This is a genomic window from Nitratidesulfovibrio sp. 1201_IL3209, assembly GCF_036763125.1.
In the GTDB taxonomy this organism is placed as follows: domain Bacteria; phylum Desulfobacterota; class Desulfovibrionia; order Desulfovibrionales; family Desulfovibrionaceae; genus Cupidesulfovibrio.
In genome coordinates, this window is the sequence record NZ_JBAIYT010000007.1 from 1 (window position 1) to 57,671 (window position 57,671).

General features: G+C 67.1%; 47 protein-coding genes, 1 tRNA gene and 1 other RNA gene (1 of these 49 running past the window's edge). 44 read left to right on the forward strand and 5 right to left on the reverse strand.

The window, feature by feature from the left end:
• The 33 genes from V6B97_RS05300 to V6B97_RS05460 all read left to right on the forward strand — a co-directional run.
• Window positions 1–370 (forward strand): hypothetical protein (locus V6B97_RS05300; RefSeq protein WP_333505457.1); only part of this gene is annotated, 370 nt, incomplete at its 5' end.
• Between the two features lie 241 nt (window positions 371–611).
• A complete protein-coding gene (gene hysB / locus V6B97_RS05305) occupies window positions 612–1,565 on the forward strand; it encodes a NiFeSe hydrogenase small subunit (protein WP_333505458.1) in 954 nt (317 codons plus the stop codon).
• A 30-nt stretch (window positions 1,566–1,595) separates the two neighbouring features.
• Complete coding sequence (hysA, locus tag V6B97_RS05310) at window positions 1,596–3,128, forward strand: NiFeSe hydrogenase large subunit HysA (protein ID WP_333505459.1); 1,533 nt, start codon at window positions 1,596–1,598, stop codon at window positions 3,126–3,128.
• A gap of 253 nt (window positions 3,129–3,381) precedes the next feature.
• Window positions 3,382–3,861 (forward strand): NiFeSe hydrogenase maturation protease, encoded by a 480-nt coding sequence (gene hysD, locus V6B97_RS05315; protein WP_333505460.1) that lies wholly within the window; start codon window positions 3,382–3,384, stop codon window positions 3,859–3,861.
• Between the two features lie 525 nt (window positions 3,862–4,386).
• Window positions 4,387–5,340, forward strand: a complete 954-nt coding sequence (locus V6B97_RS05320) for a hydrogenase small subunit (protein WP_333505461.1) — start codon at window positions 4,387–4,389, stop codon at window positions 5,338–5,340.
• A 55-nt stretch (window positions 5,341–5,395) separates the two neighbouring features.
• A complete protein-coding gene (locus V6B97_RS05325; RefSeq protein ID WP_333505462.1) occupies window positions 5,396–7,099 on the forward strand; it encodes a nickel-dependent hydrogenase large subunit in 1,704 nt (567 codons plus the stop codon).
• A 158-nt stretch (window positions 7,100–7,257) separates the two neighbouring features.
• Window positions 7,258–7,752, forward strand: a complete 495-nt coding sequence (locus V6B97_RS05330; RefSeq protein WP_333505463.1) for a HyaD/HybD family hydrogenase maturation endopeptidase — start codon at window positions 7,258–7,260, stop codon at window positions 7,750–7,752.
• Between the two features lie 48 nt (window positions 7,753–7,800).
• A complete protein-coding gene (locus tag V6B97_RS05335) occupies window positions 7,801–8,052 on the forward strand; it encodes a HypC/HybG/HupF family hydrogenase formation chaperone (RefSeq protein WP_012611419.1) in 252 nt (83 codons plus the stop codon).
• A gap of 11 nt (window positions 8,053–8,063) precedes the next feature.
• The gene (locus V6B97_RS05340; RefSeq protein ID WP_333505464.1) at window positions 8,064–9,161 is read left to right on the forward strand and encodes a nuclease; all 1,098 of its coding nucleotides are present in this window, start codon (window positions 8,064–8,066) and stop codon (window positions 9,159–9,161) included.
• A 75-nt stretch (window positions 9,162–9,236) separates the two neighbouring features.
• The gene (locus V6B97_RS05345) at window positions 9,237–9,899 is read left to right on the forward strand and encodes a GDSL-type esterase/lipase family protein (protein ID WP_333505466.1); all 663 of its coding nucleotides are present in this window, start codon (window positions 9,237–9,239) and stop codon (window positions 9,897–9,899) included.
• Window positions 9,900–10,203: 304 nt separating this feature from the next.
• Entirely contained in the window at window positions 10,204–13,029 is a 2,826-nt protein-coding gene (gene ileS / locus V6B97_RS05350; RefSeq protein WP_333505467.1) for an isoleucine--tRNA ligase, read from the forward strand.
• Window positions 13,030–13,116: 87 nt separating this feature from the next.
• Window positions 13,117–13,617, forward strand: a complete 501-nt coding sequence (gene lspA, locus V6B97_RS05355) for a signal peptidase II (RefSeq protein ID WP_333505468.1) — start codon at window positions 13,117–13,119, stop codon at window positions 13,615–13,617.
• A 9-nt stretch (window positions 13,618–13,626) separates the two neighbouring features.
• A complete protein-coding gene (locus V6B97_RS05360) occupies window positions 13,627–13,821 on the forward strand; it encodes a PLD nuclease N-terminal domain-containing protein (protein WP_333505469.1) in 195 nt (64 codons plus the stop codon).
• Between the two features lie 103 nt (window positions 13,822–13,924).
• Window positions 13,925–14,938, forward strand: coding sequence for a tol-pal system protein YbgF (gene ybgF / locus V6B97_RS05365; protein WP_333505470.1), 1,014 nt, complete (start codon window positions 13,925–13,927; stop codon window positions 14,936–14,938).
• Between the two features lie 34 nt (window positions 14,939–14,972).
• Window positions 14,973–15,416: an NIL domain-containing protein gene (locus V6B97_RS05370; RefSeq protein WP_333505471.1), complete on the forward strand. Its 444-nt coding sequence runs from the start codon at window positions 14,973–14,975 to the stop codon at window positions 15,414–15,416.
• Between the two features lie 325 nt (window positions 15,417–15,741).
• Window positions 15,742–16,488: a protein phosphatase CheZ gene (locus V6B97_RS05375; RefSeq protein ID WP_333505472.1), complete on the forward strand. Its 747-nt coding sequence runs from the start codon at window positions 15,742–15,744 to the stop codon at window positions 16,486–16,488.
• A 239-nt stretch (window positions 16,489–16,727) separates the two neighbouring features.
• Window positions 16,728–17,657, forward strand: a complete 930-nt coding sequence (locus tag V6B97_RS05380) for an NAD(P)/FAD-dependent oxidoreductase (RefSeq protein WP_333505548.1) — start codon at window positions 16,728–16,730, stop codon at window positions 17,655–17,657.
• 135 nt (window positions 17,658–17,792) lie between these two features.
• A tRNA-Ile gene (locus V6B97_RS05385) sits at window positions 17,793–17,868 on the forward strand.
• A gap of 188 nt (window positions 17,869–18,056) precedes the next feature.
• Window positions 18,057–19,091: a Nif3-like dinuclear metal center hexameric protein gene (locus V6B97_RS05390; RefSeq protein ID WP_333505473.1), complete on the forward strand. Its 1,035-nt coding sequence runs from the start codon at window positions 18,057–18,059 to the stop codon at window positions 19,089–19,091.
• A gap of 18 nt (window positions 19,092–19,109) precedes the next feature.
• Window positions 19,110–19,859 carry a zinc ribbon domain-containing protein gene (locus tag V6B97_RS05395; RefSeq protein ID WP_333505474.1) on the forward strand — a complete coding sequence of 250 codons (750 nt, stop codon included), beginning with the start codon at window positions 19,110–19,112 and terminating at the stop codon, window positions 19,857–19,859.
• 26 nt (window positions 19,860–19,885) lie between these two features.
• An RNA gene (gene rnpB, locus V6B97_RS05400) (RNase P RNA component class A) lies at window positions 19,886–20,249 on the forward strand.
• 372 nt (window positions 20,250–20,621) lie between these two features.
• On the forward strand, window positions 20,622–21,953 hold the full coding sequence (gene ispD, locus V6B97_RS05405) for a 2-C-methyl-D-erythritol 4-phosphate cytidylyltransferase (RefSeq protein ID WP_333505475.1): 1,332 nt from the start codon (window positions 20,622–20,624) through the stop codon (window positions 21,951–21,953).
• 203 nt (window positions 21,954–22,156) lie between these two features.
• Entirely contained in the window at window positions 22,157–23,908 is a 1,752-nt protein-coding gene (locus V6B97_RS05410) for a long-chain-fatty-acid--CoA ligase (RefSeq protein ID WP_333505476.1), read from the forward strand.
• Between the two features lie 73 nt (window positions 23,909–23,981).
• Window positions 23,982–24,557: a D-aminoacyl-tRNA deacylase gene (locus tag V6B97_RS05415; protein WP_333505477.1), complete on the forward strand. Its 576-nt coding sequence runs from the start codon at window positions 23,982–23,984 to the stop codon at window positions 24,555–24,557.
• The gene (locus tag V6B97_RS05420) at window positions 24,544–25,935 is read left to right on the forward strand and encodes a PP2C family protein-serine/threonine phosphatase (protein WP_333505478.1); all 1,392 of its coding nucleotides are present in this window, start codon (window positions 24,544–24,546) and stop codon (window positions 25,933–25,935) included. Before V6B97_RS05415 ends, V6B97_RS05420 begins: the two co-directional genes overlap by 14 nt.
• 72 nt (window positions 25,936–26,007) lie before the next feature.
• Window positions 26,008–26,478, forward strand: a complete 471-nt coding sequence (locus V6B97_RS05425) for an ATP-binding protein (RefSeq protein ID WP_333505479.1) — start codon at window positions 26,008–26,010, stop codon at window positions 26,476–26,478.
• Window positions 26,427–26,771: an STAS domain-containing protein gene (locus V6B97_RS05430; RefSeq protein ID WP_333505480.1), complete on the forward strand. Its 345-nt coding sequence runs from the start codon at window positions 26,427–26,429 to the stop codon at window positions 26,769–26,771. Before V6B97_RS05425 ends, V6B97_RS05430 begins: the two co-directional genes overlap by 52 nt.
• A 121-nt stretch (window positions 26,772–26,892) precedes the next feature.
• A complete protein-coding gene (locus tag V6B97_RS05435) occupies window positions 26,893–28,038 on the forward strand; it encodes a FapA family protein (RefSeq protein WP_333505481.1) in 1,146 nt (381 codons plus the stop codon).
• Window positions 28,039–28,127: 89 nt separating this feature from the next.
• Window positions 28,128–30,032: a CgeB family protein gene (locus V6B97_RS05440; protein WP_333505482.1), complete on the forward strand. Its 1,905-nt coding sequence runs from the start codon at window positions 28,128–28,130 to the stop codon at window positions 30,030–30,032.
• 60 nt (window positions 30,033–30,092) lie between these two features.
• Entirely contained in the window at window positions 30,093–31,712 is a 1,620-nt protein-coding gene (locus V6B97_RS05445; protein WP_333505483.1) for a glycosyltransferase family 9 protein, read from the forward strand.
• A 274-nt stretch (window positions 31,713–31,986) separates the two neighbouring features.
• Window positions 31,987–33,969: a flagellar hook-length control protein FliK gene (locus V6B97_RS05450; protein ID WP_333505484.1), complete on the forward strand. Its 1,983-nt coding sequence runs from the start codon at window positions 31,987–31,989 to the stop codon at window positions 33,967–33,969.
• Between the two features lie 9 nt (window positions 33,970–33,978).
• Window positions 33,979–34,740, forward strand: a complete 762-nt coding sequence (locus V6B97_RS05455; RefSeq protein ID WP_333505485.1) for a flagellar hook assembly protein FlgD — start codon at window positions 33,979–33,981, stop codon at window positions 34,738–34,740.
• A 66-nt stretch (window positions 34,741–34,806) separates the two neighbouring features.
• Window positions 34,807–36,444 (forward strand): flagellar hook protein FlgE, encoded by a 1,638-nt coding sequence (locus tag V6B97_RS05460; protein WP_333505486.1) that lies wholly within the window; start codon window positions 34,807–34,809, stop codon window positions 36,442–36,444.
• A gap of 502 nt (window positions 36,445–36,946) precedes the next feature.
• On the opposite strand, the gene V6B97_RS05465 is transcribed toward V6B97_RS05460, so the two are convergent.
• The gene (locus V6B97_RS05465; RefSeq protein WP_333505487.1) at window positions 36,947–37,540 is read right to left on the reverse strand and encodes a flagellar protein FlaG; all 594 of its coding nucleotides are present in this window, start codon (window positions 37,538–37,540) and stop codon (window positions 36,947–36,949) included.
• A 125-nt stretch (window positions 37,541–37,665) separates the two neighbouring features.
• On the opposite strand from V6B97_RS05465, the gene V6B97_RS05470 reads away from it, so the two are divergent.
• Window positions 37,666–38,562, forward strand: coding sequence for a flagellin N-terminal helical domain-containing protein (locus V6B97_RS05470; RefSeq protein WP_333505488.1), 897 nt, complete (start codon window positions 37,666–37,668; stop codon window positions 38,560–38,562).
• Window positions 38,563–38,662: 100 nt separating this feature from the next.
• On the opposite strand, the gene rnc is transcribed toward V6B97_RS05470, so the two are convergent.
• Window positions 38,663–39,355: a ribonuclease III gene (rnc, locus tag V6B97_RS05475; protein ID WP_333505489.1), complete on the reverse strand. Its 693-nt coding sequence runs from the start codon at window positions 39,353–39,355 to the stop codon at window positions 38,663–38,665.
• Between the two features lie 519 nt (window positions 39,356–39,874).
• Here rnc and V6B97_RS05480 point away from each other — a divergent pair.
• The 5 genes from V6B97_RS05480 (at window position 39,875) to V6B97_RS05500 (ending at window position 46,088) form a co-directional block, all read left to right on the forward strand.
• The gene (locus V6B97_RS05480) at window positions 39,875–40,939 is read left to right on the forward strand and encodes a phosphotransacetylase family protein (RefSeq protein WP_333505490.1); all 1,065 of its coding nucleotides are present in this window, start codon (window positions 39,875–39,877) and stop codon (window positions 40,937–40,939) included.
• 117 nt (window positions 40,940–41,056) lie between these two features.
• Complete coding sequence (locus V6B97_RS05485) at window positions 41,057–42,283, forward strand: MFS transporter (protein WP_333505491.1); 1,227 nt, start codon at window positions 41,057–41,059, stop codon at window positions 42,281–42,283.
• 103 nt (window positions 42,284–42,386) lie between these two features.
• On the forward strand, window positions 42,387–42,755 hold the full coding sequence (locus tag V6B97_RS05490; RefSeq protein WP_333505492.1) for a hypothetical protein: 369 nt from the start codon (window positions 42,387–42,389) through the stop codon (window positions 42,753–42,755).
• Window positions 42,756–42,938: 183 nt separating this feature from the next.
• A complete protein-coding gene (locus tag V6B97_RS05495; RefSeq protein WP_333505493.1) occupies window positions 42,939–45,605 on the forward strand; it encodes a TIGR03960 family B12-binding radical SAM protein in 2,667 nt (888 codons plus the stop codon).
• Window positions 45,606–45,815: 210 nt separating this feature from the next.
• Window positions 45,816–46,088 (forward strand): hypothetical protein, encoded by a 273-nt coding sequence (locus V6B97_RS05500; protein WP_333505494.1) that lies wholly within the window; start codon window positions 45,816–45,818, stop codon window positions 46,086–46,088.
• A 145-nt stretch (window positions 46,089–46,233) separates the two neighbouring features.
• On the opposite strand, the gene V6B97_RS05505 is transcribed toward V6B97_RS05500, so the two are convergent.
• A complete protein-coding gene (locus V6B97_RS05505) occupies window positions 46,234–47,970 on the reverse strand; it encodes an STAS domain-containing protein (RefSeq protein ID WP_333505495.1) in 1,737 nt (578 codons plus the stop codon).
• Between the two features lie 458 nt (window positions 47,971–48,428).
• Here V6B97_RS05505 and V6B97_RS05510 point away from each other — a divergent pair, with 458 nt between their 5' ends.
• The 3 genes from V6B97_RS05510 (at window position 48,429) to ychF (ending at window position 53,530) form a co-directional block, all read left to right on the forward strand.
• Window positions 48,429–51,194 carry a M16 family metallopeptidase gene (locus V6B97_RS05510; protein WP_333505496.1) on the forward strand — a complete coding sequence of 922 codons (2,766 nt, stop codon included), beginning with the start codon at window positions 48,429–48,431 and terminating at the stop codon, window positions 51,192–51,194.
• A gap of 367 nt (window positions 51,195–51,561) precedes the next feature.
• A complete protein-coding gene (locus V6B97_RS05515) occupies window positions 51,562–52,215 on the forward strand; it encodes a LysE family translocator (protein WP_333505497.1) in 654 nt (217 codons plus the stop codon).
• A gap of 214 nt (window positions 52,216–52,429) precedes the next feature.
• On the forward strand, window positions 52,430–53,530 hold the full coding sequence (gene ychF, locus V6B97_RS05520) for a redox-regulated ATPase YchF (protein ID WP_333505498.1): 1,101 nt from the start codon (window positions 52,430–52,432) through the stop codon (window positions 53,528–53,530).
• Between the two features lie 95 nt (window positions 53,531–53,625).
• Here the strand turns inward: ychF and V6B97_RS05525 are convergent, their stop codons facing one another.
• Window positions 53,626–54,759: a hypothetical protein gene (locus V6B97_RS05525; RefSeq protein ID WP_333505499.1), complete on the reverse strand. Its 1,134-nt coding sequence runs from the start codon at window positions 54,757–54,759 to the stop codon at window positions 53,626–53,628.
• Complete coding sequence (locus V6B97_RS05530) at window positions 54,749–55,267, reverse strand: DUF4365 domain-containing protein (protein WP_333505500.1); 519 nt, start codon at window positions 55,265–55,267, stop codon at window positions 54,749–54,751. The genes V6B97_RS05525 and V6B97_RS05530 overlap by 11 nt, the downstream gene beginning before the upstream one ends.
• Window positions 55,268–55,665: 398 nt before the next feature.
• Here V6B97_RS05530 and pgm point away from each other — a divergent pair, with 398 nt between their 5' ends.
• Together pgm and V6B97_RS05540 are read left to right on the forward strand one after the other, a co-directional pair.
• Window positions 55,666–57,315: a phosphoglucomutase (alpha-D-glucose-1,6-bisphosphate-dependent) gene (gene pgm / locus V6B97_RS05535; RefSeq protein ID WP_333505501.1), complete on the forward strand. Its 1,650-nt coding sequence runs from the start codon at window positions 55,666–55,668 to the stop codon at window positions 57,313–57,315.
• A 242-nt stretch (window positions 57,316–57,557) separates the two neighbouring features.
• Window positions 57,558–57,671 carry the 5' portion of a response regulator gene (locus V6B97_RS05540; RefSeq protein ID WP_333505502.1) on the forward strand. Its footprint extends 300 nt past the window's final position, so 114 of the gene's 414 nt are visible here — the first part of the coding sequence; the start codon lies at window positions 57,558–57,560; its stop codon lies off the right edge, out of view.

A 57,671-nucleotide genomic window follows, 5' to 3' on the forward strand; every position in this document is an offset into this window, starting at 1 on the left:
TACTGATTACAAACCAAATTTCTTCGGGGGTTGGTACATTTTTTTAAATGGTTATCCTCCCCCGGCCCCCCTCCCCCCAAAACTCTTATTTGTGTTCTCCGTGCATTACGAGAATGCAAAACACGGGGTTCCAAGGGGCCACAGCCCCTTGGCCGCCGGAGGCGTCCAAAAGCAGACGGTGTCAACGACCAGCAACGCCCCGGCCATATGGCCGGGGCGTTTTTTGTCCATTGTTTCCTCGTATCAATGCTTGCTCAAGCATTTCATCCTGATCCTGCACAGCATTCGCACGCGCCGCGTGCGGCCCGGCCTGGCAAATCCTCAATGGGCACGGGCAGAAATGCTTCGCCCAGACAAGACACCTGCGTAGCACCACCCGGGCATCGATAACACATTTTTAATATTTATTCGCACTATCAGCCGCGTTTGACCGCTCAACCTTCGCAACCCACCCCGGCAAATCATTTTTTTCTATCAAAACTCGGCCCTTCCATCGACAGTGCATTGACCCTGGCGAGGGGGGAGGGCTATTCGTCATCGAAACAATACGGGGCTATCGCGGGAAAATAGCCGCCACGGTCTATGCAAACGCCGCAACCTAGGAGGCAGGGATGAGTCTCAACAGGCGTGATTTCGTCAAATTGTGCACAGGCACGGTTGCAGGGTTCGGGATATCCCAGATGTTCCACCCCGCCGTCTGTGAAGCCATTTCCGGCTCGCTGAACGGCGAACGGCCCCCGGTGCTCTGGCTGCAGGGCCAGGGCTGTACCGGCTGTTCGGTGTCGCTGCTGAACTCGGTGCACCCGACCATTGCCGACGTGCTGCTGAAGGTCATCAGCCTGGAGTTCCACCCCACCGTCATGGCGTGGGAAGGCGAACCCGCCATGGAACACATGATGAAGATCGCCGAGCAGTACAAGGGCAAGTACTTCGTCGTGGTCGAAGGGGCGGTGCCCACCGAGGCCGACGGCAAGTACTGCATCATCGGCGAGGCGCACCACAAGGAAATCTCCATGGCTGACGCCATGAAGACCATCGGCGCCAACGCCGCGGCCGTGCTGGCCGTGGGCACCTGCGCCGCCTACGGCGGCATTCCCGCCGCCCAGGGCAGCGAAACCGGCGCCAAGTCGGTGTCGCAGTTCTTCAAGGACAACGGCATCGCCACCCCGGTGGTGAACATTCCCGGCTGCCCGCCCCATCCCGACTGGATCGTGGGCACCGTGGTGGTGGCGCTGGACGCCATCAAGGCCAAGGGCCTCGCCGGCGGCCTTGGCGAAGTGGTCAAGCTGCTCGACGCCGACGGCCGTCCCACCCCGTTCTACGGCCGCAACGTCCACGAAAACTGCCCCTACCTTGATGCGTACGACGCCGGGAAGATGAGCGCCACCTTCACCCAGAAGGACGGCTGCCGCTACGACCTCGGCTGCAAGGGCCCGATGTCCATGTGCGACAGCTTCGAGCGCAAGTGGAACGGCGGGGTGAACTGGTGCATCTCCAACGCGGTGTGCATCGGCTGTGTCGAACCCGACTTCCCCGACGGCAAGTCCCCCTTCTACTCGGCCTAGCCCCCGGCGCCATACTCCAAGGAGGAAACCATGTCCGGCTGTACACCCAAGGCCGCTCCTGCCGGGGCCACCGGCAAGGCGACCATCGCCATCGACCCGGTAAGCAGAATCGAAGGGCACCTCAAAGCCGAAGTCGTCGTCGAGAACGGCGTGGTGGTTGACGCCCGCCTGTCCGGCGGCATGTACCGCGGCTTCGAAACCATCCTGCGCGGGCGCGACCCGCGCGACGCCTCGCAGATCGTCCAGCGCATCTGCGGCGTGTGCCCCACCGCCCACTCCACGGCGTCGTGCCTTGCGCTCGACAACGCCTTCAAGGTCAAGGTGCCCACCAACGGCCGCCTGACCCGCAACCTGACCTTCGGCGCCAACTACCTGCAATCGCACATCCTGCACTTCTACCACCTGGCCGCCCTGGACTTCGTGCAGGGGCCGGACAGCGCGCCCTTCGTGCCGCGCTACGCCAAGCCCGACCTGCGCCTGCCCAAGGACATCAACGCCGCCGCGGTGGACCAGTACCTGGAAGCGCTTGAAGTGCGCCGCATCTGCCACGAAATGGTCGCCATGTTCGGCGGGCGCATGCCCCACGTGCAGGGCCAGGTGATGGGCGGCACCACTGAAATCCCCACCAGGGAAGCCCTTGTCGAATACGCCGCCCGCTTCAAGAAGGTGCGCGAATTCGTCGAGACCAAGTACGTGCCCGTGGCCTACACCGTGGGCGCGGCCTACAAGGACCTGTTCAAGTTCGGCCAGGGCTACAAGAACTGCATCTCGTTCGGCGCGTTCCCGCTCAACGACGCCATGACCGAACTGCACCTGAAGCGCGGCGTGTACATCGACGGCAAGGACCAGCCGTTCGATCCCAAGTTGATCAAGGAATACGTCAAGTACTCCTGGTTCGACGACGCCACCACCGGCCTGCACTTCTCGGAAGGCAAGACGGTGCCCGCGCCCCACAAGGCCGGCGCGTACAGCTTCGTCAAGGCCCCCCGCTACAACGGCAAGGCCGTGGAATCCGGCCCGGTGGCCCGCATGTGGATCACCAACCCCGAACTGTCGCCCGCGGGCCAGAAGCTGCTGAAGGACCTCTTCAAGCTGAACGCCAAGCGCTTCCGCGACCTGGGCGACGAGGCCGCCTTCTCGGTCATGGGCCGCCACGTGGCCCGCGCCGAGGAAACCTACTACATGCTCGGCGCCATCGAGCGCTGGCTGAAGGAAGTGAAGGCCGGCGAGGAAACCTGGGCCGGCGCCGAAATCCCCGCCAGTTCCGAGGGCGTGGGCTTCACCGAGGCGCCGCGCGGCTCGCTGGTCCACTACGTCAACATCAAGGACCAGAAGATCGACAACTACCAGATCGTGTCCGCCACGCTCTGGAACTGCAACCCGCGCGACGACAGCGGCCAGCTTGGCCCGGTGGAGCGCGCCCTGATCGGCACCCCCGTGCCGGACATCGGCAACCCGGTGAACGTGGCGCGGGTGATCCGCGCCTTCGACCCGTGACTGGGCTGCGCCGTGCACGTGCTGCACGCTGAATCCGGCAAGGTTTCCGTCGTCGAAGTGAAGTAGACGAAGACGACCGACGCTACGGAGGGGGCCAGACCGGCAGGACCGGCCGGGCCCCCTCTTCTTTTTCCGCCGCCCGTGCGCCCACCATCTTGCGCCGCCATCGACCCCGCCATAAGGTGGTTGCCGACGACGGGCCGCCCGGACACCGAAGCCCCATCGCTCCCCCCACACACACCGGCACGGACCGGGCCGCATTATGCGGCGCCATTTTTTTCCGCGTACGCACGAAGACCAGGAGACACCGGAGCATCCCATGCAGAAGCTGCTCGTACTCGGCATCGGCAACACCCTGCTCACCGACGACGGCGTCGGCGTGTTCGCCGCCGAGGAACTGATGAAGGAAACCTGGCCGCAGAACGTCACCATCATGGACGGCGGCACCTTCACCCAGGACATCTTCTACCTGTTCGAAGGGTACGACCGCCTGCTGGTGCTGGACATCGTGCACGCCAAGGGCGCCCCCGGCACCATCTACCGCCTGTCCGAGGACGACCTGGTCCAGAACGAGAAACAGCGGCTGTCCATCCACGACGTGGATCTCATCGACTCGCTGAAAATGGCCGAACTGCGCGGCCCGCGTCCGCGCATGCAGGTCATCGGCATGGAGCCGCACGACTTCCTGAACTGGAACATCGGGCTTTCCGAGCCGGTGCAGGCCGCCTTTCCGCGCTTCGTCGAGGTGGCGCGCGAAGAAATCCGCACCATCATCGCGGAAATGGAACAGGCCGGCTGAACCGCGCAGGCCACGTAAGCTGGGCAACCGGGGTAAGCCGGGCAGGCCAGACCAGCCGGGCGAGCCGGGTCCGGTGAAGGCCGCCCCCCCCAGCGACGCGTTGATAAGTAACGCACCAAAGAAAGTGCCACGTTTTTTTAAAACGTGGCACTTTCTTTGGTTTCCCCACTACCCGCCTTCAGCACACCTACCGCTCAAAATTGAACACACAAACAACGCAATATGACAGTAATCCCGGCCTTCATTGCATGGCGGATGCGCAGGTTACGATGCGCCGTGCCGGGCGTTGCAGGCAGGCATTCCCTTCCGCGATGCGGAAATGTGTGCGTCATTTGCATTTTCAATTGGAATAACGTTTCAATGTGTTGTATCTTCCCGCCAAACGTGCGGACAGGTCACCGCGGGAAACGGATGCACGCAGAAGCGCCCGCATCCGGGGGGCCTTTCGCACCAGTACGACCCTTACCCCGTCGCGCCGCTGGCGGCGGGCAGGCACGGCATGACGCCGTGCCGAAGGAGGCAGGGATGAAAATCTCGATCGGTCTCGGCAAGGAGGGCGTGGAGGAAAGGCTTGCGGAACGCGGCGTGTCACGACGCGACTTCCTCAAGTTCTGTACGGCCATCGCCGTGACCATGGGCATGGGCCCCGCGTTCGCGCCGGAAGTTGCCCGCGCGCTCATGGGTCCCCGGCGTCCGTCCGTGGTCTACCTGCACAACGCCGAATGCACCGGCTGTTCCGAATCGGTGCTGCGCGCGTTCGAACCCTACATCGACACCCTCATTCTGGACACGCTCTCCCTCGACTACCATGAGACCATCATGGCCGCCGCGGGCGAGGCGGCGGAAGCCGCCCTGGAACAGGCCGTCAACAGCCCGCACGGCTTCATCGCCGTGGTGGAAGGCGGCATCCCCACGGCTGCCAACGGCATCTACGGCAAGGTGGCCAACCACACCATGCTGGACATCTGCTCGCGCATCCTGCCCAAGGCCCAGGCCGTCATCTCGTACGGCACTTGCGCCACCTTCGGCGGCGTGCAGGCGGCCAAGCCCAACCCCACCGGGGCCAAGGGCGTCAACGACGCGCTGAAGCACCTCGGCGTCAACGCCATCAACATCTCCGGCTGCCCGCCGAACCCGTACAACCTGGTCGGCACCATCGTGTACTACCTGCAGAACAAGGCCGTGCCCGAACTGGACAGCCTGAACCGGCCCACCATGTTCTTCGGCCTGACCGTGCACGAACAGTGCCCCCGCCTGCCGCACTTCGACGCGGGCGAATTCGCCCCGTCGTTCGAATCGGAAGAAGCCCGCAAGGGCTGGTGCCTCTACGAGCTGGGCTGCAAGGGCCCGGTGACCATGAACAACTGCCCGAAGATCAAGTTCAACCAGACCAACTGGCCCGTGGACGCGGGGCACCCCTGCATCGGGTGCAGCGAACCCGACTTCTGGGACGCCATGACCCCGTTCTACCAGAACTGATCACGCGCACGCGCAAGGTCACCATACCCCACAAGCAACAGCCAAGGAGGATACCATGAGCGGCTGCAGAGCCCAGAATGCTCCGGGCGGCATCCCCGTGACGCCCAAGAGCTCCTATAGCGGTCCCATCGTCGTCGACCCGGTGACCCGCATCGAAGGCCACCTGCGCATCGAGGTGGAAGTCGAGAACGGCAAGGTCAAGAACGCCTACAGCAGTTCCACGCTGTTCCGGGGCCTGGAAATCATCCTGAAGGGCCGCGACCCCCGCGACGCCCAGCACTTCACCCAGCGCACCTGCGGCGTGTGCACCTACACCCACGCGCTGGCCTCCACCCGTTGCGTGGACAACGCCGTGGGCGTGCACATTCCCAAGAACGCCACCTACATCCGCAACCTGGTGCTGGGCGCGCAGTACCTGCACGACCACATCGTGCACTTCTACCACCTGCACGCCCTGGACTTCGTGGACGTGACCGCCGCGCTGAAGGCCGACCCGGCCAAGGCCGCCAAGGTCGCCTCGTCCATCTCGCCCCGCAAGACCACGGCCGCCGACCTCAAGGCCGTGCAGGACAAGCTGAAGACCTTCGTGGACAGCGGGCAGCTCGGCCCGTTCACCAACGCCTACTTCCTGGGCGGCCACCCCGCCTACTACCTGGACCCGGAAACCAACCTCATCGCCACCGCCCACTACCTGGAGGCCCTGCGCCTGCAAGTGAAGGCGGCCCGCGCCATGGCCGTGTTCGGCGCCAAGAACCCGCACACCCAGTTCACCGTGGTGGGCGGCGTGACCTGCTACGACGCCCTGACCCCGCAGCGCATCGCGGAGTTCGAGGCGTTGTGGAAGGAAACCAAGGCGTTCGTGGATGAAGTGTACATCCCCGACCTGCTGGTGGTGGCGGCGGCCTACAAGGACTGGGCGCAGTACGGCGGCACCACCAACTTCATCACCTTCGGCGAATTCCCCAAGGACGAGTACGACCTGAACAGCCGGTACTTCAAGCCGGGCGTGGTCTTCAAGCGCGACATCGCCAACCTCAAGCCCTTCGACAAGATGCAGATCGAAGAGCACGTGCGCCACAGCTGGTACGAAGGCGCGGAAGCCCTCCACCCGTGGAAGGGCCAGACCCAGCCCAAGTACACCGACCTGCACGGCGACGACCGCTACTCGTGGATGAAGGCCCCCCGCTACATGGGCGAACCCATGGAAACCGGGCCTCTCGCCCAGGTGCTGGTGGCCTACGCGCAGGGGCATCCCAAGGTGAAGGCCCTGACCGACGCCGTGCTGGCCAAGCTGGGCGTGGGCCCGGAAGCCCTGTTCTCCACCTTGGGCCGCACGGCGGCGCGCGGCATCGAAACCGCCGTCATCGCCGAATACGTGGGCGTGATGTTGCAGGAATACAAGGACAACATCGCCAGTGGCGACAACGTCATCTGCGCCCCGTGGGAAATGCCCAAGCAGGCGGAGGGCGTGGGCTTCGTCAACGCCCCGCGCGGCGGCCTGTCGCACTGGATCCGCATCGAGGACGGCAAGATCGGCAACTTCCAGCTGGTCGTGCCCTCCACCTGGAGCCTCGGCCCCCGCTGCGGCAAGAACAAGATGGCCCCGGTGGAAGAGTCGCTCATCGGCACCCCGGTGGCCGACGCCAAGCGCCCGGTGGAAATCCTGCGCACGGTGCACTCGTTCGACCCGTGCATCGCCTGCGGCGTGCACGTCATCGACGGGCACACCAACGAAGTGCACAAGTTCCGCATCCTGTAGGCCACGCGGCTTCGCGCCCGCGCGCCTGCACGGCCGGACGCCCGGCAAAAGGCGCCCGGGCAGGCCAGACGACACGGCGCGAAGCCTGCGCTTTACCCCTGAAAACCAAAAGGCCCGGCCTTGCGCCGGGCCTTTTCCAACCCTATAGTACACCCCACATGAGCAACCGCCCCAACATCCTCGTCCTTGGCGTGGGCAACATCCTGTACACCGACGAAGGCATCGGCGTGCGCGCCGTCGAGGCGTTGCAGAAGGCGCACGCCTTCAGCGACAACGTCACCGTCATGGACGGCGGCACCCTTGGCATGCGGCTCATGGACGCCATCATGGAGTGCGACCACCTCATCGTGGTGGACGCCGTGCTCGCGGGCGACGAACCCGGCGCCGTCTACCGCCTGACCGGCGAAGACCTGCGCAAGAGCCTCGGCTTCAACGACTCCATGCACCAGACCGACCTCGTGGACACCCTGATCTTCTGCGAACTGGTAGGCAAACGGCCAGAGGCGGTGATCATCGGCATGGAGCCCCACGACTACCAGTCGCTGGGCACCGAACTTTCCCCCGTGGCGGGCCAGCGCCTGCCCCTGCTGTGCGACGCCGTGGTCGCCGAGGTACGCCGCGCGGGCGGCGACTGCGCCCCGGCCACCGACTGAACAACCTGCCTGAACAACCTGACAGAACAACCCGACGGAGCAGACCCGATGTGCCTCGCCATCCCCGCCGAGATCGTTGAAATCAATGACGCCGGCATGGCCAAGTGTCGTGTGGGCAAGAGCGAAACCTACCTCAACGTCTCGGCCATGCTGCTGCCCGAACGTCCCGCCATCGGCGAATACGTCATCGTGCACGCCGGGTTCGCCCTGCGCGTGCTGGACAAGGCCGAGGCCGAGGAAACCCTGCGGCTGCTGCGCGAAATGTCCGAGGCCGTGGAAGGCCAGCCCGCCGGGTTCTAGGAGTTCCGAACATGCCGATCCAGCACAGCCTTTGGCATGTTGGCGCAACACCGCAACCGTTGCGCGAAGGCTCACTGCCCAGCGAGGCGCTACTGGAAGACATGATCGTCGCGGCACCAGACATCCTGTCGCGGGAATGGATGATCATCGGCCGCCAGGAAGACACTGGCTTAGGTGGCCGCATCGACCTTCTGGCGCTTGCCCCCGATGGAACGCTGATTCTCATTGAGCTGAAACGCGGCAAGACCCCGCGCGAGGTGGTCGCACAGGCCATCGACTACGCAAGCTGGGCGGAACAGCTTGAGGCTCAGGACATCACGCGCATCTACGCCCGATTTGCGAATGGCGGGTCTCTGGATGCCGCCTTTACCGCACGTTTCGGCCAACCCCTCGATCCGGAAACGCTGAACCAGTCCCACCAGATCGTCATCGTGGCCTCGGCACTGGATGCCGCCAGCGAACGGATCGTCGGCTACCTGAACCGCCGCGACATCCCCATCAACGTGCTGTGCTTCCAGGTGTTCGAGAGCGAATCGGGGCACCTGCTCAGCCGCGCATGGCTGCTCGACCCCGTCGAAACGCAGGCCGCCGCCGCAACCAGCAGCGCCAAGGCGATAAAGGAGCCATGGAACGGCGAATACTATGCCTCGTTCGGGCACAGTAAGACCCGCGATTGGGAAGAGGCGCGCCGTTACGGCTTCATCTGCGCGGGTGGCGGTTCCTGGTATAGCGGCACCCTCGGTCTTCTTCAGACGGATGACCTGATCTGGGTCAAGGCTCCGGGGTATGGCTTCGTTGGGGTTGGCCGCGTTCGCGGCGGGCCGGTACCAGCAACCGACTTCACGCTGAAGGACGAGCATGGAGTAGAGCGGCCTGCCATGGACGTGCTGACAAAAGCGAGCTACCATCGGGAGTTCATTAATGATCCCGAACGAATCGAGAGCTTCGTAGCTGTGGATTGGACCGAAACCCGACCGCTGGCTGAAGCTGTTAATGAAGCGGGAATGTTCGGCAACCAGAATACCGTCTGCGCGCCGAAAACACCCAAGTGGCGGCATACCGTCGAACGGCTGAAAGAGCTTTTCCCCAATTGGAACAAGGCCGGGTGACATCCGACAACCGGTGATGCGGCCAAGGTAGCGAGTCCCATCGCGCCGCTCTTTCCGCCCGCAACACGAGCCCCCATGTCGCACTCCACCGCACTCCCCCTCACCCTGCTGGCCCTCGGCGACAGCCTGACCGAGGGCTACGGCCTGGAACCCGAGGCCGCCTTTCCCGCCGCGCTGGAACGGCTGCTGCGCGCGGGCGGTCCAACGGCGCGTCACCCTGACGCCACGGTGATCAACCTGGGCCTTTCGGGCGACACCACGGCGGGCGGCCTGCGCCGCCTGCGCGCGTGGTTGGCCCGCACCCCCGGCTTCGTCAACGACGTGGGGGCGGCCCCGCGCTGCTTCGCCATGGTGGAACTGGGGGCCAACGACGGCTTCATGGGGCTGGACCCGCAGGACATGGAGGAAAACCTGGCCGCCATCCTGGCCCTGCTGGCCGAACGGGGCGTGCCCGCGCTGCTGGCCGGGTTCAGGGCCGAATTTTCCGACGACCCTGACTACGCCGAAGACTACGACGCCCTGTTCCCGCGCCTGGCCGCACGCTTCGGCGTGCCCCTGTGGCCCTACGTGCTGGACGGCATCTGGGGCGTGGCGGACCTGACCCTGTGGGACGGCCTGCACCCCAACGCCGCCGGGGCCGAACGCATGGCAAGGGCGGCCCTGCCGCACGTTCTGGACATGGTCAGGGGCGGCGGAACTGGCGATTCTGGCGGAACTGGCGAAACCGTCGGATCGTAGCGGGCGCAACGCGGTACGCCGGACTTGTGCGGCCAGACCCGTGCCGCCCCCCGTGCGGCAATCCCTCCGCCCCTTCGACGGACCTCCCTCGCCCCCGTTCCGCGCACCGCGCCAGCCATCCTCCCGCCGTTCCAGCGCCCGCGCGGGCCGCGCGCGGCTTGACTTCCGCACCTTCTTGAACCAATTACATCGTTTTGCATCACCCGGCGGTACGCGCCACGCGCGCCGTCACCCCCGCCGGGCGCGGCCATGCGCCGCCGCCGGACCTTCCGGCATGCCGATACCCCCCAGGAGCAGCACGTCCATGAGCGACTACAAGAAGACCCTGCATCTGCCCGACACCAAATTTCCCATGAAGGCCAACCTTACCCAGCGCGAGCCGGAAATGCTTAAGTTCTGGGAAGGAATAGACGCCTACGCCGCCATGGCCCAGGCGTCCGGCCAGAAGGGCGCGTACGTCCTCCACGACGGCCCCCCCTACGCCAACGGGCACATTCACCTGGGGACGGCGCTGAACAAGATCCTGAAGGACATGGTGGTCAAGTCGCGCAACATGCAGGGCTACGCCGCCCGCTACGTGCCCGGCTGGGACTGTCACGGCCTGCCCATCGAACACAAGGTGGAGCTGGAACTGGGTGAAAAGAAGAAGGAACTTCCCGCCCACGTGGTACGCAAGCGCTGCCGCCAGTACGCGGAAAAATACCTGGACATCCAGCGCAAGGAATTCAAGCGCCTGGGCGTGCTGGGCGCGTGGGACAAGCCGTACGTCACCATGGACCCGGCCTACGAATCGGCCACCGCGCGCGAGCTCGGCAACTTCGTGGCCGCGGGCAGCGTGGTGCGCAGCAAGAAGCCCATCTACTGGTGCTGCTCGTGCCAGACCGCCCTGGCCGAGGCCGAGGTGGAATACTACGACCACACCTCGCCCTCCATCTTCGTGCGCTTCCCCCTGCGCGACGCCAGGGTGGCCGACGTGCTGGGCCTGCCCCCCGCAGACGCGGCCACCGCGTATATCGTCATCTGGACCACCACCCCGTGGACCCTGCCCGACAACATGGCCGTGGCCGTGCACCCCGACCACGACTACGCCGTGGTCCGCCAGGACGGCGCGCACTACGTGCTGGCCGCCGCGCTGGTGGAAAGCTGCGCCAAGACCTTCGGCTGGGAAGGCCATGAAGTCGTCGCCACCGTGCCGGGCGCGAAGCTGGAAGGGCTGGCCGCCGCGCACCCCTTCTACGACCGCCCCTCTCCGGTGGTGCTGGCCGACTACGTGGTGCTCGATTCCGGCACCGGCTGCGTGCACACCGCGCCCGGCCACGGCCGCGAGGACTACGAGACCGGCCTGCGCTACGGGCTGGAAATCCTTTCGCCGCTCAACGACGAAGGGCGCTTCCTCGATTCCGTGCCCTTCTTCGCCGGGCTCACCGTGTTCGAGGCCAACCCCAAGGTCATCGAAAAGCTGCGCGAAGTGGGCAACCTGCTGGCGGAGCGCAAGATTTCGCACAGCTACCCGCACTGCTGGCGCTGCAAGAAGCCGGTCATCTTCCGGGCCACCACCCAGTGGTTCATCGCCATGGAACGGAACGACCTGCGCGCCCGCGCCCTGTCGGCCATCCGCAACGACGTGCGCTGGATTCCGGCCTGGGGCGAGGAACGCATCCACAACATGATCGAATTCCGCCCCGACTGGTGCATCTCGCGCCAGCGCACCTGGGGCGTGCCCATCATCGCCCTGCTCTGCGAAGGCTGCGGCGAGGCGTGGAACGACGCCGCCTGGATGCGCGACATCGCCGACCGCTTCGCCAAACACCCCACCGGCTGCGACTACTGGTACGAAACGCCGCTGGAAGACGTCGTGCCCGCCGGTCTGGCCTGCCCGCACTGCGGCGGCAACCACTGGAAGAAGGAAACCGACATCCTGGACGTGTGGTTCGATTCCGGCACCAGCTTCTCGGCCGTGCTGGAGCAGCGCGAGGACACCTCGTTCCCGGCGGACCTGTACCTGGAAGGCTCGGACCAGCATCGCGGCTGGTTCCACAGTTCGCTGCTGGCCTCCATGGGCACGCGCGGCGTGCCGCCCTACCGCGCCGTGCTCACCCACGGCTACGTGGTGGACGGCGAGGGCCGCAAGATGTCCAAGTCCATCGGCAACGTCATCGCGCCGCAGGAGATCATCGACAAGTACGGCGCGGAAATCCTGCGCCTGTGGGTGGCGTCCGTGGACTACCGCGAGGACATCCGCATCTCGGACGAAATCCTCAGCCGCCTGGTGGACGCCTACCGGCGCATCCGCAACACCTGCCGCTACCTGCTGGGCAACCTCGACGACCTGACGCCCGAAGAGATCGTGCCGTTCTCGGTCATGGACCCGCTGGACCGCTACGCGCTGGACATCGTCACCGACGCCCACACCCGCATCCAGGAGGCGTATGCCGAGTTCGAGTTCCACAAGGTGTTCCACACCCTGCACAACCTGTGCGTGACCGACCTCAGCGCCTTCTACCTCGACGTGCTCAAGGACCGCCTGTACGCCTCGGCCAAGGACAGCCCGGAACGCCGCTCGGCCCAGACGGCCCTGCTGCACATCCTGCTGGTGCTGGTGCGCGACATGGCCCCGGTGCTCAGCTTCACGGCCGAGGAAGTGTTCCGGCACATCCCCGAGGCGTTGCGCCCGGCCGCGCCCACGGTGTTCGCCCTGCGCGGGGCCGACACGCCGCTGTACAACGTCAGTTCCGACGAGAGCGAACGGTGGGAGGCCGTGCTGGCCGTGCGGTCCGAGGTGACCAAGGCCATCGAGCCGTTGCGCAAGGCGGGCACGGTGGGCCATTCGCTGGATACCCACGTGACCCTGTACGCCGACCACAAGCTGGCCGCCCTGCTGCGCGCCACCGGCACCGACCTGCGCGCGGTGTTCATTGTCTCCAGGCTGAACATCGCCCCGCTGGAGGACGCGCCGGAAACCGCCTTCGCCTCCGAGGAGGTCAAGGGCCTGCGCATCGGCGTGGCCAAGGCCCCCGGCGCCAAGTGCGAGCGCTGCTGGATCTACCACGAGGACCTTGGCGCCGACCCGGACTTCCCCGGCGCCTGCGGCCGCTGCACCACGGTGCTGCGCACCGGCGGCGCCGGGTAGCGGCAACAGGCCCGATCATGCTCCCCCCGCCCGGCGACGCCGATGCGCGGCCGGGCGGGGCATACGCCCAAAGCCCAAAGAGGCCCCATGCGTCCCAGATTCGTCATGGTCTTCTCCATCGCCGCGGCCGTCATCGGCCTCGACCAGCTCACCAAGCTGTGGGCGGTGACGGCCATTCCCGAACACCACTCGGTGCCGGTCGTCGCCGGGTTCTTCGACCTGGTCAACGTGCGCAACCGGGGGGCGGCCTTCGGCTTCCTGAACCGCTCCGACATAGAGTGGCAGTTCTGGCTGTTCCTGGTGGCCACGGTGCTGGCGGTGTGGGCCATCGTCTCGCTTACCCGCGCGGCGCAGGAAGACAAGGTGCTGTTCACCGGGTTCGGCTGCATCCTCGGCGGCGCCCTCGGCAACCTCGTCGACCGGGTGCGCTTTCGCGCGGTGATCGACTTCCTGGACTTCTACGTGGGCGACTGGCACTGGCCCGCCTTCAACGTGGCGGACATCGCCATCTGCGTCGGGGCGTTCCTGGCCTTCATCGCCATGTACCGCCAGCCCGCGCCCCGCAACTCCGCACCCAAGGCCCGGTAGGAGACCCGCATGAATACCGCCCTGCTCATCCCCCTGCTCGCCATTCCCATCTTGCCCAACCTGTGGTGCATCTGGCATTCTTACAACCACGAGTTCGAACGCCCGGCGGAAAAAGCCCTGTGGATGGCGGCCGGGATATTCCTTCCCGTGCTCGGCGGGCTTGCCTACCTCGTCTTCGGCCAGCGGCGCGCCCGCAAGGCATGACGCAGGCCGGGCCCGACGTCCCGCCGCACCGCACAGGCGGCACCCGGCCGGGGCACCGAACCCTTACGCCACGCAAAGTGAACCGAAAGGCGGACCAAAAGCCATGAAAACCCGCATCCTTTCCCGTCGTTTCCTTCCCGTCTGCTCCCTGGCGGCGCTGGTGGCCCTTTCCGGCTGCGTACGCCAGGAAGACGTGGACGCCCTCAACTCGCGCGTCATGCGCCAGGACCAGCAGATCCAGATGCTGAACTCGCAGCTTTCCGGCGTGCAGCCCGCGCAGGCGGACACCTGGTCGCAGGTGCAGTCCACCCGGCAGGAAATCGCCACCCTGCGCGGCCAGATCGACGACATGCAGATGCGCCTGAACGCCACCGGCGACCAGAGCCGCGACCTGCCCCAGATGCGCGAACAGCTGAACCGCCACGATATCGCCCTGCGGCAGATGGCCTCGCAACTGGCCATCGACATCGACAGCGTGCTCGCCGCGCCCGCCCCCACGGGGGCCGCAGGCGGCGCGGTCTCGTCCACCGGCACGACCCATGCGGGCGATCCCAACGCCCCGGTCCTGCTCGTAAACCCCGGCAAGGAGAACGGCTTTGTCGTCGCGCCATCGAGCCAGCCCACAGGGCCGGTCACGGTGCCCCCGGCGCAAAGCGGCACCATGTCCGTGACCAGCGCGGAACCCTCCAAGGGGACCGCGACTACCGCCGCCAAGCCCGCCGCCGCTGCCGCCGCTGCCGTTGACACGGCCCAGGCGCTGTACGACCAGGGCATGACGGCGTTCAACGAACGGCGCTACAAGGATTCGGTGAAGGCCTTCACCGATTTCACCAACACCTTCGGGGACCACAAGCTGACCAGCAACGCGTGGTTCTGGCAGGGTGAAGCGAACTTCCAGCAGCAGGACTTCGCCCGGGCGGCGCTGGCGTACGAACAGGTCATCTCCAAGTATCCCAAAAGCTCCAAGTACGCCTCGTCGCTGCTCAAGCAGGGCATCAGCTTCTACAGGCTCGGCAAGAAGGACGCCGGCAAGGTGCGCCTGGACGAGCTGATCAAGAAGCTGCCCGATTCGCCCGAGGCGCAACGCGCCAAGAAGTTCCTGAGCGAGAACAAATAATCCGAGTACCCGGAGTTCCGGCCCGGAACCAGTCATGAGCGAACAACAGACCAAAACCTACCGCAAGAACATCCATCTCACGTTCCCGCCCGAAATCTCCGGCAAGCCCATCGTGAGCGACCTGGTGCGCAGGTACGACCTTACGGTCAACATCCTGAAGGCCCAGATCACCCCGCGCAAGGAAGGCTACCTGACCCTGGAGCTTTCGGGGGGCGAAGAGAACTGTCTGAAGGGCATCGCCTACCTGCGCGAGCAGGAGATAACCGTCACCGACGTCTCGCAGCGCATCTCGCGCGACGAGGAAAGCTGCATGCACTGCGGCATGTGCACCGCCATCTGTCCCACCTCGGCCCTGGCCATGGATACCGCCCTTCGGGTGGTGGTGTTCGACAAGGACCGCTGCACCGCCTGCGGACTGTGTACCCGCGTGTGCCCCGTGGGGGCCATGAACGTGGAAGTGGAGAACGGCGGCCTGTAGACACCGCTGCCGCATCGGCTTTGCCCGCATCGGCTTTGTAATGACACTCCCCGGCGGGGCGTACGCGGAACACACCGCGTACGCCCCGCTTTTTTCGAGCACCCCGCCGCCCTGCCCGTCGCCCTGCCCGCCCGGCGGCGCGGGACGCGGAAACGCCTCCTCCCGCACGGGCACAAGGCCGTGCATCACTTCGTTTTCCGCTTTTCCGGCGGCCCGCTATCTGCTAGGTTCGCCAATGCGGGCTTCCGGCCTTCGATCACGGCCCACGTTTTCCGTCCGTACGGCCGCCACCCCGTGGCGCACACACCACCAGCAGGAGCGCAGCATGGTCACGCAGGAAGAACTGCTCGAAAACGTGATGGAACGCGTGACGAACAACCTCGTCGTCAACATCCGTGACGTGCTTTCCGCCACCATCGAGCGGGAACTCACCACCAACCTCACCCGCGCCCTGGTGGAAAGCGAATTCTACCGCCGCATCAGCGACGACATGCGCGGGGGCCTGCAAACCATCTACCGCGAAATCTCCACCGCCGCGAAGCCCGGCGCGCAGGAAGCGCCCGAAGACGCCCAGCCCGTGCAGCGCGAGGACGCCGACCGCCTGTTCAACGAGGCCTCACGCCAGTTGGACGAAATCCTGGTCACCACGCAGGAAGCCACCGAATCGATCATGGACGTGGTGGAGGTGCAGATCGAACGCCAGAAGGAGGCGGCCGTGCTGCTGGAGGCCGTCCGCGCCGGGGCGGGCGTGGAGCGCGCCCTGGAGCGCATGGTGCAGATCAACACCGAACTGGGCGAGGGGCTGGTGGAAATCCTGACCACCCTCGGCTTCCAGGACCTGACCGGCCAGCGCATCAAGAAGATCATCGAGGCCCTGCGCACCATCGAAAGCACTGTGGTGGAACTCTACCTGTCCACCGGCCTGCTGATCCGCGCGCGCGAGGAAACCCCGGAAAAGGACATCTCGCAGATCGAGGCGGAAACCCGCCAGGTGGTCTCCGAACTGAAGGGGCCGCAACGCGGCGTCTCGCAGGAAAACGTGGACGACCTGCTGGCCCAGCTCGGGCTGTAGGACCGCAAGAGCCTGCCGGGTGCGCGGGGGATGCAGACGGCCGGGCGGCGGGGCGGCGGGAGTCGCGGCCTCTCCGAACGCCCCCTTGCCAGCCGCTTCGGACTGCCTACTTTCTGATTCGGCGCGCCATGCGCGGGCGGTCCCCCCTCTCCCGCAGTCCCGCGCGCCGCTCCGGAAACCGCAACAGACGCACGGCCGCGCCGCCCGCGCCTTTCCTCACGGAGATGCCCATGTCCGACATGTCCGCTTCCGCCGCAGCATCCGCCTCCACCCCCCTGGTGATCATCGGCTCCGGCCCGGCCGGGCTTTCCGCCGCCATCTACACCGCCCGCGCGGGCATTCCCACGCTGGTGCTAGGCAGCGCCCCCAAGGTGGCGGGCGACTACGAGATCGACAACTACTTCGGCTTCGACGAGACCATCTCCGGCCGCGACCTCATCGAACGCGGCCGCAGGCAGGCCGAACGCTTCGGCGCGCAACTGCGCGAGGAACGCGTGCTGGCCGTGCACCATGGCGACGCCGGCGGCTTTCACGTCAAGACCGACAAGGGCGCATACGACGCCTGCGCCGTGGTGCTGGCCACGGGCGTTGCCCGGGTGCGCCCCGGCATCGACAACCTGGGCGGCTACGAGGGCAAGGGCGTGTCCTACTGCGTGAGCTGCGACGGGTTCTTTTATCGCGGCAAGCAGGTGCTGGTGCTGGGCGAGGGCATCTTCGCGGCCAACCAGGCCCTGGAACTGACCCAATACACCCCCCACGTGCGCATCTGCACCCAGGGCAAGGAACCCGTGCTCACCCCCGACTTCCGGCAGCGCCTGGCCGACGCGGACATCGCCGTGGACACCCGCAAGATCGCGCGCCTGGCCGGGGACAACGGCCTTGAGCGCGTGGTGTTCGCCGACGGCACGGAAGAGGCGGTGGACGGCCTGTTCGTGGCCATGGGCGAGGCGTCGTCCCTGGACTTCGCCTACTCGCTGGGTGTGGAGCGCAAGGGCGTGTTCCTGATGGCCGACGACGAGCAGCGCACCAACATCCCCGGCGTCTTCGCGGCGGGCGACTGCACCGGCGGCTTTCTGCAGATCGGCGTGGCCGTGGGCGAAGGGGCCAAGGCGGCCCGCTCGGCCATCGCCTTCGCCAAGGAGCAGTGCGGCGTGAAGAAGGCCGGATAGCCGGGGCGGACCTGGCGACGGCCTGCGGGCGTCCGGCTTGACAGCCGCACCGCCTGGGCGTATCAGATTCGGCTCACCGGGCAGCATTCCGGGCGTCGGATCGGAACGACGGGCCGGGCCGGTCCGGATGCGCGTGGGCCTATAGCTCAATTGGCAGAGCCCCCGGCTCATAACCGGTTTGTTGCGTGTTCGAGTCACGCTAGGCCCACCACATCTTTCCCGGGCAGGCGCGCGCCGCCCCGGCACCGGGCGCCATCAGCGCCCCCTGCCGCCAACAGAGCAACGGGACAGGAACGCGGACATTGGAGCAGCACCAATTCCGGAACCACGCCTTGCCGCTTCGAGGGTGCTTGCGCCGCGTTCATCCGGCGAAGCACCCTCTTTGCTTGGGGAAGATGCATGAAACGCTCTGAAATAATTAACGTTATTGAAAAAACAGCGGTTCCGGCCTCCGCCGCCCAGTGGGACAGGTCGGGCATGCAGGTGGCCGGGCACGACGCCGAGGCCACGGCCCTGGCCGTCTGCCTCGACCCCACCCCCGCCGCCGTTGCCGCCGCCCTGGACCTTGGCGCGGACGTCATTCTTTCCCACCATCCGCTGGTCATGACGCCGCGCGCGCTGGACACGCTGGACGACCACCACGCCGTGGCCTCGGCTGTGCTGGCGCGCGGGGCATGGCTGTACGCCGCGCACACCTCGCTGGACGCCAACCCCGACGGCCCCGTGGGCTGGCTGGCCCGCGAACTTTCGCTGGCGTCGCCCGTGGTGCTGGAACCCACCCTGCGCCAGGAGCGCGTGACCCGGTGCATCGTGGCCGCCGGTGCGCCCTCTCCCCGCTGGGCAGACCTGCCCGGCGTGCTGGCCTGCCGGACGCTGGGCTCCGCCGCCGTGATCAGCTGCGAGGCCGCCGCCTGGCCCGCCATCCGCGCGGCCATCGTATCCGACGTTCCGGAGGACGCCGCCCCGGCCTTCCTGCCCGCCGAGCCGGAACTGCCCGCGCGGGTCTTCGGCTTCGGCCTGGTGGGCGACCTGCCCGAACCACTCGAATTTTCCGCCTTCGCCCGGCGCCTGCACGACCTTGCCGGACGCGCCCACTGCCACGTCAGCGGCCCCGTCCCCAGCGTGGTGCGACGGGTGGGCTACTGCACCGGCTCCGGCAGTTCGCTGGCCGATGCGGCCTTCGCCCGTGGCGCCGACGTGTTCGTCACCGGCGACGTGAAATACCACACCGCGCTGGAAGCCCGTGGCTGCCTGCTCGACGTGGGGCACTTCGCCCTTGAAGAGGAAATGATGCGCCGCTTCGCCGACGGCCTGCGCGCCGCGCTGCCCGGCCTGCCCGTGCATTTCCTGCCATCCAGCGATCCATTGCGGCTGCACCTGCCCGCCTCGCCCACGGGCACGGGCGGCGGCCGCGTTCCGGAACATCCGGCCTAACCCGCATTTCAGGAGGATATGACGTTGAGCCTCTATCTCAAGCAGATCGAACAGCTTGTCGCCCTGCAAAAGGTGGACGACCACATCTACGGCATCAAGGCGGAACTCAAGAACGCGCCGCAGGAAGTGGAAGGGTTGCAGCAGCGCTTCGACGTCCTCGAGGAACAGCGCAACCGCCTCCTCGACAAGCTCACCCACCTGAAGGAGCAGGAAAAGCGCCTCGGCACCGAAATCGAGGACGATTCCCTGCGCATCAAGAAAAGCAAGTCCAAGCTCATGCTCGTGGGGAACACCAAGGAATACCACGCCATGATGCGCGAAATGGACAACATGGAAAAGATGAACCGCTCGCGCGAAGAGGAAAAACTCGCCCTGGCCGAGGAACTCCAGCGCCAGACCGAAGCCATGGCCGAAATGGACGAGCGCTACACCAACCTCAAGGCCGACCTGGAAACCAAGAAGGCCAGCCTGGACGCGCGCCTGACCGAGGCGGGCGCGGGCCTGGCCGACCTGGAATCCCAGCGCAACGCCGCGGGCAAGGAAGTGCCCCCGCCCGTGCTGAGCCGGTACGAGTTCATCCGCCAACGGCTGGAAAACCCGGTCATCGTGCCCGTGGACAAGGGCGTGTGCTCCGGCTGCCACATCGCCATCCCGCCGCAGAGCTACATCGAGTTGCAGAAGGGCCACCAGATCCTCAGCTGCCCCAACTGCCAACGCCTCATCTACTGGAGCGAACACTTCTGCGTGGAAACCCCGGCCGCCGAATAGGCCGGACCGCCGCGCATCCACTTTCGGGAGCCGGACGGGCTGTCGCCGCGGGTCGCAAGGTCCGGGGAGGAAAGTCCGGGCTCCGCAGGGCGGGACGCTGGGTAACCCCCAGGACGAGCGATCGTCGGACAGGGCCACAGAAAACAGACCGCCCGGCAGGCACGCCTGCCGGGTAAGGGTGAAACGGTGGGGTAAGAGCCCACCAGCTGGCGCGGCGACGCGCCAGGCTCGGTAACCCCCGTCCGGAGCAAGACCAAATAGGGAAGCGTTCGAGGCCTGCCCGGCCGATGCTTCCGGGTCGGTTGCTTGAGGGCGTCGGCAACGGCGCTCCTAGAGGAATGACAGCCGCCCGCAAGGGTACAGAACCCGGCTTACAGTCCGACTCCCGAACGTTGATTTTGATCGGGGAGGGGACCCTTTGACGCGCTGCGGTCCTCATCCGTAAGGTTCGCGCGTTGCGCTCACCTAACGGCTGAGGCAAAGGGTCTCCCTCCCCGAACCCCTCCCCCCCAAACTTTTTCATTGGGGGGTTGTTTTTCCCGAAAACAGAACGGGGGCAGGGCAAGGCGCACATTGCCAATTGAGCACCCTGCCCTGATTGAAAAGTACGTATGGTGAGGGTACGAATTAGGGGGCTTTGCGGCAGCTGTTAGCCGAACGCGAAGCGTGAGGCTTACAGATGGCGACCGCAAAGCGCAAAGCCCCCTTCCCCCCGTATCTTTCCCCTCTTCCCTCTCCACTCTTCTTTTCAAAGGACCGTACATGCACGCATGGGCCATCGTTCTCGCGGCGGGCAGCGGCACCCGGCTGGCGGCGGCCGGGCTGTCCACGGCCAAGCAGTTCCTGGAACACCGGGGCGCGCCGCTGTACTGGCGCTCGGCGCGGACGTTCGCGTCGGTGGCGCGGCTGCGCGGGCTGGTCTTGGTGTTTCCGCAGGACAGGCTGGAGGCCGAGCGGGAACGCCTGACCGCGCTGGACGCCGGGCGCACCCTGGGCGTGCCGTGGCGGGTGGTGGCGGGCGGCGCGCTGCGGCAGGATTCCGTGGCCGCGGGGCTGGCGGCCCTGCCCCGTGTATGTGACGCGGTGCTGGTGCACGACGCGGCCCGGCCGTTCGCCACGGCCGCGCTGTCCAACGCGGTGCTCGACGCGCTGGCCGCAGGCGCGCCGGGGGTGGTGCCGGGCATTGCGGTGACCGACACCATCAAGCAGACGGAACACGGCGTGGTCACCCATACCCCGGACAGGTCCGGGCTGGTGGCCGTGCAGACCCCGCAGGGCTTCGCCCTGGCCTCGCTGCGGCAGGCCCACGAACGCGCCCGCGCCGAGGGCTGGACCGTCACCGACGACGCGGCCCTGCTGGAACGCTGCGGCCTGCCCGTGCACGTGGTGGCCGGAGAGGCCGCCAACGCCAAGATCACCACGCCGGAGGACCTGGCCATGCTGGACGACGACACCGCCCGCGACCCGTGGGACGCGCGCAAGGGTCAGGCCCGCCTGATTCCCTGCACCGGCTGGGGCTACGACGTGCATCGCTACGCGCGGCAGGAAGACACCGGCCGCCCCGGTCAGGTCAGTCAGCCGGGCCGCCCCATGAAGCTGGGCGGCGTGCCCATTCCCGGCGGGCCGGAGGTGGTGGCCCATTCCGACGGCGACGTGCTGCTGCACGCCCTCACCGACGCCCTGCTGGGGTGCGTCGGCGGCGGCGACATCGGCCAGCATTTTCCGGACACCGACGCCGCGCTGGACAACGCCAACTCCGCCGTGCTGCTGGACGAAACGCTGCGCCTGACGCGCGCGGCCGGGCTCGAAATCACCAACGTGGACCTGACCATCATCGCCCAGGTGCCCCGGCTGGCTCCGTGGCGCGAACAGATCCGCCGCAACGTCTGCCGCCTGCTGGCGCTGGACGAGACCATGGTGAACGTGAAGGCCACCACCGAGGAAAAGCTGGGCTTCACCGGCGAGAAGAAGGGCCTGAAGGCCGTGGCCGCCGTCACCGGGTTGCGGCCCGTGCGGGTTGCCCGACCCGGTGATTCCAGCGATTCCGGCGCTGCCGGGGATGCCGGGGACACAGGCGCTACCGGCAGCGCCTGACGCCCGCACGCACGCGGCATCCCCGCCCTGCCCATGGGGCTTGCGCGGGCGCGAACCGCATAGTACAAACCTGAAGGTTTGCCTTCCATCCCCTTGAACACACGAACAATACGGGCCTGCGCCAGCGCCCGTGCGCCGTACCTGCCGTGCCGGGCCGGGCGGAACGCGCGGAATGACGTGGCGGGCACGGTCCGCCACCACGTATGACCGAACCCAACACCTCCGCCGATTTCCCCTGGCTGGCCAGCTACGACGCAGGCGTCCCGGCCCGCATCAGCTACGAAACCTATCCGCTGTTCACCCTGCTGGACAGGGCGGCGGAACGCACCCCCCGCCGCACGGCCATCGCCTTCCGCAACTACCGCATAAGCTACGCCAGGCTCCGCCAACTGGCCGAGGTCATGGCCGCCAACCTGCGCGCCCAGGGCGTGCGGCGCGGCGACAAGGTCTCGATCATGCTGCCCAACCTGCCGCAGACGGTCATCGCCTTCTGGGCGGTGCTGAAGGCGGGCGGCGTGGTGGTGATGACCAACCCGCTGTACATGGAAAAGGAACTGGTCCACCAGATCCATGATTCCGGCGCGCGGTTCATGATCGCCCTCGACCTGGTGTGGCCCAAGATCGAGCCGTTGCGCGAAAGGTTGGGCATCGACAAGTACTTCCTCACCCGCATCGGCGACGGGTTGGCCTTTCCGCTCAACGTACTGTACGCCTTCAAGGCCAAGCGCGAGGGCACCTGGCGCGACCTGCCCCTGGACGGCAGGCACGTGCTGCCATGGAAAACCCTGCTCAAGGGCAAGACCCGCTATTCCACCACCACGTGCAACCCCACCGACGACCTCGCCGTACTACAGTACACCGGCGGCACCACCGGCATTTCCAAGGGGGTCATGCTGACGCACCACAACATGTCGGTGAACGTGCAGCAGATCACCACCATCCTTGGCGACGCTTGCGACATGGACCACTGTTTCCTGGGCCTGATGCCCTACTTCCATGTCTACGGGCTGACCACCTGCCTCACCCTGCCCACGGCCCTTTCGGCCACCGTCGTGCCCTTTCCGCGCTACGTCCCGCGCGACGTGCTGGTGGGCATCCAGAAGCACAAGCCCACCATCTTCCCCGGCGCGCCCTCCATCTACATTTCGCTGATGCAGCAGAAGGAGGTGGGCGACTACGACCTGACCTCCATCCGCTACTGCATCTCGGGCTCCGCGCCCATGCCGGTGGAGCACATCAAGCGGTTCAGGGAACTCACCGGCGCGCAGGTCATCGAGGGCTTCGGGCTGACCGAGGCCTCGCCGGTCACCCACCTGAACCCCATCCACGGGGTGAGCAAGCCCGGCTCCATCGGCATCCCCTTCCCGGACACCGAGGCGCGCATCGTGGACATGGAAGTGGGCCTGGTGCCGCTGCCCGCGGGCAAGGTGGGCGAACTGATCATCCGTGGCCCGCAGGTCATGAAGGGCTACTGGAACCGCCCGGACGAAACCGCCAACACCCTGCGCAACGGCTGGCTGTACACCGGCGACATCGCCACCATGGACGAGGACGGCTACTTCAGCATCGTGGACCGCAAGAAGGACATGTTCCTGGTGGGCGGCTACAACGTCTACCCGCGCGAGATCGACGAGGTGTTGCACGAGCACCCCAGAATCAAGGAAGCGGTGACCGTGGGCGTGCCCCACCCCACGCGCGGCGAGATCATCAAGGCTTTCGTGGTGGTGAAGCCCGGCGAAAAGCTGACCAAGGCCGAGGTGGTGGCCCACTGCCGCGAAAAGCTGGCCAGCTACAAGGTGCCCAAGCAGGTGGAATTCCGCGACGACCTGCCCAAGACCGTGGTGGGCAAGGTGCTGCGCCGCATCCTGCGCGCCGAGGAAGAAGAGAAGTTGAAGGCGGAACTGGCCGCGTCACCGGCGGACACCGCCGCTTCGGACGAGGACGGGGCGCAGTAGGCCCGTCCGCCGCGCGGCGGACGGAGGCTCGCGCTCCGGCGCAGCCACCACACCCACGCCAAAGGAAAGGGCCATGCGACTGCTGTTGCAACGGGCGCGCCGGGGAACGGTGGCGGTGGGCGGAGAAACCGTGGCCGCCATCGGGCCGGGGCTGGTGGTGCTGGCGGGCTTCGGCCCGCGCGACACCGGCGCGCTGCCCGGCGAGCCCCGCTGGGCGGGCATGATCGACAAGCTGCTGGATCTGCGCGTGTTTCCCGACGACGCGGGAAAGATGAACGTGGGCCTGCGTGAATGGGCCGTGCCGCGGGACATGCGCGGCGCGGGCGGGACCGGCGTCATTCCGGACGGGACAGGCGCTATTCCGGGCGCGCCCTTGGGCGAACTGCTGCTGGTGCCCCAGTTCACCCTGCACGCGGACTGCCGCAAGGGCCGCCGCCCGTCGTTTTCCTCCGCCGCGCCGCCCGCCGTGGCCGCGCGACTTTTCGACCAACTGACCGCCGATATTGACGCACGCCTGCCGGGGCGGGTACGCTGTGGCATCTTCGCGGCCGACATGGACGTGTCCCTCGTCAACTGGGGGCCGGTGACCATCTGGCTGAGCGACGACGACCTCTTTCCGGAGCGGCGACCACCCCATGGCGGCGGATGACATCACCCTTCTCATCGCCGCGCCCTCCCCGCTGACGCGCGAGGCGCTACGCCGCCTGCCCGGCGCCGGCCGCACCGTGCTGCGCGCCGCCACCCTGGCCGAGGCGCTGGACCTGCACGCCGCGCGGCACCCCCACGTGGTGGTCATCGACGCCGTACTGCCCGATCCGGCACCCCCCGGCAGCCCGAACAGGCCGGACAGGCCGGACATGGCGTCACACGTCACCGCCCCTCCGCCGCCACCCTACGACCCCGTGCCGCCTCCCGCCGTGCATGCCGCGCATGCGGGCGACCACCGTCCCGTGCTCGACCTGGTGCGCGCCATTCGCGCCGAGCGGGGAGACGAGGACGTGTTCCTCATCGTGCTCACCGAACCGGAAGACCACGACCTGCGGGCCGAAGCCCTGGCCCTGGGCGCCAACGACGCCCTGCGCCTGCCGCTGGAACCGCTGGAACTGGATGCCCGCGTGGCCGTGGGCGCCCGTCAGGCCCGCATGGCCCGCCGCCTGCGCGCCTATTCCGACCGCCTGACCCGCGAGATGGCCCGGGTGGCCGAGTTGCAGATGCGCCTTCTGCCCTCGTCCTCGCCGTACCTGCCGGGCCTGCACGTGGAAAGCCTGTACCTCCCGTCCGGCGACGCCAGCGGCGACTACTTCGACTATTTCCTGCTGCCGTCGCGCACCGGGGCAGAGGCCGCCCCGGCCACGCCCCATGCCCCTCACGCTCCCGATCCAGGGGACGGCCCGGTGCTGCGGGTAGTCATCGCCGACGTGTCCGGCCACGGAGCCCGCGCCGCGTTTCTCATGAGCATCGTGCGCACCCTGGTGCGCGCCCAGAACGACGGCGCGGCCGCCCGCCACGCCGACGGCATGCCCCCCCAGCCGCTGACCGAGACCGTGCGGCGCATCAACCGGCACCTGGTGGATATCATCGGCGGCGAACCGGACTTCGTCACCCTGTTCGCGGGCGACATCGACTTCGGAGCGGGCACGCTGGAATACGTCAACGCCGGGCACTGTCCCGCCCTGCTGCGCGGCGGCGACGGCACGGTGACCCGCCTGCCCTCCAACGCGCCGCTGCTGGGGTTCTTCAGCGCCGATTTCGCGGCGGAAATGCGCCCCTTCCCGCCCGGCAGCCAGTTGCTGCTGTTCACCGACGGTCTGCACGACTGGACGGTGCGCGGCGGGGCGCGCCTTGGCCCGGAGCGGTTCATGGAGATGACCGAACCCTGCCTGCGCGCGGGCAGCGACGTGCTGGCGGCCATGGAGGCGGCCCTGCGCGAAGCGGCGGGCGGCACGCCGCCCTTCCGCGACGACGTCACCGCCCTGTGGATACGCCGCGATGGCCCCATCGTGGGTGAACTGGTCAAAACCGACTGACCCAACAGGCCCCGACTGACCGGGCAGGCCGGACGCCTAACGCGGCCACCTTCATCAATGGGTATACGCGCCATGCACAGCTACGAATTCTCCACCACGGCCCTGCGCGAAACCTACCGTCCCTTCGTGCGCGGCATCGCCGGCACCATGGCCGCCTACCTGGCCACGCCCGCGCTGGTGCACCCGCTGGAACTGGTCACGGCCGAGGCGTGCGCCAACGTGGTGCGCCACGCCTACCCGGCGGGGCAGCCCGGTCCGCTGCGGGTACGCCTGACGGTGAACCCGCGCGTGGGCATGGCGCTGGCCGTCACCGACTGGGGGCGCGGCCGCGCGGCATGCCCGCTGCCCCCGCCCGATATGCCGGGAGTGGCGTCCGAAGCCACGTCCGGACGGGGCTTGCGCATCATCGCCTGCCTGTGCGATGCCGTGACGGGTGAAACCGGCCCGGACGGCAACACCCTGCACCTGCAATTGGCCATCCCGGAGGAACAATGGCGCACCTCGAACTTGACGATCACGGAAACATCCTTGTCGCGGTGCTGACGGGCGAACTGCCCCTGGCCAACGCCACCGAGGTCCGCAACGAGCTGGAACGGCTGTTCGCCCGCAAGGGCGTGTCCGACGTGGTGCTGGATCTTGGCGCCGTGTCGTTTATGGACAGTTCGGGTCTGGGCACCCTGGTGGCCGCCAGCACCAAGGCGCGCTCCATGGGCCGCCGCCTGCTGCTGTACCGGCCCACGCCGGAGGCGGTGCACACCATGGAAACTGCGCAGCTCACCGGATTCTTTCCCATCCTCGGCGACGAGGAGGATTTGCTGGCCCTGCTGCCCGATTAGTGCCCCTGCCACAGGGGCAAGGTGCGGCACGGCAACCGCAAGAACACGCCCATCCCCCGCCCGCAGTCCGGATACGCGGCGCGCCACGCGGCGCCGCAGGCACAGCCCACGGAGAGCGCCCATGCCATATTACCTGCGCCACCATTTCGAACCCGACTTCGACTACATGCACCTGAAGCCCAAGGCGGACGATGCCGGCAACATCGACCGCTACAACCTCGGCTACGTCCAGAACGTGGTGAAGGGGCAGGTGCTGGCGGAACTGGTGCCGCTGGAAGAGGCGGGCGAAGGCCCGCCGGACCCGCGCTACGTGTACGACGTCGCGCCAAAGGAACTGCCCTGCGGACCCAACTGCGCGGTGGACCCCGCCGCGTCCACGCGGGTGCTGGCCGACGCCAACGGGTACGTGTTCTACCACGACGGGCTGATCACGGTGAAGAAGATGCTCAACGTGCGCCGCGACGTGGACTTCCACACCGGCAACATCTTCTTCGTGGGCGACCTGGCCGCCCATGCCGACGTGAAACCCGGCTTCGAGATCCAGGCCGACAACATCCTGATCAAGGGCGTGGTGGAAGGCGCGGTGGTGCGCGCCCGGGGCGCCATTGCCTGCGAAAGCGGCATCAAGGGCGGCAAGGGCTGCCTGCTGGACGCGGGCGACACCCTGCGCGTGCCCTTTGCCGAAAACGCGGAGCTGCGCTCGCACGGCAACATGTACATCGAACGCTTCGCCCTGCACTGCCGCATCTACGCCGGGGCGAACCTGGTGGTGAAGGACCGCGTGCAGGGCGGCACGGTGCACGGCGCGGGCGTGGTGTACATCGAAAACCAGCTGGGCGGCGCGCAGGGCACCCCCACCAAGGTCAATCTGGGCTACGACCCGTTCAAGTTCCGCAAGATCACCCGGCTTGAAGAAAACATCCGCGACCTTCGCCAGCGCATCATCCATTACGAGGCCGTGGCCGCCGACACCCCGGCGGGCAAGGAGGAACCGGTGCGCCGCCTGGAGGCCGCGCTGAAGAAGATGGACCGCCTGCTGCGCCAGCGAGCCGCGCTGTGGGAAGACCTGAAGCGCGGCGGCCCCATCGCCGAACGCTGCCGACTGGTGGTGCCGGGGCGGATCATGCCGGGCGTGGAGATTTCCATCGAGGAATCGTGGATGGAAGTGCGCGAGGAATTGCGCGACGTGCGCATCGTGCTGCGCGACGGCGAACTGGCGGTGGAATCGCCCGCCTTGACGCCAGCCCAGGCCCACGCCACCCGCTGACGGGCCGCGCCGACCCTACGACACCTCCGGGCGCACCCACAACCGCACCGCAACCGGGCCTTGCCCGGCGCAAAGGCATTTCACCGACCATGCCGCCAGTTGACGAAACCCCACGCGAGGCCGCGCCCCGCCCGAAGATCGCGGCGCGGGCCGTGCCGTCCCGATCCGCCCCCGGCGCGGCGGATGCAGGTCATGCATCCATCGCTGGCGGGGATGACGCCTGCGCGGACGTGGCCGACGTGGAAGTGACCGTGGACGGCCGCACCATGCCCATGCTGGGCGCTGGCGGCCCGGCGCGCGAACTGGCCCTGCTGGCCCCCTACGAGAAACTTCTGGCGGAAGCCCGGCCCGCATCGCCCGGCGAGTCCGCACAGGCAGTCCCGCCAGTCCTGCCCGTTCTCCTGGGCGCGGGCACCGGCGCGGCCCTGGCCCGCCTGCTGGAACTGCGCCCCGGTCCCGTGGCCGTGGTGGACCGGTCCACGGAAATCCTTGCCGTCACCCGCATGCGCGACCGCCATGCCGACGCCACCGCCGCCGGGCGCATCCTGTGGGTGACCGACGACGACGCGGACGCGGCCCTGCGCACGCTTACCCGCTGGCAGTACGAAAACGGCGGCCTGCAACTGCTGCCCCTGCCGCACCCCTTCTACCTGCGCCTGGACCGCGCCCATTACGCCCGGCTGCGCGACGTGCTGTCCGCCAGCGCCCGCTTCAATTTCTGGGAACGGGCCGCCTACCCCAGGTTCGCGGACCCGGCCGCCCTGCCGCGCGTGCTGCTGATCACCAGCCAGTATTTCCTGATGGGCGAGATCGTCACCGCCTGCCAGCGCCTGGGCGTGCCGCACCACCTGCTCACCCTGGACGACGACGAGGTGGGCCGGGGCGAGTTCGTGGAAAAGCTGCTGCGCGCCGTGGTGGAATTCCGGCCCGACTTCGCCTTCACCATCAACCATCTGGGCGTGGACCGCGAAGGCGTGCTGACCGACCTGCTGGAAAAGCTGCGCCTGCCCCTGGCCTCGTGGTTCGTGGACAACCCGCACCTGATCCTCTACCTGTACCGGCGCATCGTCAGCCCGTGGACGGCCATCTTCACCTGGGACGCGGACAACCTGCCCTCGCTGCGCGACCTGGGCTTCGAGCACGTGGCCTACCTGCCCCTGGGCACGGACCCGGTGCGCTTCGCTCCGCCCGCGTCGCCGCCGCCCGCCAGCCATCCGTGGCGGGCGCGGGTGTCGTTCGTGGGCAATTCCATGGTCTACAAGGTGGCCCACCGCATGAAGGCGGGCAAACTGCCCGCCGCGCTGCTGCGCTCGTACCGCGAGGTGGCGGCGGGCTTCGGCGCGCACGGCGAGCGGTCCGTGGGGGCCTACCTGCGGGCGCACCAGCCGCAACTGGCCGTCGTGTACGACGGACTGGGGGGACTGGGGGGGCCGGATGGTCCGGACGGGCTGAACGGGGCCGAGCGCCGCCTGTCCTACGAGACCATGCTCACCTGGGAGGCCACCCGCCAGTACCGCGCCGCCTGCGTGGCGCGCACCCTGCCCTTCGCCCCGCTCATCGTGGGCGACCGGGGCTGGCGCAAGGTGTTCCGCACCGCGCCCGCAGGCTGGCGGCTGCATCCGGAAATCAACTATTACAGTGAACTGCCCGCGTTCTATCCCCTGTCGGAGATCAACTTCAACTGCACCAGCAAGCAGATGAAGGGCGCGGTGAACCAGCGGGTGTTCGACGTGCCCGCCACCGGGTCGTTCGTGCTCACCGACTGGCGCGACCAGATCGAAAACCTGTTCGAACCCGGCCGCGAGGTGGTCTGCTACGCGGAGCCGGAAGAGGCCGACGACCTGCTGCGCCGCTACCTGGACCACCCGGAAGAGCGCGCCCGCGTGGTGGCCGCCGCGCGCAGGCGCATCCTTGCCGAACACACCTACGAACACCGGCTGCGCGCGCTGCTGGACCACATGCGCCGCATCTTCGGCCCGGCCCGCGCCAGGTAGCCGCCCCACGCCCATGCCAACGCCCACACCAAGGTCCACACCGAGGTCCACACCGAGGCCATGACCGCCGCCACCACGCCCGTCATCACCCCGCCGCCCGCCGCGCCCGCGCCGGACAACGCATCCGTGCCGGACAACGCACCGGGAGCCCCCATTCTGGTGTTGCAGATGCAGCGCATGGGCGACCTGGTGCTGACCTTTCCGCTGCTGGCCTGGCTGCGGGCGGAGCACCCGCGCCGCCCGCTGTGGGTGGTGGGCGAGGAGAAATTCTTCCAAGGGCTCATGCCCATCGGGCCGGAAGCGGTCTTCTTTCCCTACGCCGCAGCCCACCGGCTGCGCCAACGCCGCTATCATCTGGTGATCAACCTCAGCCACCGGCCCGAGGCCGCCGTGCTGGCCGGGCAGTTGCGGGCCGACGCCCGGTTCGGCCCGTGCCAGATCGGTGAAGGAACCGGTGAAGGAACGGGGCCGGGAACAGGCGCGGGCGGCGGCCGGACCACCTACGTACACGGGCGCTGGCAACTGTACCGCACCTCGCTGGTGCACAACAACCGGCACAACCAGTTCCACTGGGCCGACCTCAACGCGCTGGACTGCATCCCCCCGGCCCGCCTGCGGTCCACCGACTGGCCCGCCCCGCAGCACCAGGGGCGCGACCCGCTACGCGTGGGGCTGTTCCTGGGGGCCAGCGAGCCGGAAAAGCACCCCGGCGCGCCGTTCTGGGCCACGCTGGCCCGCGACCTCTTGCGGCGCGGGCTGAAGCCGGTGCTGCTGGGCGGCCCGGCGGAAGCCGCGCTGGGCGCCGACGTGGCCCGCCGCGCCAGCACCCCGGCCCTGAACCTGTGCGGCCGCTTCACCCTGCCGGAACTGGTGGCCTTCACCCGCTCGCTGCGCCTGCTGGTCACTCCGGACACGGGTCCCATGCACGTGGCCGCCTGGACCCAGACCCCCACCCTGAACCTGTCCATGGGACCGGTAAACGCCTGGGAAACCGCCCCCTTCCCCCCCGGCCACCACGTGCTGCGCGCCACCATCAGTTGCGTGGGCTGCTGGCGGTGCACCCAGCCATCGGTGCTCTGCCGCGACAGGTTCGACCCGGTCCGGGTGGCCTCGCTGGTGCACGCGCTGCTGCGCGAGCAGGACGCGGCCCCCGCACTGCCCCCCGCCTCCACATCTTCCCCCGGAGACGGCGCGGAAACCTTCGCCCCCGCCTCGCGCCTGGCCCGGCTGCGCCTGCCGGGGCTGGAACTGCTGCGCACCGGGCGCGACGCGCTGGGCCTGTTCGACCTCGTTCCCCTGTCCTCGCCCGGGGGTGGACCGGAAGCCGCGCCGCGCCGCCTGTTCGGCCTGTTCTGGAAGGCGTTCTGGGCCTGGCGGCTCGGCCTGCACGGCGAGGCCGCCGCCCGCCGGGCCTGGGCCGATCTTGCCGCCGCCTCCCCCCGCCTGGCCGAAGCCCTGCGCCGCGCCCTGTCCGGCCTGGGCCGCGACCTGGCCCGCGCCCTGCGCGGCCTCGGCTCCGGACAGGCCACGCTGCCGCCCGACTTCTGGCACCGCCACCCGCCCATGCTGCGCCCGCTCACCGGCTACCTGCACATGGCCGTGCAGAACGCCGACGCCACTCCCGCCGCCTGGGCCGAGGCCCTGGAACTGGTGGAGGCCCTGGCCGCCCTCACTGCCTGATCCGCGCCCCGGCGCATCCGCCCCGCGCACCCTCCCTGCCGTCCAGCCCCGCTCCACCGGCCCTGCGGCGCGTCTCCTTCTCCCACGATCTTCCTCCCGCCCCGCGCGACCATCAAGAATGGTCAAGAATTGCAAACGCCGCCCGCCCGGCACGCAGCCACGCACGGCAGGCATTGCCGGGCGGACCCTGCGCATGCTCCGTAACCAGTTGAAATCATGCCGCACAAAATTTTGGAACGGTCCTTGTAATTCATTGGCCGCAAGGAGCCCCGGCATGCATATTTTTCCCTTCCTTCCCGAGACCGCAAAGGCGCCGTCCGACGTGACGCGGCGCTCCAAGGTCACTGCCAGCACCCTCGACTTCGCGTCCGTGCTTGCGGAAAAGGCGAACCCGCGCTCGCTCTTCGGAGCGGGGTTCGGCGCGGGCAACTCCGCCCTCCGCACCGCCGCCGGCGCGGCCACGGAAGCCAAGGGCAAGGTGCGCAGGGGCGAGGACGGGGGCGTGCTCACCGCGCCGGGCCAGATCAGCCTTTCCTACCAGGATGTGCTTTCGCTGCGGAATCAGCTGGAAAAGAGCGGCATCTCGCCCGACCGGCTGGAACGGCTCGCCCAGATGGCCTCCACCCCCGGCACCTACTCGCTGGGCCAGGTCATCTCGGCCCTGCGCAAGGACGGCCCCTACGCCAACCTGGACGCCGACGGCGCCGTCACCACCGTCCTGAACGGCAACCAGCGCCTGGACGCCAAGCAGTTCCTGCAGAAGATCGGCATGCTGCCCGAGGAAGCGGACAACATGCTGGCCCAGATGGACGCGGGCAACACCGACGCGGTGTGGAAGGCCCTGAGCGGCAAGCTGACCGGCAAGCTGACCGGCAAGACCGACGGCGACGCCATCGACGTCAACGTGGCGGAACTGGAAGCCATGGCCAAGGGCCTGCGCCTGTCGCCCGAAGTGCTGGCCGCCATGAAGACGCTGTTCGGCGGGCAGACGGAGATTTCCACCACCGCCTCCGGGCTCAAGTCGGTGCTGGTGCCCGCCGGGCAGGAAATGGCCGCGCGCGAGCAGGCCGATCGCAATCTGGCCTCGGCCCTGGGCTCCGCGCTGGACCCGGTGTTGCAGGCGGCCAAGAAGTCGGCCGACCGCATCGAGCAGTCCGACCGGCGCGGCGACCGCGCCGCCCAGCGCAGCGAAGTGCTGATCCGCGAAGCCGCCACCGGCAAGGGCAACGGCAGCGGCGTGGCCCCGGCGCTGGACGCCGAACGCCGCGACGGCGGGTCCGCCAACGCGGGCAAGACCCGCCAGTCGGGCCTGATGCGCACCGGGGGCAGCACGCAGGAGCACGCCGGGCCATTGTCCGATCCGCGCCAGGCGGCCCAGGCCGGCCAGGCCGCCGGCGCCGTGCAGCAGAACCTGTCCGCCGGCAACGATGGCCGCAACAATGCTCACAACGGGGGCCACACTGCCGGGCAGCAGGCGCAGGTGGCGCAGGGCAATGCCTCGGCGCAGGCGTTCGGCCTGGACAAGTCGCAGTCCTCCCAGCCGGGCGACGGTAAGGGCTCGGCCTGGCAGCAGGAACAGCACGGCCGGTCGTCCACCGGTAGTGGCGGCAGTGGCGGCAGCGGCGGCAGCGGCGACCCGTGGGCGGAACTGCTGCGCAGGATCGACGTCAGCCCGTCCCTGAGCGGCGCGGCCCAGGGCATGTCCGCCGAGGCAGCGGCCAATGCCGCCAATGCGGCGGGCGCGGCGCAGCGCCAGGGTCAGGCCCTGACCCCCTATCTTTCCGAACAGGCGGCGGCCCAGCTGGAGCGCGGCATCCTCACCTCCATGCAGGATGGCACCCGCCAGTTGACCATGAAGCTGGACCCGGTGGAACTGGGCAACGTGACCGTGGTGCTTTCCGTGCGCAACGGAGAGGTCAAGGCCACCATCCGCCCCGACCGCACCGAGACCGCGCAGGCCATCAACGACCAGTTGCACGTGCTGCGCACCGCGCTGGAACAGCAGGGCCTGAAGGTGGACCGGCTGGAAGTGCAGACCCAGTTGCAGGACAACTCGTTCTCGCAGGCCTGGCAGGACGCGGCCCAGCACAACGCCGGGCAGGAACAGCAGGCCCGCAGCGCCGAGCGCGAGCGCTACCGCCGCCTGCGCCGCCTGCGCGAGGACGGCGACGACACCGGCGCGCAGGCCGTGGACGCGGCCGCCACCGCCGGACGCCCGGCAACTCTTACCGCCTCCGGGCTCGACATCATCGCATAGGAGTCCACCATGGCAACCAGCCCCGTACTCGGCCAGGCCGAGCAGGACTTCGACAGCTACCTTGGCGCCAAGACCAAGAACGATTCGCTGGACAAGCAGGCGTTCCTGAATCTTCTCGTGGCCCAGCTGAGCCACCAGGACCCGCTGAACCCCATGGACGACAAGGAATTCGTCGCCCAGCTGGCGCAGTTCACCAGCCTTGAGCAGCTCACCAACATCTCCACCGGCATCACCGACCTGAACGCGAGCGCCAAGCAGCAGCAGATGTCTTCGGCCGTGGGCTACATCGGCAAGGAAGTGACCGCCGGCGGCTACCAGATCAGCAAGTCGGCCACGTCCACCAGCACGGTGTTCTTCACGGTGCAGGAACAGGTGACCAACGGCTACATCAACATCTACGACGGCGAAATGAACCTGGTGCGCACCGAACTCATGGGCGCCAAGCAGGCCGGCACCTACTCGTACCAGTGGGACGGCAAGGATTATCAGGGCTCCACCGTGCCGGACGGCATCTACGCGGTGGCCATGTACGGAGAAGGCGCGGACGGCAAGGCCGTCTACATCACCACCCAGGTCACCGGTCAGGTCAACGGCGTGGTCAACGTGGACGGCGAACCCTACCTGCGCCTGGCGGACGGCCGCCACATCGCCTTCAGCAACGTGTCCGAGATCGTGGCGCCCAACACCACGGGCGGCGGCGACACGGACGACGGCGATTCCGGGGATGATTCCGGAGACGATTCCGACAGCGGCACGGACAGCGAAAGCTAGCGCCCTGCGGAACGACAGCAAGCACACCACACCCCCTGCGGGTGCCACGGACACAGGAGGTCGATCATGAGTGTCACGGCAAGTATGTGGACCGGCGTTTCGGGACTGCTGGCCCACGGCGAGAAGATGAACGTTCTCGGCAACAACATCGCCAACGTCAACACCGTGGGCTTCAAGGGCTCGCGCATGGACTTCCAGGACTTCATCAACCAGGACGTCTACAGCGCGGCCGGGGTAAGCCAGGTGGGACGCGGCGTGTCCATCGGCGCCATTTTCGGCGACTTCAGCCAGGGCGCCTTTGAAACCACCAACGAGGCCACGGACCTCGCCATCGGCGGCAAGGGCTTCTTCCAGGTGCGGCCCAAGGGGCAGGAGACCGCGTACTACACCCGCGCGGGCAACTTCCGCTTCGACAACGACGGCTACCTGGTGGACCCGCACGGCTACGTGTTGCAGGGATGGGAAATCGAAAAGGCCCGGCCCTCGCTGTCCACCTCCACCGCGCAGGTAACCACCACCACCTCGCAGATCAAGGGGGCGGGCTCGCCCAAGGACATCAAGCTCGACGGCTTCACGGCCGAGCCGCAGCACACCTCCACCATCACCTCGGCGCACAACCTCGACGCGCGCGACGGCGGCGACAAGTCGGTCAACGCCACAGACCCGTTCTTCTCGGTGTTCAACAACTGGGACGGCTCGGCCTCCACGCCGCTGGCCGACAGCCGCTTCGCCTACCAGACCACCATCAAGGTCTACGACGAGGGCGGTACCGCCCACGAACTGACCATCTACTTCGACCAGGTGTCCACCGACACCGTGGACAACGCCGCCAGCGGCAAGCGCTACTGGGAGTACATGGTCACCATGAACCCGTCGGACGACCTGCGCTCCGTCAACGGCCTGAACTTCGCCGGCACCTCGGCGGCGGGCATCCTGATGACCGGCACGCTGACCTTCGACACCTCCGGCCAACTCACGGACATGACCGCCTTCACCATCGCCAGCGGGGCCACCGGCGACCTGAAGGACCTGAACAACTGGGTGCCCACCACCTTCTCCAACAACGGCTATCCGCTGTTCGTGGCCAACTTCTCGGGCGTCGCCAACGCCAGCTACACCTCGCCCACGGTGCCCACGGAAGCCGAGCCGTACCTGATGGAACTGAACTTCGGCCTGCGCAACCTCAGCAACGCCTGGGGCAGCGCACCGGCCAGCGCCGCCGCCATCGGCAGCAACGCCAGCAACCTTGGCGGGCTGGGCGCGCAGGGCGAACGGCAGTCCACGTCCATGACCAGCTACGGCGGCTCGTCGTCCATGATCTTCCAGAAGCAGGACGGCTACACCTTCGGCTTCCTGCAGAACATCACCGTGGACCAGGACGGCATCGTGCACGGCCGCTACTCCAACGGGGTTATCCTGGACCTGTACCAGATCACCCTGTACGACTTCACCAGCCCCACCAACCTGCGGCGCGAAGGGGGCAACCTGTTCTCCGAAACGCGCGCCTCGGGCGACGCGCTGGCGGGTCCGGCCAATGCCAACGGGTACGGTTCCATCAACTCCAACTCGCTGGAACAGTCCAACGTGGACCTTGCCCGCGAGTTCGTGCAGATGATCACCACCCAGCGCGGCTTCCAGTCCAACAGCAAGGTCATCACCACAACGGACACCATGCTTGAAACCGTCGTGAACATGAAGCGTTAGCGACGGATCATGATCGACCGGCGGACGCGGGCCCGAACCCGCGTCCGCGCCGTGTCGGCGGGAGCGCCCCCGGCGTCCCCCCGTGCAACATCCCGGACTGCCCCCGAGGGGCGCAGGCCGGGATGTTTCGCGTTGGCGCGGCGGGGCATGGGCGATGCGCGGGCCGGGGAACGCCCGGCGGGAGTCGACAGGCAGGGAGCCGGGAGGCGTGGGAAGAGGCGGAGGTGGGCCGGAAAGGGGGAAGCGGGGCGGCAAGCGGGGACGCTCGCCTTGCGTGTTCAACCAAACAGCAATGGCGGACGTGCATACGCGAAGGCCCGGCACGTTCCTCCCCGCTGGCCGCTGCTGGTCCGGGCATGCACCCCGAAGGCGCCCGGACGCGGCCACCCGGACGCGGGCACCCCACCGGGCACCCCAGGCGTGCGCCTGCATGCCCGGAACGGGACACGGGGTGTGTGGGTGGGGGGGGGGCGCGGCGGTGGGGAAAACCCGCCGCCGCGCCCTAGTATTGCCGGTTCAGCAGCCCGCCGATGGTCATGCCGCCGTCCTTGCCGACGCGCAACACCCCTTCGGGCGGGATGCGCATCAGCACCTTGTTGCTGTTCTTTTCGGAAACCTCGACCTGCACCACGCCCTGGTCGCTCACGATCTCGAACTTCAGCGCGGCGCCCTTGGCTTCAAGGGTGCGCGAAAGGTCGTTCAGCGAGCGTTCAAGCTGCTGCATGTCCACGTTTTCCGCTTCCGCGGGTCGTTCGTCCCCGGTCGGCTGCCGTTCCGCGAGAGATGGAGAAGTAGCGGATGAGGATGCGGCGGCCAGGCCGCGTGCCGGGGGGCGATTCATATCCGATCCCGCGGAAGAACCTGCCGTTACCGCCTGGATGTCGTCCAGCAGCATCATGGTTCCTCCTCGAGGCGACATTGCCTCCCCCGGAAACATCGTCTCACACCCTATATCGGCAGATTTCTCCGCCGGATTAGGGCGCGGTTCCAGGCAGGCGGGGAGGATGCAAAAAATTCCTCCGCGCCGCCCCTGGCCCTCCCTATCCCCCCCCTGACGCCGCGCGGCACGCCGCAAGCCCTGGGAAAATTTTGGCATGGGCGCGTCGGCAACCGGGCACGGGGTGTCTAGAGTTTTGCTAACACTTTACCTTTCTTTGTAAAAAATGCGTTGGCACCAACATTGCTTAATGTTGGCCAGACAACCCGAAGGAGGTTCACCACATGTCTTTGGTCATCAATCACAACATGATGGCGCTGAACGCCTCTCGCAACCTGAACGAGAGCTACGGTCGCCTGGCAACGTCCACCCGCCGCCTTTCCTCGGGTCTGCGCGTGGGCACCGCGGCCGACGACGCCGCGGGCCTCGCCATTCGAGAACTGATGCGGGCCGATATTTCCACCATGCGTCAAGGCATCCGCAACGCCAACGACGCCATCTCGATGATCCAGACCGCCGACGGCGCGCTGCAGATCATCGACGAAAAGCTCATCCGCATGAAGGAACTGGCCGAACAGGCGGCCACGGGCACCTACAACTCCGACCAGCGCCTGATGATCGAATCCGAATATCAGGCCATGGCCTCGGAAATCACCCGTATCGCCAACGCCACGGACTTCAACGGCATCCACCTGCTGGACGGCACCCTTTCGGGCACCCACGACGGGTCGGGGCTGCGGCAGACCGGCGAGTTGAAGATCCACTTCGGCACCGGCAACGACTCCAACGAGGACTACTACTACATCAAGATCGGCGGGGCCACGGCGTCGCAGCTCGGCATCGGCAACGCGTCGGGCACGGGCGTCCACGCGGCGGGCTACACCATCTCGACCCAGTCCGCCGCCCAGCAGGCGCTGACCGCCCTTGACCAGGCGATCATCTCCAAGGACAAGATCCGCGCGGCGCTCGGCGCCCTGCAGAACCGCCTGGAGAACACCATCAGCAACCTGACCATCCAGGCGGAAAACCTGCAATCCTCCGAGTCGCGCATTTCCGACGTGGACGTGGCCGAGGAAATGACCGAGTTCGTGCGCAACCAGATCATTACCCAGTCCGCCGTGGCCATGCTTTCGCAGGCCAACTCGCTGCCGCAGATGGCCATGCAGCTCATCAGCGGCTAGCGGACGGCGCCCACGGCGTAACGCCGCGCATCAGTTGGCGAAGGTTGACCAAAGACAACAGGACCGGGGAGGAACGGCCTCCCCGGTCATTGTCTCCATCTCAGCCCTCGCTGCGTGATTCCAGGGCCTTCAGCGCAAGACCGGCCGCCATCTGCTCGGCCCTTTTGACGCTGGGGCCGACGGCCGTGAACACGGTGTCGTCGGGCAGGGTCAGCCGCACCTCGAAGCGCTTCTCGTGCTCGGGGCCGCTGCTGCCCATCAGGGCATACACCGGCCGCTCGCGGAACACCTTCTGGGTCATTTCCTGCAACCGGCTCTTGTAGTCCTTGCTGCGCTTGCCGTCGGTGTCGCAGGGCCAGCGGGCCGCCAGCACATGGCGCACCACGGCCCGCGCCCGCTCGTACCCCCCGTCCAGAAACACCGCGCCCAGCATGGCCTCCAGCGCGTCCGACAGCAGGGAGCTGCGTTCGCGCCCCCCCTGGCTTTCCTCGCCCCTGCCCAGCCGCAGGTAGTGTTCCAGCTTCAGCTCGCGCGCAAGCTCGGCCAGCGCCGGTTTGCTGACGAGCCGCGCCCGCATGCGGGTCAGGTCGCCCTCGCGGGCGCCGGGAAAGCGGGTGAACAGTTCTTCCGACACGCACAGTTCAAGCACGGCATCGCCCAGGAATTCCAGGCGTTCGTTGTGCTCTACGTGTTCCTGCTGCTCGTTGGCCCATGAGCTGTGGGTCATGGCCGTGGCCAGCAGCCCGGCGTCGTTGAAGGCGTAGTGGATGTCGCTTTGCAAATTCTCGAACATGTGTCGGTGGTCGCTCCTTCAGGGTGCCGCCCGGCAGCTTTTGCCGCCCGGTGGCCCGTCATGGCCCAGTCATACCCAGTCATGGCCGGGTCATGGCCAGTCATGGCGGGGAACGATACCGGCACCGCCCCCATTGCGCAAGGCCGTGCACCGGTCCGGCCCAAACCGCCGCCGCAGGCTTGGCGAACCGGGCAGTCCGGACCACGCGGTCATGCCCCGCCCACGCTCGTCAAAATTCCGGCATGCACACGCCGCCCCTCGCTCCGCCACCCTGCCCGCATCCCGCTCCCGGCACGGCCGCCGGGCATTTCGCCGCCACGCGCAGCGGCACTGAGCGAGCGAACAGCCACAAGATTGCAGTTGTCCCTTGATTTTCGGCTGTTATTCGGGGCAGAATCGGCCAGGCACACGGCATGTCGCACCGGCCACCGCATCGCGGACAGCGGCCGGATGCATCGCGCCGCCGGCCAGGCAGGCCGACGGCGGGCATGCGCGCGGATCCAGCAACAGGAGGCTGCTATGGCGGCGGGCATCTACGTGGGTTCCACGGCCGGGTACTCCGGCAAGAACATGGTGATCATGGGCCTTGGCCTGCGCCTGCAGAAGGATGGCTACAACGTGGGCTACATGAAGCCCGTGGGCGCCATGCCACAGGAACGCGGCGGCGTGCTGGGCGACGAGGACGCCTTCTTCGTGCAGGACGTGCTGGGGCTGGACGAACCGTCGAACCTGGTCACCCCGGTGCTGGTCACCCAGGACTTCAAGGTGCGCGCCTTCAGCGGCCAGTGCGAGGACCACATGCCCGGCATCGTCGATGCCTACCGCCAGCTTGCCGGCCGCCACGACGTGATGGTGGTGGCCGGTTCCGGCAGCATGTATTCCGGCCGCTACTGCAACGTGGACGGCATCCGGGTGGTCAAGGAACTGGGGCTCAAGGCCATCATCATCGACCGCCTGCACAAGGAACTGAACTACGACTACCTGGTGGTGCTCAAGGATACCCTTGGCGACAACCTGGCCGGCGTGGTGCTGAACGACATCCCCGCCAACTTCATGAACGAGGTGGAAGGGCTGATCAGGCCGTTCCTGGAGCGCAACGGCGTGCGCGTGGTGGGCGTCATCCCCAAGGACCCGCTGATGGGGGCCATCAAGGTGGGCGACCTGGCCGAACGGCTGGGCGGCAAGGTCATCTCGGCCCAGAACAAGTCCGACAAGGTGGTGGAAAACTTCCTCATCGGCACCATGCAGGTCGAGAACTTCATGACCCACTTCCGCAAGAACAAGAATTCCGCCGTCATCGTGGGGGGCGACCGGTCCGACGTGCAACTGGTGGCGCTGGAGGGCAACTGCCCCTGCCTGGTGCTGACCGGCAACCTGTACCCCAACGACATCATTCTCACCCGTTCGGAAGTGCTGAACATTCCCATCGTGGTGGTGCGCGACGACACGTACACCGTGGCCAAGAAGATGGAGGTCATCCTCTCGCGCCACAAGCTGCGCGACGTGATCAAGATCCGACAGGGCGCGCAGCTCGTCAGCTCTTCCATCGATTTCGCCTACGTCAAGGAAGCGGCCGGACTGTAGCCGCACGGCGACAAGCGAAACACAAAGGGGGGGCGCCTGCCCCCCCGTTTTTTTGCGGCCCGCGCCCCCCGCCCCCGCAGCCACCAGCAGCCCCGGCACCACCGTGCCGCAACCGACATGCCCCCGAACACGCCACCCAACGCATCACCTGACATATCCGGCAACATATCCGGCGACACCGCCCCCGCCTTTGCCACGGCCCGGCCCTGGGTGGTGCTGGTGGCCCTGCTGTTCTTCGTCAACTACGGCTCGCGCGCCGTGCTTGCCCCGCTGCTGCTGTCCATGGAGGCGGACCTGGGCCTGGACCATGCCCAGGCCACCCGCCTGCTGTTCCTGATGGCCTGCGGGTTCACCGCCAGCCTCGCGGCCAGCGGCTTTCTGCTCAGCCGGGTCGCGCCCCGGCGCATGGCCGCCTTTTCGTGCATGGCCACCGGCGCGGTGCTCATGGGCATGTCCGCCATGCGCGATCACGCCACGGCGCGGTACATGTTCGTGCTTATGGGGCTGGCGGCCGGGCTGTACTTTCCGGCGGGCATGGCCACCCTGGGATCGCTGGCCCGCCAGCGCGACTGGGGCAAGGCCGTGTCCATCCACGAACTGGGCCCCAACCTCAGCTTCGTGGCCGTGCCCCTGCTGGCCGAAGCGGGCATGCGCGTCACCGACTGGCGGGGCGTGCTGCTGGCCGTGGGCGTGGTGGGCATCCTGGCGGGGATGGTCTTCGCCTGGATCGGACGCGGGGGGCTTACCCTGGCGGAGCCGCCCTCGGTGCGCGGGCTTGCCGGGGTCCTGCGCTCGCCGCTGACATGGCTGTTCGCGTGGCTGCTGGCCCTTGGGGTGGCCGGGGAATACGCCACCTACAGCGTGCTGCCGCTGCATCTGGTGGACGGGCTGGGCCTTGCGCCCGGCACGGCCAACGGCCTGCTGGCGGCCTCGCGCGTGGTGACGCCGTTCGCCGCGCTGGCCGGGGGCTGGGTGTCCGACCGCATGGGAGCCCGGCGCGCCATCACCGTGTGCCTTGCGCTGACCGGCATCTCGCTGCTGGGCATGGCCTTTCCGTCCATCATCGTCGTCACGGCGAGCATGACCGTGCAGGGGGCCATGACCGCGTTCATCTTTCCCGCCATCTTCAAGGAACTGGCGCGCTGCTGGCCTGCGGAACGCCAGCCCACGGTGCTGTGCATCGCCACGCCGGTCTCGTCGCTCATCGGCACGGGGGCGGCCCCGGCCCTGCTGGGGATGGTGGGGCAGGCCTGGACCTTCGGCGCCGGGTTCGCCTTGCTGGGGGGGCTGGCACTGGTTTCCATCATCCCCCTGCGGCTGCTGCCGCCGGAGCCCGGTCGCTGACAGACGGCTGACGGGCGACCCGCCCCACGCCCCACCGTTGCTTGACAGCAACAGCCCCAGCCCCTACCTATGCCGGGAACCATCCACCAAGGAGACACCCCCGATGGCCTACGATATCAGACTGGTGAAGCTCGTGAACGGCGAACTGGTGCTCGGCAAGTTCGATGAGGCCACCAACTCGCTCACGGACGTGGCCGCCCTGCAGACCGTGCCCACCCAGCAGGGCGTGCAGATGATGCTGCTGCCTTACGGCTACCCCTTCGAGCAGGGCTTCGACGGCACCATCAGCCGCACCCACGTCATCTACGAATACAAGACCTGCCCCGAGGAACTGAAGACCAAGTACCTCGAAGCCACGTCCAACCTCACCCTGTCCACGGGGGGGCTTGGCGGCGGGCTCGGCAACCTGAACCTGGCCAAGGGCCCGGCGGGCGGCAAGATCACCGGCATTTCCGACCTGCTGAAGAAGTAGGCCCGCCTGCGACCCGGCTGCGCCGGGCCGGGCCGCGGCATGTTCCGGGGGGTGGCGCTGCCGCCCCCCTTTTCACGTCGGCTCCGGGCAGGCGCGCCCGCGCCAGTCCGCCAGCCACGCTCCCACGGCCGGGGCGCAATCGCCGCTCCCGCCCCACGCACACCCTTCATCCCTCCAGGAACCATGCGCGAACTTCTGCCCCTGCTGCCCAAGCCCAGCCGCTACATCGGCATCGAGGAAGGCACCGTCCACAAGACGCCCGACGCCACCACCCTGCGCGTGGCGCTGGCCTTTCCCGACATGTACGAGGTGGGCATGTCCTACCTCGGGCAGAAGATCCTGTACGCCATCCTCAACGAACGGCCCGACGTGTGGGCCGAGCGGGTGTTCACCCCCTGCCGCGATGCGGGCGCGGTACTGCGCCAGCGCGGCGTGCCGCTGGCAACCCTGGAGTCGGACACCCCCCTGGCCGCCACGCACCTTGTGGGGTTCAGCATCACCCACGAGTTGTGCTATTCCAACGTGCTGTACATGCTGGACCTTGCGGGCATCCCCCTGCGCGCGGCGGAACGGGCCAAAGCCAACTCTCTCACCGCGTGGCCGGTGGTCATGGCCGGTGGCGGCTGTACCCTGGCCGCCGAACCGCTGGCCCCGTTCATGGACCTGATGGTGCTGGGCGAGGGCGAAGAGGTGATGGCGGAACTGGTGGACCTGCTGGCCGCCGCCCGCGCCGCCGCCCATTCCCGGTCCCGCTTCCTGGACGACGCCCGGCGCATTCCCGGCGTGTACGTGCCGGAATTCTTCGCAGGCAGCGTGCCGCCGGATACGGCCCGCAACGTGCCCGGCACTCCGCCCCGCCCCCTGCTGCCCCAGTCGCCTCCCCCCTCATCCGGTGACGCGGGCTACACCCGCGTGGCCCGGCGCGTGGTGGCCGACATGGACACCGCCCGCTACCCGGCCAGCCAGACCGTGCCCTTCGGCGCGGTGCACAACCGGCTGGCGCTGGAGATCGGCCGGGGCTGCACGCGCGGCTGCCGGTTCTGCCAGGCGGGCATCATCTACCGCCCGGCGCGCGAACGCTCCACCGAAAACCTTCATGCGCTGCTTGAAGAATGCCTGAACCAGACCGGCTACGACGACGTGTCCTTCCTGTCCCTGAGCACGGGCGACTTCTCGGCGCTCAAGCGGCTGTTCCTGGCCACGGTGGACCGCTGCGCGCAGGAGCAGGTGGCCGTGTCGCTGCCCTCGCTGCGGGTGGGGTCCATCGACGACGAGATCATGCGCCGCATGGCGGGCATCCGCCGCACCGGGGCCACGCTGGCGCCAGAGGCGGGCAGCCAGCGGCTGCGCGACGTGATCAACAAGGGCGTCACCGAGGAAGGGCTGCTGCTGCACGTGCGCAAGCTGTTCGAGCACGGCTGGCAGCAGGTGAAGCTGTATTTCATGATCGGCCTGCCCACCGAGACGCGGGAAGACCTGGACGCCATCGTGGACCTGTGCCGCAAGGTGCGCGACGCGGCCGGACCGGGCATCCGGCGGTTGCAGGTGACGGCGGCCATCTCGCCCTTCGTGCCCAAGCCGCACACCCCGTTCCAGTGGGAACGTCAACTGTCGCTTGAAGAAATCCGCGAGCGCATCGGCTACCTGCTGTCCCGCTTCAAGGGCGAGAAATGCCTGAAGATGCGCTGGCACGAAGCCTCCATGAGCGCGCTGGAGGGCATCTTCTCGCGCGGGGACCGCCGCCTGGCCGACGTGGTGGAAAGCGCCTACCGCAAGGGGGCCATCTTCAGCAGTTGGATCGAAGGTTTCGATCTTGCCCCGTGGCTGGACGCCATGGCCGAACACGGCCTGGCCGCTTCGGACTACACCCGCGAACGCGGCGAGGACGAACCCCTGCCCTGGGACCACCTGGACGCCGGGGCCAGCCGCGAATTCCTGCTGCGCGAACGCCACCGCGCGCTGGACATGAAGCTGACGGGCGACTGCCGCTACGGCGCCTGCCACCTGTGCGGGGTGTGCGACACCAAGTCCTCCCCCTCGCGGCTGGACAAGCTGCCCGGCGTCGCCGCCTACGCCAACCGGACCAACCTGCCCGAGCGCGACCAGCAGGCCCACCAGCCCACCCTGGACGAGCATGGCCGGGTGCGCATGCCGGAAAAGGCGGACAAACCGCCGCAGATTTCGGACGAACTGGCGCTGAAGGCGGGCCACTACCGCATCTGGTACACCAAGGAAGACATGGCGGTGTTCCTCAGCCAGCTCGAACTGCAATCGCTGTTCGAGCGCGCCCTGCGCCGGGCCGGGCTGCCGCCCGCGTTCTCGCGCGGGTTCCATCCCCTGCCGCTGCTCTCCTTCGGACGGGCCCTGCCCGTGGGCGTGGCCAGCCGGGCGGAATGGCTGGCCGTGTACCTGCGCGAACACCGCACCGCCGACGAGGTGCGCCGGGCGCTGGACGGCCGCCTGCCGCGCGGCATGCGCGTGACCTTCGTGGAGGAATTGCCCGTGGGCCGCAACACCGCGCCGCAGCCCGCCGGGGAAACCTTCGAACTGCGCTACGGCGTGGGCGACACCCGCCGGGACGCGTTCATGCAGGCCTGGCGCGACTTCGCGGCCGCGCCCGCGCTGGAATGGACGCGCGAGACCAAGAAGGGCCCGCGCACCACCGACATCCGGCCCCTGTTCCGGTCCATCGAGGTACGCGACGACCACAGCGTGCTGCTGGACATGGACTGGACCGAACTGTACGTGTCGCCGCTTTCGCTGGCCCGCGCCGTGACCCCGCAGGCGGAAATCCACGAGGTGCACCTGCTCAAGATGTCCCAGCGCTTCGACGGGATAGCCAGGGCATAGCCTGCCGCGATTCCGGGAAATTCACGGGGCCGCTCCCATCAGGGGGCGGCCCTTTCATCTTTGAAGAATCCGATCACGATGCATACTGATCGAAAAAACAGTTCACATTCTCTAATACTCACCACAGGCCGAGGCCAGGCACGCATGGTTGCCTTCCCGTAGTGCAGCACTATCTTTTCCTCAGGCGGGCACACCCGCCAAGGAGGCACCATGAACGTCACCGCCGCCATCCTCGCGGACAAGATCCGCGAGATACACCCCGCCCTGGACAGGCACGGGATTTCCCTGCGCATCGCCTTCGACGACGGCAAGGATGCCTGGATCGTCCACCTGCGCAAGGACGGCAACGAACTGTGGACGCACATCAACGCCGTTGACGCGGCCAGGTGCCTGGACGGCATCGAGTGCGTGCATCTTGGCGTGCAGATCGGCCAGTTCATCAACTATTACTGCGACGGCCCCGTGGCCGCCTGCGCGGCCTGAGCCGGTACGTCCGGGGACGAGTTCCGGGGACGGCCCCCTGCCGCTCCATGGCGGCAGCCGATGACCGGCCACCGCAACGAAAACGGCGCGTCCCCCACGGGGGCCGCGCCGTTTCGCGTGATACATCGCGGTATTGCCGCCGAAGCTATGCGCCCTCGGCCAGCAGCAGCCTTTCCAGCCCCACGCGGCGAATGCCCGGGACATCCAGTCCCGTGCGGCGGGCTGCCTCCGCCACGGCCTCGGCCACCGGGCCGGTGGCCGCCAGGTCCACCCCGCGAGCCCGCGCGGTGACGGCAGCCGATTGCAGCAGTTGCACCAGGGTCAGGTCCGCCGCCGTGACGCCGGTCATGTCGATGCGCACCGCCGCGAAATGGTCCAGCACGTCCAGCAGGGCTTCGCGCAGGTCCGCCCCGCGCTCGATGGTCACCTCGCCGGACAGCACCAGCACGCCCTTGCCGTCCTCGCCGTCGGCCGCGCGCACGGTGAACCCGGCCACGGTGCGGCTGGCGGCCCCACCGGAAAGATCCAGGGCCACGCCGGTGTCCGGCCGCTCGGCCAGTACGGCGTCCAGGTACGAAAGGTCAGGGGCTTCGCCGCTGTCGGCGAACAGGTCGGCGTCGGGATCGGCGTCGTCTCCGGTTGCATCCGTCGCGCCGGCGCCACCCACCGGAGCGGCATCGCCGCCCCCCTCGCTCCCGCCCTCGCCCTCGGCATCGTCCCCATCGCCGTCCCCATCGACGTCCAGGGCCAGGGCATCCATGCCCGCGGCAAGTTCCGCTTCCAGTTCCGCCAGCCTCCGCTCCTCGGCATCGGGGTCCACCACCGTGCCGGAGAACCTGCTCTCGTCGTCGGTACCGTTGCTCATGGTTTCCTCCCGCATTTTCCGCATGGCCGTGTCGTACTGGCGCACCAGATCGTCGATGCTGTCCGCGTCGGGGGCATCGCGCGGGGCCACCGCCAGCACGGAGGCCGGGCGCGCCGCGGGGCGCTGCCAACCTGCCTCGCCGCGCCGCAGTCCATCCACGTCGATGGGATGCACCCTGGCCGATTCCACCTGAAACACCGTGTTCACCAGGTCGGGCTCAAGGATGGACGCATACAGCACCCGCAGCCCGCGGCCCGGCCCCCCCGGCCCCACGCCGTCCGGCCCGGGCACGAAGCGCGCATCCAGCACAAGGCCGCTCTTGCGCAGGAAGGCCAGCAGCCCCAGCGGGCTCAGGTCCTTGCGCAGCAGGTCGTCCGACCCGCCGAACTCCACCACGTACAGGAACAGCCCGTCGCGCAGGGCGCGCAGCACATCAATGCCGTGCAGACGGAACAGGCAGCGCCCGTCGGGGTCGCTGACCGGCAACACCTCGCGCGCGGGGGCGCGCAGGCTTTCGGGCAACGCCTCGTCCAGCAGGGCGATCAAACGCCGCAGCGCCCGGCCCGTGGGGGTATCCTCGCGGTCCAGCGTGTCCGGATCGCCGGAAACGCACACCACCGGATACTGCCCGGCGGCGTCCGTTCCATCACCAACGGGCGTGGCCTCGGCCATGGCCATGACCATGGCGTCACCGGACTCGCCTGGCTCCACCACGCCGGAAAGCCCGGCCAGCGCGCGCATGCAGCCTTCCAAGGTGGAAACGGCCTCCGCCGAAAGGCGCAGCGAACCGTCGCGCGCCAGTTCGCAGGCGGCCTCCAGCAGGCGGGCCATGCGGCAGGCGCCTTCCAGCCCCAGCAGCCCGGCGGAGCCGCGCAGCCCGTGCACCAGGCGCGACAGGCGGCCCAGCAGTTCCGGGTCGGCCCGGTCGCCCGCCACTTCCAGTTCCAGCAGGTGCACGTCGGCCTCGGCCAGCACGTCGCCCACGTCGTTGCGGTATTGCTTGAGAAGTCGTTGCATGGCCTTATGCTGTGTACGCCGACGGGCGTGACGGAAACATGATTATGCGCGGCGGCGGGTCCGGCGAAGCTCCAGCGCGGCTTCCCACTGCGTCACTAGCAGCAAAGCGCCGGTTTGTCTTCCGCCGCCACCTTGCCTTGCGCCGGGAAACGATTACATGTACGTGTCGGCCCCGTCGTACGGAACCCGCGTCAACGCGCCTTTCGCAAGCCGCGCGGAGCACCGGCGGAACGGACGCCGCACGCGGCGTCGGCCAACCGACGCACCCGGCCCCACGGACGCGCCCTGCAAGGGCCGCGCCGTACGGTTTCCGGCCCTGTCCGGCCCTGTCTGGCCTTCCCTCCGGCCGCCGCCCCGGCAGCCGGCACGACACAGCGCACGCCGCCCCGCGCGGCGCATTGGAGACATTCGCAATGCGCACCCTTCTCACCCTGTTTCTTCTCCTCGGAGCCCTGACGATGCCGACCGCTGCCACGGCCGCCACGCCGACAGCCCCGCACCCGCAGCTGACCCGCCTTTCCAACGGCCTGACGGTGCTCATCCAGCCGGACGAGCGCTTTCCGCTGGCCTCGCTGCGCCTGTACGTGCACGCGGGTTCCACCTACGAAACCCCGCGCGAGGCGGGCATAAGCCACGTGCTGGAGCACATGGTGTTCAAGGGCACGGAAAACCGGCCCAAGGGCGCCGTGGCCCGCGACGTGGAGCGCGCAGGCGGCTACCTGAACGCCGCCACCAGCTTCGACTACACCGTGTACCTTACCGACATGCCCGCCGCGCAGTGGAAGCTGGGCATGGAAGTGCTCAAGGACATGGCCTTCCACCCCACGCTGGACCCGGCCGAACTGGAGTCGGAAAAGGAAGTCATCCTGGCCGAACTGCAACGCGGCGAGGACAGCCCGGACAACCGGCTGTTCCAGCACATGCAGGCCCTGACCCTGAACGGCACGCCGTACGCCTCGCCCATCATCGGGCTGCGCGAGACCATCAGGTCGTTCACGGCGGACGACATCCGCGACTACATCCGCAGGAACTACCAGCCGCAGTCCATGCTGCTGGCCGTGGTGGGCAACGTGAACCCCGCCGATGCCCTGGCCGAGGCACAACGCCTGTTCGGCGACCTGAAGAACGACGCCACGGTCACCCCGCCCGCGCCCATCGACGCGGAAAGGCTGCTGGCCCAGCCGCTGACCATGGCCGATGCAGAAAAGACGGACGGCGGCAAGGCTGCCGCCCTCGCCAAGCCCGGCAAGACGGAAAAGGCGGCCAAGCCCGCCGCTTCCGGCACTGCCGCCGCACCCGCGCGCCCCGCGTCCCCCGTTCCCCCCGCTCACACAGTCAAGATCGAGCCCGGCCCGTGGAACAAGGTGTACCTGGGCATTTCCTTCCCGGTGCCCGGCTTCGGCGACGCGCAGTCGCCCCAACTCGACGTGCTGGCCCACCTGCTGGGCGGCGACCGCACCTCGCTGCTGTACCGCACCTACAAATACGAGAAGCAGCTGGTGGATTCCATCTCCATGTCCAACTACAGCTTCGAGCGCGTGGGCATGCTGTACCTGACGGCGGAACTGGACGCCGACAAGCTGGACGCCTTCTGGACCGCCCTGACGGCGGACCTGGCCTCGCTGTCCGCCAGCCGCTTCACGGCAGAGGACATCGAGCGCGCCAAGCTGAACCTGGAAGACGACATGTTCCGGGCCAAGGAAACCCTGCCCGGCCTTGCCTCCAAGCTCGGCTACTTCCAGTTCTTCACCGGCGTGCAGGGCGAGGCCAACTACCTGCGCGGCCTGCACGACGTCACCCCCGCCACCCTGCAAGACCTGATCGCCCGCTGGCTGCGGCCCGAACGGCTTTCCGTGGTGGCTCTGACGCCGGAAAAATCCGAAACACCCGACCTGGCCGCCGCGCTGGCGAAAGCCTGGCCCGCCCCGGCCCGCGCCGGGTCCGACGCCGCCTCCGCCGCCGTGGCCGACAAGACCGAGGTCATCGACCTCGGCAAGGGCCGCACGCTGATCCTCATGCCCGACGCCACCCTGCCCTACACGGCGGTGGACATGGTGTTCAGCGGCGGCAACGCGCTGCTGCCCGCCGACAAGCAGGGCCTGGCCTCGCTGGCCGCCAGCGCGCTGGTGAAGGGCACCCTGCCCACGCCGCAGTCGGCCGCGGCCAAGTCCGCGGGCATCGCGGGCGGGCTGGACGCCCCGGCCATGGAAGCCTACCAGTCCGACCGCGCCGCCAGCATGGGCGCGTCCGCCGGGCGGCAGACCTTCAGCCTTTCGCTGCGCCAGCCTTCGCGCTTCAATGACGACATGTTCGCCCTGCTGGGCCAGGTGCTGGCCGCGCCCGCCTTCGCCGACGCGGAAGTTGCCCGCGAACGGGTAAACCAGGTGGCCGCCATCAAGGCGCGCGAGGACCAGCCCATGGGCCTGGCCTTCCGCCACCTGACGCCCTTCCTGTTCCCCGGCCACACCTACGGCTACTACCACCTGGGCATGCCCGAGGCGGTGCAGAAGTTCGGCGTGGCCGACGTGCGCGGCTTCTGGGCGCAGCAGGCCCGCCAGCCGTGGGTCATGGCCGTGTGCGGCCAGTACGACCGCGAGGCGGTCATCCGCCACGCCAGGGAACTGCCCGCGCCCGACGCCAGGGCCGCCAGCCTGTCCGCGCCCGCGTGGAGCAAGGACAAGGAGCTGGACCTGCACCTGCCCGGCCGCAACCAGGCCCACCTGATGCTGGTCTTCCCCACCGCGCCGCTGAAAAGCGACGACACCCCCGGCCTTGAACTGATGCAGGCCATCCTGTCCGGCCAGAGCGGTCTGCTGTTCCGCGACCTGCGCGACGAGCAGGGCCTTGGCTACACCGTCACCGCCATGAACTGGCAGTCGGAACAGGCCGGGTTCATGATCTTCTACATCGGCACCGAGCCGGGCAAGCTGGACCAGGCCACGCAGGGCTTCAAGGACGTCATCGCCCGCCTGCACGCCGACCGCCTGCCCGAGGACGAGCTGCGGCGCGGCAAGAATCAGCTGGAAGGCGACTACTACCGCGAGCACCAGCGCCTTGGCAGCCGCAGTTCCGAGGCGGCGGTGCTGACCTCGCAGGGGTACCCGCTGGCCTTCAACAAGCAGGTGGTGGACAAGGCGGCCAAGCTGGACGCCGAAGCCCTGCGCGCCCTGGCCCGCAAGTACCTGAAGGTGGAGGGGGCGTATACGGTGCGGGTGCTGCCGTAACCAGTACCGCGCAGGGGGCCTTTTGCCCTCTGCCTTCGTCAGAATGCGTTTTTATTCCGGTCGAGTACGATAAGAGTACTCGTTGCGGTCGCCATCCGTAATGCTCGAAGACTCGCATGACGGCTGCCGCACTTCCTCCATAAAAAAGCATTCTTCCTCGGCAGAGAACAAAAATCCTCCCTGCGCCAAGAGCGCCTCCTTGCAGCCAAGTGCAGTTCCCGCGCCGGGGCATCCGCATGGATGTCCCGGCGCTTTCATATTTGCTCCCGTCCCCGCCGCCCGCTTCCCCCACTTCTCCCCCCCGGACCTCTTTCCCTTTGCCCGCGCCCCCTGTACAACGGCGCATCCACACGCATCGGAGCATCCCATGGAATTTGCGACCCTGGCCGCCATGAGCACCTATGCCATCGCCATGAGCGTCACCCCCGGCCCCAACAACACCATGGTCATGTCGTCGGGCCTCACCTTCGGCTTCTGGCGCACCATGCCCCACCTGCTGGGCATTTCGCTGGGCTTCCCGCTGATGATCATTGCCGTGGGCCTCGGCATGGACCGGATATTCGCCGCCGTGCCGCAGTTGCACCACTGGCTGCGCTGGGTGGGGTCCGCCTACCTGCTATGGCTGGCCTGGCGCATCGCCACGGCCGCGCCGCCCACGCCCGGTGAAGCCGCGAAAGGCCGCAACGCCTCGCGCCCCATGACCTTCATCGAAGGGGCGCTGTTCCAGTGGGTGAACCCCAAGGCGTGGCTGGCCGCCGTGGCCGGGGTGACCACCTACGTTTCCGGGCACGGCGGCGGGGCGGAATCGGCCCTTGCCGCAAACGCGCTTGGCCTGCACGGCGTATCGCAGGAACTGCTGGCGCTTACCGCAGTGTTCGCGGTGATGGCCTTCCCGTCCGTGGCCATCTGGTGCGCGGGCGGCACGGCCCTGCGCGGACTGCTGCATTCGCCGGGCGCGGTGCGCTGGTGCAACGCGGCGCTGGGCGCGCTGCTGGCCATCTCTGTATTTTCGCTATTCTAACCGGGGCTGGCGCGCGGGCGTTGCCCATACCGTCCCGCCCAACGCCCCTTCTGTCTCCGGCCGCGTTCCATCCCCGGCGCGCCCTGTCCAAACAGCGCGCCCTTTCCAAACCACGGAAAAGACGCTATGAAGCCCCGGCGGCCACGCCGCCCCCAACCCGCGCCCCGCGCCGCATCCGGCGCGCGCGCCATCCTCGCAATTTCCGGAGACAGACATGGCTCTCAGCATAGGCATCGTCGGACTGCCCAACGTGGGCAAGTCCACCCTGTTCAACGCGCTGACCAAGGCCCAGAACGCCGAGGCGGCCAACTACCCCTTCTGCACCATAGAGCCCAACAAGGCCACGGTGGCCGTGCCCGACCCGCGCATCGACAAGCTGACCGAAATGGCCAGGCCGCAGAAGACCATCCACGCCACGGTGGACTTCATCGACATCGCGGGGCTGGTGCGCGGGGCCAGCAAGGGCGAAGGGCTGGGCAACCAGTTTCTGGCCAACATCCGCGAATGCGCCGCCATTCTCGAAGTGGCGCGCTGCTTCGACGACGAGAACATCACCCACGTGGACGGGGCCATCGACCCCATCCGCGACATAGAGACCATCGAGACCGAACTGCTGCTGGCCGACATCCAGTCCGCCGAAAAGCGGTACGAGCGCCTTTCAAAGATGTCCAAGTTCGACAAGGACGCCAAGGCCGCGTCCGAAGAACTGGGCCGCCTGCTGGAACACATGAACGCGGGCAACCCGGCCGCCACCTTCGAAGGCAAGGACAACGACCTGTTCAAACAGGCCATGCGCGAAATGGGCCTGATCACCGCCAAGAAGGTCATCTACTGCGCCAACGTGGACGAGGCGAACCTGGACGGCAACAACGACCACGTGCGCCGCGTGCGCGAACTGGCCGAACAGCGCGGCTGCGACATGGTGGTCATCTGCGCCAAGATCGAGGAAGAATTGCAGGGCCTTTCCGACGAGGAACAGGCCGAAATGCTGGCGTCGTACGGCATCGAGGAAAGCGGCCTGGTGCGCATCATCCGCACCGGCTACCACACGCTGGGCCTTGCCAGCTACTTCACCGTGGGCGAGAAGGAAGTGCGCGCCTGGACCATCCAGCAGGGCTGGAAGGCCCCGGCCTGCGCGGGCGTGATCCACACCGACTTCGAACGCGGCTTCATCCGGGCCGAGGTCATCGGCTACGACGACTACGTGAAGCACGGCACCGAGGCGGCCTGCCGTTCCGCCGGGGTGCTGCGCGTGGAAGGCAAGGAATACGTGATGAAGGACGGCGACGTGGTGCACTTCCTGTTCAATGTGTAGGAAGCACGGCGGCGGCGGAAGAGAAGAAGAGAAAGCGGGAAAAACAAAAGCCCCGGATGTCCTCAAGGGCATCCGAGGCTTTTCATATAGGCTCCTTATTCAGGGGCTCTCATAATTTCAAAGCGCTCGACCGGATCAATTGACAAATTATTCCCCCGGCGCACAATAGTGCCTGAAACGAAAACAGGAATCTCATTCTGATGTGCGTCGATTGCCTTTAAATACTCTTGATTCTCAAGCCGCAAGGTATAGTTATTCTGCCCAGAACCAGAAAGGATTGTAACAACTCCCTCATTTTCTCCAACACCCCTGCTGAGCTTTTTCACAAATCCAGACAAATCCTCCCTCGTCGTGCCAAGTTGCGGGGTCAGCTCCTTGGCGACGTCCTCAATTGCATGCCTATGCTCCCGGCGAAAAGTTAGAATACTTGGCATATCGCTATCATCAATAGGCAATTCCGCAGACCATTCGGGCTGCAAAGATATATCTGCCCCTCTCGTTGCGTCATACATATCAACAATTGCTGAGCACATGTTGGCGCTTATCGCATATTGCCCGCGATTCCCCGCCTCAGTAATCTGGCTTAAGTCATCTTCATCTATGGCTTGCTGCACCAAGCAAGCGCTCCTATAGAGCACACTTGTAATCTTTCGAGTAAAAGGCATTTCCCTATTCACCGTAAGCAGTTGATGTTGATCATCTGCTTTTTCTGGCTCAAGCGGAAAGACCACATTCATCACATAACTTCCAAACTCACTTTGACCAACACGACAACGCCCAAACCACTCTTCCGTGCATTTATAAGATATTTTTTTATGAAACTTGGCAGGATTCAACACAAAAGCTGCGCCAGATAAAATCCAAGTCTTAAGAGAAGTTGCATAATCCACAAAAGAATCAAAAGGAACAACTCCATACTTTGTAAAAGAACTTTTCAAGCTAAATTTAAAGGAATCAGAATCTGGAAAAGCAATTTTCCCCAACAAGATATCAACACGGACATCGTACACCGTAGCAATATCATCCAACGCTGCATACAGCATTTTCTTATAATCAGAATACGAAGCATCCGTAGGAATCAGCAATTCCTTCTCGCTTTCCCCCTTTGTGTAAACCAAAGCTCCACTGCGAAGAGTATGAGCAACCCTCCATCCTTGAGATTCGATAAACCGACACAACATGCTATGCTTTATAGGCAAATCGCGATATTGGAAAATTTTACAACCCATGGCCCACCTCCACATCGCGAGAACTATTCAGCATCATTTTAAATAAAACATCACGTGTAAAACGATTCGCCAAGGGTATTCTTACGTTCTTATTCTCTTGCCCCACAGGCAAGGCTACCGCCCCTTCAAAAAAAGCCCAATAAGCATCTCCGTATATTGACGTAATACCTGAACGGACATTAACCCTTGAATGTGGATGTCGCATTACAAAGACCACAAGAATCTTTGGAATATGGCTTCTTTCTCTCAGGTCATTGTAATTCTTCTTTTTAAGTGCATACACAAGCTCAGAGCCATCCACGTTTGGTGCCGACGTTGCCTTCAACTGAACGTCTATATGTGGAGAATACAATATACTACTGCTATGCAATTTCCCATTATATCGCACCTGACAATCAACGCTATCATTATCTGCCCGAGGAAACTCCACTGTAAATCCGCAACCCGTCGCCAAAGTATAAAAAAACGCTCTACTTATTTCTTCTTTATATGAATTTATATTCATCATGCCATACTCCACACACCCTGCGCAGCCCTAATACAAACAAACTTCCTCGATTTCCCCAATCCAACTACTCCGCGCTTAAAACTCTAAATCATAATCATATACAAAACATGTTATGCCATGATTCGAAAGGCCAACATCACTTGTTTTCTGCTTCAAAACACCCACATTACGGCTAAGTCATTAACCATGAAATTTGAGACAGAACACAGCGCCATTCCAGTGCATTTAGCAGTATCAAAAGGCCATCCGTGGGACAACTCTTAGTTTGAGCATACGGCACCTCAGTCTTCAACCTATAAAGATTATACCCCACCCACCCTTGCGCTCGCCCTGCCCCGACGGTATACAAATTCTCCAAACACTTCGGCACACTTCGCGCCCGGAGGGCAGGAGAACGCATGGCAACGCATCCGCGGGCCGGGCAGCGGCCCGAACCTTCGCAACTGGTGGACATTCCGGCGCTGGTCGCCGCCTACTATACCGAACATCCGGATACCGCCGCGCCCGAGCGGCGCGTGTCCTTCGGCACCTCCGGCCACCGGGGCGGCGCGCTGTCCGGCAGCTTCAACGAGGAACACATCCTCGCCGTCACCCAGGCGGTGTGCGAATACCGCGCGCAAGTCGGCATAACCGGGCCGCTGTTCCTGGGCATGGACACCCACGCCCTGTCGGAACCCGCCCACCGCACCGCGCTGGAAGTATTGGCTGCCAACGGCGTGTCCACGGTCATCCAGCAGGGCGGCGGCTACACCCCCACCCCGGTCATCTCGCACGCCATCCTCACCTGGAACGCGGGCCGCGCGCAGGGCCTTGGCGACGGCATCGTCATCACGCCCTCCCACAACCCGCCCGAAGACGGCGGCTTCAAGTACAATCCGCCCCACGGCGGCCCGGCGGACACCGACGCCACCAAGTGGATTCAGCGCCGCGCCAACGAACTTCTGGATGACGGCAACCGCCCCGTGCGCCGCATGCACCTGCGCGACGCGCTGGCCGCCCCGTGCGTGAGCCAGCGCGACTTCGTGCGCGGCTATGTGGACGACCTGGCCTCGGTGGTGGACATGCCCGCCATCAAGGCCGCCGGGCTCAAGCTGGGTGCGGACCCGCTGGGCGGCTCGTCGCTGGCCTACTGGCGCCCCATCGCGGAAGCCTACGGCCTCGACATCACCGTGGTGAACGACGCGGTGGACCCCACCTTCCGGTTCATGCCGCTGGACAAGGACGGCAAGATCCGCATGGACTGCTCGTCCCCGTGGGCCATGGCCGGGCTGATCAATCTGCGCGACAAGTTCGACGTGGCCTTCGGCAACGACGCCGACGCGGACCGCCACGGCATCGTCACCGCATCGGGCCTGATGAACCCCAACCACTACCTGGCCGTGGCCGTGTGGTACCTGTTCCGCCACCGCCCGCAATGGTCGCCGCAGTGCGCCGTGGGCAAGACGCTGGTCACCAGTTCCATGGTGGACCGGGTGGCCGCCTCGCTGAGCCGCAAGGTGGTGGAGGTGCCCGTGGGCTTCAAGTGGTTCGTGCAGCCGCTGCTGGAAGGCAGTTGCGGCTTCGGGGGCGAGGAAAGCGCCGGGGCCTCGTTCCTGCGGCGCGACGGCACGGTGTGGACCACGGACAAGGATGGCCTGCTGCTGAACCTGCTGGCCGCCGAGATCATGGCCGTGGAAGGCCGCGACCCGGCGGAACTGTACGCCAGGCTCACCGAGCAGTTCGGCGCGCCGCTGTACGAACGGCTGCAATCGCCCGCCGGGGCGGAACGCAGGGCCGTGCTCGCCAACCTGTCGCCCGACGTGCTCACCGCCACGGAACTTGCGGGCGCGCCCATCACCGCCATGCTGACGAAGGCCCCCGGCAACGGGGCCTCCATCGGGGGGCTGAAGGTCATCACCGACGACGGCTGGTTCGCCGCGCGGCCCTCCGGCACCGAGGACATGTACAAGATCTACACCGAGAGCTTCAAAGGGCCGGACCACCTCAAGCGCATCCAGCAGGAGGCCGTGGACATCGTGGACCGGGCCTTCGCGGCGGCGGGTGTATAGACGGCTGGCCCCGCTTACGGCCATTCCATAAAGAAAGACACATGGCGCGCTAACGCTCATTGACCCCGCCACCGCTCGCGGCTATGTTCGTCAGCAATTCCGAGGGGCGACGCCGGAGTGCGTCGATATTGCACGCGTAATGGACCGCAACGCGTGTACCGGGCATCCATCAGGCCGCCGCCCCACGCTGGCGCGGCGGCGAAACCACGGCGCATCCCGCGCGCAGGCAGAAGGACGTTCCGATGAAATTCCTGGTCGTTGACGACGACTTCGACAGCCGCAGACTGGTCCAGAAGATCCTTCACCCCTTCGGGTATGTCGACATCGCCACCGACGGCGAGGAAGGCGTGCAGGCG

Coding starts and splice junctions, on each gene's coding strand:
- hysD (WP_333505460.1), top strand. CDS start 3,382: ATGCAGAAGCTGCTCGTACTCGGCATCGGCAACACCCTGCTCACCGAC.
- V6B97_RS05375 (WP_333505472.1), top strand. CDS start 15,742: ATGGTCACGCAGGAAGAACTGCTCGAAAACGTGATGGAACGCGTGACG.
- ychF (WP_333505498.1), top strand. CDS start 52,430: ATGGCTCTCAGCATAGGCATCGTCGGACTGCCCAACGTGGGCAAGTCC.
- V6B97_RS05465 (WP_333505487.1), bottom strand. CDS start 37,540: ATGCCAAAATTTTCCCAGGGCTTGCGGCGTGCCGCGCGGCGTCAGGGG.
- ileS (WP_333505467.1), top strand. CDS start 10,204: ATGAGCGACTACAAGAAGACCCTGCATCTGCCCGACACCAAATTTCCC.
- V6B97_RS05530 (WP_333505500.1), bottom strand. CDS start 55,267: ATGATGAATATAAATTCATATAAAGAAGAAATAAGTAGAGCGTTTTTT.
- V6B97_RS05440 (WP_333505482.1), top strand. CDS start 28,128: ATGCCGCCAGTTGACGAAACCCCACGCGAGGCCGCGCCCCGCCCGAAG.
- V6B97_RS05395 (WP_333505474.1), top strand. CDS start 19,110: ATGACGTTGAGCCTCTATCTCAAGCAGATCGAACAGCTTGTCGCCCTG.
- hysB (WP_333505458.1), top strand. CDS start 612: ATGAGTCTCAACAGGCGTGATTTCGTCAAATTGTGCACAGGCACGGTT.
- V6B97_RS05515 (WP_333505497.1), top strand. CDS start 51,562: ATGGAATTTGCGACCCTGGCCGCCATGAGCACCTATGCCATCGCCATG.
- V6B97_RS05335 (WP_012611419.1), top strand. CDS start 7,801: ATGTGCCTCGCCATCCCCGCCGAGATCGTTGAAATCAATGACGCCGGC.
- V6B97_RS05525 (WP_333505499.1), bottom strand. CDS start 54,759: ATGGGTTGTAAAATTTTCCAATATCGCGATTTGCCTATAAAGCATAGC.
- ispD (WP_333505475.1), top strand. CDS start 20,622: ATGCACGCATGGGCCATCGTTCTCGCGGCGGGCAGCGGCACCCGGCTG.
- V6B97_RS05460 (WP_333505486.1), top strand. CDS start 34,807: ATGAGTGTCACGGCAAGTATGTGGACCGGCGTTTCGGGACTGCTGGCC.
- V6B97_RS05500 (WP_333505494.1), top strand. CDS start 45,816: ATGAACGTCACCGCCGCCATCCTCGCGGACAAGATCCGCGAGATACAC.
- V6B97_RS05480 (WP_333505490.1), top strand. CDS start 39,875: ATGGCGGCGGGCATCTACGTGGGTTCCACGGCCGGGTACTCCGGCAAG.
- V6B97_RS05340 (WP_333505464.1), top strand. CDS start 8,064: ATGCCGATCCAGCACAGCCTTTGGCATGTTGGCGCAACACCGCAACCG.
- V6B97_RS05425 (WP_333505479.1), top strand. CDS start 26,008: ATGCACAGCTACGAATTCTCCACCACGGCCCTGCGCGAAACCTACCGT.
- V6B97_RS05490 (WP_333505492.1), top strand. CDS start 42,387: ATGGCCTACGATATCAGACTGGTGAAGCTCGTGAACGGCGAACTGGTG.
- V6B97_RS05435 (WP_333505481.1), top strand. CDS start 26,893: ATGCCATATTACCTGCGCCACCATTTCGAACCCGACTTCGACTACATG.
- V6B97_RS05505 (WP_333505495.1), bottom strand. CDS start 47,970: ATGCAACGACTTCTCAAGCAATACCGCAACGACGTGGGCGACGTGCTG.
- lspA (WP_333505468.1), top strand. CDS start 13,117: ATGCGTCCCAGATTCGTCATGGTCTTCTCCATCGCCGCGGCCGTCATC.
- V6B97_RS05495 (WP_333505493.1), top strand. CDS start 42,939: ATGCGCGAACTTCTGCCCCTGCTGCCCAAGCCCAGCCGCTACATCGGC.
- V6B97_RS05345 (WP_333505466.1), top strand. CDS start 9,237: ATGTCGCACTCCACCGCACTCCCCCTCACCCTGCTGGCCCTCGGCGAC.
- pgm (WP_333505501.1), top strand. CDS start 55,666: ATGGCAACGCATCCGCGGGCCGGGCAGCGGCCCGAACCTTCGCAACTG.
- V6B97_RS05445 (WP_333505483.1), top strand. CDS start 30,093: ATGACCGCCGCCACCACGCCCGTCATCACCCCGCCGCCCGCCGCGCCC.
- V6B97_RS05380 (WP_333505548.1), top strand. CDS start 16,728: ATGTCCGCTTCCGCCGCAGCATCCGCCTCCACCCCCCTGGTGATCATC.
- V6B97_RS05510 (WP_333505496.1), top strand. CDS start 48,429: ATGCCGACCGCTGCCACGGCCGCCACGCCGACAGCCCCGCACCCGCAG.
- ybgF (WP_333505470.1), top strand. CDS start 13,925: ATGAAAACCCGCATCCTTTCCCGTCGTTTCCTTCCCGTCTGCTCCCTG.
- V6B97_RS05370 (WP_333505471.1), top strand. CDS start 14,973: ATGAGCGAACAACAGACCAAAACCTACCGCAAGAACATCCATCTCACG.
- V6B97_RS05320 (WP_333505461.1), top strand. CDS start 4,387: ATGAAAATCTCGATCGGTCTCGGCAAGGAGGGCGTGGAGGAAAGGCTT.
- V6B97_RS05360 (WP_333505469.1), top strand. CDS start 13,627: ATGAATACCGCCCTGCTCATCCCCCTGCTCGCCATTCCCATCTTGCCC.
- V6B97_RS05420 (WP_333505478.1), top strand. CDS start 24,544: ATGGCGGCGGATGACATCACCCTTCTCATCGCCGCGCCCTCCCCGCTG.
- V6B97_RS05390 (WP_333505473.1), top strand. CDS start 18,057: ATGAAACGCTCTGAAATAATTAACGTTATTGAAAAAACAGCGGTTCCG.
- V6B97_RS05410 (WP_333505476.1), top strand. CDS start 22,157: ATGACCGAACCCAACACCTCCGCCGATTTCCCCTGGCTGGCCAGCTAC.
- V6B97_RS05430 (WP_333505480.1), top strand. CDS start 26,427: ATGGCGCACCTCGAACTTGACGATCACGGAAACATCCTTGTCGCGGTG.
- V6B97_RS05455 (WP_333505485.1), top strand. CDS start 33,979: ATGGCAACCAGCCCCGTACTCGGCCAGGCCGAGCAGGACTTCGACAGC.
- V6B97_RS05450 (WP_333505484.1), top strand. CDS start 31,987: ATGCATATTTTTCCCTTCCTTCCCGAGACCGCAAAGGCGCCGTCCGAC.
- V6B97_RS05470 (WP_333505488.1), top strand. CDS start 37,666: ATGTCTTTGGTCATCAATCACAACATGATGGCGCTGAACGCCTCTCGC.
- V6B97_RS05325 (WP_333505462.1), top strand. CDS start 5,396: ATGAGCGGCTGCAGAGCCCAGAATGCTCCGGGCGGCATCCCCGTGACG.
- V6B97_RS05330 (WP_333505463.1), top strand. CDS start 7,258: ATGAGCAACCGCCCCAACATCCTCGTCCTTGGCGTGGGCAACATCCTG.
- V6B97_RS05485 (WP_333505491.1), top strand. CDS start 41,057: ATGCCCCCGAACACGCCACCCAACGCATCACCTGACATATCCGGCAAC.
- V6B97_RS05415 (WP_333505477.1), top strand. CDS start 23,982: ATGCGACTGCTGTTGCAACGGGCGCGCCGGGGAACGGTGGCGGTGGGC.
- rnc (WP_333505489.1), bottom strand. CDS start 39,355: ATGTTCGAGAATTTGCAAAGCGACATCCACTACGCCTTCAACGACGCC.